Below are 57,671 nucleotides of genomic sequence, written 5' to 3'. Positions count from 1 at the left end.
GACGCGCGTATTCATAATAATTACAGATGCCCGTAAGATAGCTCATTCCGGGTTATTTCAACTGACTGCTGATCACGTTATCGATCATACGGTCACCGAAAATCTTCCTGGCGGCCAATATAGGCCCGGCCATATAACCTCCGTGATAGCGGGTTTTAGGCCTGTCTGCCTGCAATGCTTTTTTTATCAGCTGCGCGATGACCATCGGGTCTGCATTTTTATGCATGGTTTTTTCGAAAGCCTTCGCAAAGCGTTCTACCATGGACTTATAGACGCCATTGCCGGAAACCTTCATCAGACTGCGGGCAGCGATATCTCCCCATTCCGATTTCACGCCGCCGGGCTCTATAACGATAACGGCTATATTAAAAGGCTTCACTTCATTCCGCAGGCTGTCGCTGAGTCCTTCCAGGGCGAATTTGCTGGCATGGTACCAGCCACCGAAAGGCGTTGCGATCTTACCACCAATAGATGATATATTGACGATCCTGCCACCGCCCTGGTTACGCATATATGGCAACGCCAGCTGTACCAGCCGCATAGCCCCGAATACGTTAACATCCAGCTGGTACTTTGCATCGGCCATCGGCACATCTTCTATGGCGCCATAAGAGCCGAATCCCGCATTATTGATGAGGATGTCCAGCCGCCCTTCACGGGTGATGATGGTGTCGATGCCGGCCACCATCTGGGCATCAATGGTTACATCCATGGATAATACCTGTATACCTTCCGGGATCAGGTCCTGCATCAGTGCGGTGCGGCGGGCAGCTGCATAAACGGTATATCCGCTGCGGGCCAGCAGCAAAGCAGTTTCCCGGCCCATGCCGGTAGAAGCGCCCGTAATTAGTACTACCTTTTTCATATGGTACTGTTAAGCATTCTATGCCATAAAACAGCCAATGGTGATGTATTGTTGCGGAATTACCCTCAGTGTATCAATAACTCAGAATGATGCACGATCAGTTCAAGCCCTTCCCTGAAAGACGCCGCCACCGGCGCTTCCGGTTTATCGCGCAAATATATGCCGGCGGCCTGCTTCCGGAAGCCCAGTACTACCGGGTGCTGTATCAGCTCTGCAAAACCGATAAAAGGGCCTGCATGATGTGCATGCTCATAAAGTATCCTGTCTACCGACCACATACTGAATGGCAGCCCTTTTCCAATGGCGGCAAAGCCGTCCATCTGCAGGTATAGTTCCTTGAATTCACCCGGAAAGCGGAAATGTAATATTTCTTCTGCTTCACTGATCATTTCTATCAGCGTTCCTTCGTTCAGCTGTACCTGTTCGGAACGCCAGTAGCGGATAAGATTTTCTGTCCAGCTGTTCATATCTGTTATTGCTTCTCCATCTGTAATATTGTTACAGACAATGGCGGTACGGTTACCTTGATTCCCTGACCGGCGTCTGCGCCGTATGCTTTTATGGTAGTATAGCTGGCGGGGCCGCCGAAGGTTCCGCTGGCAGGGCCTTCCCCATTAATAGATACTGTTCTCGAAAAGGTGGTACTGCCACCATCGAGGGTATACCAGTAGTACCTGCTGCCGGTTTTAAAGTTCTTAAAGGTTAGTGCCACCGATTCCGAAGTGCTACCCTTATTGACTAACACTGCCTGTAGCTGCCCGCCGGTAAAGGTGGAGGCATACGCCAGTATATCAGCACTTCCTTTGGTAACGCTGGCATTGATGACTCTGTCGCCCTGCGTTTTTTGCAGCATATACATATAGTAGAAGGCCGGGCGTGGTGTCCACTTTGTTTCCCCTGATGCGGCTTCACCCTGACTAAACAAACCATGATCATCACCGTTGTTCCAGCCATTGGCGAGGTCCCAGCGGCTGGCCATACCGTAGCCACGTTTCATCAGCTCTTCCAGTACGATAGCGGCATGTACGCCTGCCACCTGCGACACCATCTGTTTGGAGCCGGTAGCGAAAATATTCCACTCTGTCAGGGCAATGGGTTTAGGCGTAGTGCCTGCGGTTTGCCAGCATTGGGCTACATAATCGGCCATACCTTTAGGATTGCTGGTGCCTGTTGCCAGTATTTCCGCAGGGGTAGAATTGGTATTGTAAGGTGTAAAATAACTATGGATGATATAATAATCCGGGCTGTTGGCACTTTGCTGTAACAGGCCGCTATTCCAGTTTTTATCGGTATTGTTGGCCCAGCTGGCGGGAGCTGTTTCCAGCATCTGTGCACCGATATAAATTTGTTTCCCTGTTTCTGCAGCGGCTTTGCGCATGGAGTCTGCAAATACCTTAAAGTGTTTTCCGTAGAGCTCCCCGGTGATAATTTCCGGTTGTCCGTCTTTATTGGCAGCGGGATCTATTCTATAGCCGGCCTGCCAGGTGCCGTTGCTTTCGTTCCCGATCTCCCAGTAGCGGGTACGCCCGTTGTCGAACCGCACCCAGTCGGCCGCCAGATGGGCCGCTGCGGCCACAGGATCAGCACTGGTGCCATACCTTGCATAACCATAGTTGATGGTGATGATACCTTCGTTGCCGGTTTGTTGCAGCATATTGTAATAGTTAGTCAACGATAACGTATAGCCAACATCGTTATTCCCGTACCAATATCCCGGATCGGTGGCATTGCCATTGGCATCCTGGATTTTAGCCGGAGCATCTGCCGGCGGGTTGCCTGGTGCTGCATTCCAGAAGTAAACACTGCTGATGTTACCGCCCGGGAAGCGGATGATGCCCGGGTGCAGGTTGGTAATATGTCCCATCAGCGTAGATTGTGTTACCATCTGCGTCATATATGGATTGGCGTTATTACCGAATAAGGTGGGGGTCAGTTTGGAAACGATGGTGGAAGCATCTACCAACACCTCAGTGGTTGTAGTGGCAGGAACAGTACCGGTTTTATAATCCGGCGCAGTAAAAGTCCTGGGGTGCCAGTTGTTCAGAAAAAAGCCTATGGTGGCAGCGGTTGCCGGATCGGCAGGCGTAGTTATTTTCGTAGTATCGCCACCGTTACCAGGTGTTGTAACCGGAGCTGGTGTGGAAGCCCTGCCACAGGCACTGGCCATGGCCATTACCAGCAGCAGCACTGTATATTTCTTCTTGCTCATGTAAGTAACTTTTATCAGTAAGGTAAAAGGCCGGATGCCCCTTTACATCCGGCACTTCTACGTTTTCTATCACCCACCTATTTGATTTTCACAATCCTGAAATTGTCGTAGGCAGTATTATACACGTCAATTGGATCTGCTTCAGAAATAATGTGATAGGTGAATGTCACAGTTCCTCCCGCATCCAGCACATCCGCTACGGAGGCGGCCGGCATGCCGGTACCTTCTACTCCATTATCTGCTTTCCTGAAAGATGATAACGGCACTGTAACGGTCTGCCATTTGTTTTGCGTATCAAATGTTTTATTGGAAGCATTGGTATATGGAATAAAGCGGTAAGCATAGCTTTCGCCAAACCGGAGTATGTTTACGCCTGCCTTCCATGGTTCTTTGGTATTCACTTCAAACTTCAGCGCGTAATTGGCTGCGGGCTGCGTCTTCGCTGCTGCCGGGATTACGTTTACAGCGTTAAAGATACCGCCACGGTTGGCTGTCCACCAGGCTCCATCATTAGTACTAACACCACCAAACACACTCTGCAGATAATATCCTCTGGTGCCAGGAAAAATAGTAGCATCATTCGTTCTGTTGGCGCCCCACCATGCCCAGTTAAATACCGGCAATTCGCCTGCTTCTCCTTCGTTGGTGAGGTTACTGATCACATCACCACTCTGATGATCGTTTAAAGGCCCGTCTGACGTAGCTGTCCCCAGCTTTCCATATAATACCAGGCGGCCTGTATCATCTGCCAGGTCAGGCATTACAAAACCAACATAGGTACCTGCCGGTGTTGTTACTACATCAGTAACGGTTCTGCCACCCGGCAATCCTATTTTTTCGATCAGGTACAGGCTGGAACCATAGATATAGACAGAGTCGCCCGCCAATGCATTTTCATTGGAAATAGCCGTGATGGAAGGTGGTGGCACGATCAGCTTAAAGGTATAAGTGGTGACACCATGACCGGTCGTAAAAGTAATTGTGTTTGGCACATTCGGGTCAGTAGCCTCTGTGGGCGCATTACCCGGAATGGTGATGATCAGGTGTGTATTGGTATTATACGTGGGATTAAAATAGGCATCCTGACCATTAAATTTAACGGATGTAAGGCCGGCAAGGTTACTACCGGTCACCAACAGCAAGGTTCCGGGCAATGCCGTCACAAATGTGCTGTCGGTTTTGGTAGAATCGAGCAGGGTAATTTTAGTAATCACCGGCGGACCGGCAACGTCATTGTCTTTTTTGCAGGAGCCCAGCAGCAGGAGTGTTGCAAAAAACAATCCTGTCATGACTTTGCTCACTCCTTTATATATTTTCTTAGGATGATAAGACATACGGTTGTGTTTTAGAAAGATTAAAATTTGTAAGGCACCGGCGTTTTACGCAGATTAGGCGCCTGACTCAGTTCCTGTGCAGGCAGTGGCAGACGGAAGTTGCTTTCAGATACCGGGTAAGTCGTAGGCTGATCACTGGTAATCGTCCAGGTGGTAGCATTCGTCAGCGCATTTGGAACGATACGGTAAGTACCCTTGTCCTGCGATGCAATCATGCTCAATGCTTTGGTCGGATTATAGTAATGCAGTCGCACCAGGTCATACCACGCCACTCCTTCCATACCAAATTCCAATCTTCTCTCTTTATAAATATTATCCCAGGTCAGACTTGTAACTTCCTGTAAACCTGCTCTTTTGTGTACCGCGTTGAAATATTTCACAGCCACGGCATCTGAGGTGGAAGCCTGGTTGCCCAATACCGCCTCAGCATAGATCAGGTAAACTTCTGCCAGCCGCATCATATAAGTACAAACCTCTGTACGCATAAACTGTACTTTACCGTCATTATCTTCCGGACGGCCCACCACATATTTCTTCACCCATGCCCTTGCACTGTAGCCTGTCTGGTTTTCAGGCACCTGCAACTCCTGGATAATTTTCTTACCCGGGCTGTTCGGATCATCTACCGCCTGATGGATATAGGAATAGTGATCACCCGGCAGCATAAACGTAGCCTTACGGCGTTTATCATTCAGTGAATACAAATTCAGCTGGTCCAACGAAGCCCCGATATCTCCTCCCCATCCATCACCAAAGCTGGTGATTTCACCGCCATAGGCGAGATAGGCCTGCACACTGTTTTGTGATCCCCAGTCGCCATCATATTTCCATTGCAGCGAGAAAAGGCTTTCGGAGTTGTTGTTATTTTTTGTCATGAAGAGATCTTCATAATTTGCCATCAGCGAAGCACCGCTGTTATTGATAACATCCTGCGCCAGCAATGCTGCACTGTCGAGGTCGGACTGCTTACGTGTACCGGACTGGTTCAAACCGGACCTGATGAGGTAGGTCCTTGCCAGCATCCCCTCTGCAGACCATTTGGTCACACGGCCCTTCTGAGAAACCGTTGACGGCAGGTTAGCCACTGCAAACTGAAGATCGCGGATGATGAATTCCCATACTGATTCTTCCGTATTACGCGTCAGCGTAGTATCGTTGAGGTAATCCAGGTTATTGTTGATCAGCGGCACGGCGCCCCAGTTCATAGTCAGGTAGGAATAGGCAACAGCGCGCATAAAGCGGCCTTCTGCAATGCCCTGATTTTTAATATTGGCAGGTACTGCCGGTCCTGCATATTTAGTGATGTTGTTGATCGTCAGGTTAGACTGCGCCACCACATTAAAGAACGCACTCCAGGCACTGTAAACCTCCGGTGTAACATCGGTGGTCTGCATCCGGATATTATCTACCTCATAGGAGCCCGACATCAGTACACCACCACGTCCGTCGCCGATACCATGGGAGGCCTTATCATTATAGGCAAACCATACCACGTTGTATAAAGGAGCCGTAGCAGCCATTATCTGATCGGAAGTCTGGTAGAAGTTAGCATCAACGATCGCATCTTCCGGCGGACGTACCAGGAAACTTTTAGAACAGCCAGCCATAGCGGCAGCCGCTGCGATGAGTAGAAAGGATATTTTATGATATATAGACTTCATGATTATCTTTTTTAAACGGTATTAAAAATCAACAGCGATGCTGGCAGAATAGGTGCGGGTGATCGGATAACGGCCACCATCAACCCCTATCAGGTTGGAAGACACCTGTGATTCTTTTCCGATATAAGCACCCACTTCCGGATCATAGCCTTTATACTTCGTGAAAGTTGCCAGGTTCTGCACCCCCAGGGATACACGCAATGCCTTTATAACTGATTGCATATGCAACAGTGACGACGGCAGGTTATAACCCAGCTGCACATTTTTAATACGGATATAGGAACCATCTTCTACATACAGTGTAGTAAAACGATTGCTGTTACCATTTACATCCGACCCGGTTATACGTGGCACATTGGTACCGCTGTTGATCAGCGTAGATTTATCACCATCATCTGTAACACGGGCGTAGTTAAAGGTTTCAGCCAGCAGGTTCCGGCCCAGGTTGATGTTTCCAGGATTAGTATTTTCGAAACGCAGGTAGTTATAGATTTTATTACCGCTCACCGCCGTAACCAGTACGTTCAGATCAAATCCTTTGTAGGAGAAACTGTTATTGAAACCAAAAGTAAACTTCGGCCATGGGCTACCGATATACGTCTGATCACGTGAATCGATGATACCATCGCCATTGAGATCTTTATACTTAATATCTCCTACCCATACACCGTTATCCTTGTTGATAGGAAGTTTGGATCCATCGGACTGTGTAGGAATCGGACTGTTTTTAATTTCGTCCACAGATTTGAAGATACCGTCGTATACATAACCGTAAAAGAGCCATGGTGCTTGTCCGACAGCGGTCCTTTCGGTAAAGTTGTTCATGAACCAGGCCGTTCTGGTGAAGAAGCCAAATTGCGTGTTCAGTTTCGTAACGGTAGTATTTACATGAGAGATATTAAAGTTTGTTTTCCATACAAAACCTGATTTGGTTTGCATGTTCACCGTATTCAGGGTAAGCGCATAACCTTTGTTTTCCAGGGAGCCTACGTTGAGCCATGGCGAACCGATAGCACCTTCGGCATTGGTGCCCTGATATGCCGGCATGGTAGCCTGCATCAGGAGATTGTTGGTTTTCCTGATATAGAAATCACCTTCCAGCGACACCCTGTTGTTCAGTATCGCGAGGTTGAAACCAACATTTTTAGTATTGGTCAGCTCCCATTGTAAAGCAGGGTTACCGTATTGTCCGATCCTGTAGCCCGTACCAAACGGAGTGGTAGTTGCTGCGAGGGAGTTATACTGACCACCATTGGTATTGCTGCTACCGGTTTCTCCAACCTCTGCACGGATTTTCAGCTCACTGATCCAGCTCACCGACTTCATGAAAGGTTCCTGTGAAATACGCCATGCCGCAGACGCAGAGGGGAAATAAGCCCAGATGTTGTCCATACCAAAGCTGGAAGAACCGTCCATCCTGCCGGCCAGCTGCGCAATATACCGGTCTTTGTAACTGTAGTTGATACGTCCGAGGTAAGACTCCAGGGCGCCACTACCCTTTCCGGCACCGGAACTTTGTCCGGTAGCATTCCCCAGGTTGATAGAAGGAATGGAATTGCTGGCAAAACCGGTACGGGTAGAATTCAGGCTCTGATAGTTCCAGGCCTGTGCCTCATGGCTTACCATTACCCCCAGGTCATGTTTACCGAATGACTTATTATACTGTAAGAGTTCATTCAGGTTCCAGTAAAAGTTTTTACCTGTAGAAACTGTCATGGTGGCCTGCTCATTCACCTTATAGCCTAGCGTATAGGTAGGTGTGAAGATGGAACCATCCTGGTATTCGAAGTTACCGTTGAAGGTGGTACGGAAAACCAGGCCCGGAATGATAGTTACTTCTGCACCCAGACTACCTAATCCGCCACTTTTTTTCAGGGTATTATTTACCAGGGAAGCGATAGCCACAGGGTTTACCGGTGCATATTGTGCATTGGTACCAAATTCATTGGTAGTAGCGCCACCCCAGGTACCATCCGGATTTTTCACCGGAACATTAGGTGCCAGGTTGATGGCATTATGAATCACATCTTCACTGGTGGTAGATAATTTTTCTTTTGTCTGGTAGAAGTTGAGCGAAGTACTCAGCTTCAGCCATTTCGTCGCCTGGTTGTCCAGGTTGAGGCGGAAGGAATAACGGTTGAAGTTAGAACCAATGGCTACCCCATCCTGCGAAAGATATTCACCGGACATATAGTAGTTGGTATTATTGACACTGTTGCTGACTGTCAGCTGATGCTTTTGCAGCGGTGCCGGTTTAAACAGGGCTTCCTGCCAGTTGGTACCATTTCCCAAAACGCCTGGATTGGCAAATTCCGGCGTAGGCGTACGGTTTAGCAGCGTAGCAATTTCGTTGTTCATGATAGCAAACTGCTGTAAGCTCATCACATCCAGTGTTTTAGGTGTTTGCTGCTGAGAGTACAGGTAATTGTAACCTACTTTCAGTCCGCCTTTGTTACCTCTTTTGGTAGTAATGAGTACCACACCATTTGTAGCGCGGGTACCATAGATAGCGGTAGCTGAGGGGCCTTGCAGGATCTCCATCGATTCAATATCCGAAGGATTGATACCTGCCAGGGCGTTGGTGGAACTTGTTACACCATAAGATACCTGCGCTGGCTGTATCTGTACCCCATCAATTACGTACAGGGGTTCAGTAGTACCGTTGATGGTACTTACCCCGCGGATATTAACGGAGATACCACCGCCAGGCTGACCGCTGTTCTGCGTTACATAAACGCCGGCGGCACGGCCCTGAATGGCCTGGTCCATAGTGGTGTTAATGGTTTTGTTGATGTCGGCAGAAGAAATAGAAACCTGTGCACTGCTTTGGTCTGTTTTCTTCATGGTACCATAACCAATGATCAGCACATCGCCTAGCTGGTTAGGGTTCTCCTGAAGCTGAACATCAACTTTCAGGTGACCGGGAACTTTTACTTCGCGTGTCAGGTAGCCCATGGAACTGATGGTCAGTACCTGACCGGCAGTGGCAGCGATACTGAACTTACCTTCTGCATCAGTGGCTACGGCCAGCTTGGTGCCTTTCACATAAATGGAGGCGCCGGGGATGGGCTGGCCCTGTGTGGTGGAAACAATACCTGTTAATTTGGGTGATGTATTGGCGGGTTGCTGGGCAAATACCGGCGATAGCAACGCACAGCAGCTGACCATTAACCATACCAACAGGAATGATCTTCCAGTAATACTGGCTCTTTTCATACGTGGAGAATTAAAATTTAATAAATGAGCGATCTTTTGATTTTGGCTTTCACTTCATAGTTGGATAACTTTCATAACGATGGGATAAAAGTATACTTTACCTGTATATCACAGGTACCGCCAATGTGTATTCTTTGGGCTGTTCTTGTTGCGCAACAGGGGTATCAGATGTATCCCCGGAGGTATCATTCTGTTGCGTGCTATTTTCTGTTTGCCGCCGCATAGGCCGATGGCAGCATCTTATAGGCTACTTTGAAGTATTTGGTAAAATATTTAGGATTGTTAAAGCCGACTTCATACGCCACTTCCGTGATATTCATATCAGAGCGGGTCAGCAACTGGGCAGCACGCTGCAAACGTACCCCACGGATAAACTCTATCGGTGGCTGCCCGGTAATGCCAAATATCCGGCGGTAAACAGATACCCTGTTCATACACAGCTCCCTGCTCAGCTCTTCTACGGAGAAATTAGGGTTAGACAGGTTCTTTTCTACTATTTCCAGTGTCTTCTGCATGAACTTCTCATCTGCACTGAGGGCACCGGCAGCATCCGGGTGCTGTGATACGATCACCATCGGCTGGGCGGGTTTACTGGCCAGTACCTTCCGTACCCTCGACAGCATAATCTCAAAGTTGAAAGGCTTTACCAGGTAATCTGCCGCTCCATGTGCCAGCCCTTTTAACTGCTGCTCTTCTGCCGCCATAGCGGTAAGCAAAATGACCGGTATCCTACGGGTACGACTATCCCCTTTTATCTTGGCACACAAGGAAATACCATCCATTAACGGCATGTTTATATCACTGACGATCAGGTCGGGATGGGCAGATAATGCCTTTTGCCAGCCAGCCATACCATCTTGAGCCTCAATGACATGGTAATACTCCTTCATATTCTCCTTTAAATAAAACCGGAAGTCATCGTTGTCTTCCACGAGTAAAACGGTGGCCTTACCATCCGGACTTTGATCTGCCACTGCTGGCAATGGTTCAGGCTCAGGAGGGGTATGATCCGTTGCATGAAGGGGGGCAGGTGTTGCAGTAATTTCTACCGGCGTTGTAACTGTTAAGGGTATACGAAGCGTAAAAGCAGCTCCCCTGTTAACCTCACTTTCTACCTCAATAGTGCCGCGGAACAATTTCACAAACTCCCTGGTGATGGCTAAACCTATCCCGCTGCCCTGACTTACAAAACCTCCCGGCACATCACTCTGGAAAAATTGCTCAAATACCTTTTCCTGCCGCTCACCAGGAATACCGATGCCGGTATCTTCCACCTTCAGTTGCAGCATGGCATAATCATCATCCCCCTGCTCTACCACAGCAAAAACATGTACCGATCCGCCTGCAGGGGTAAACTTGAAGGCGTTGGACAACAGGTTGAATAATATGCGCTCTATCTTATCATGGTCAAAGGTCGTGTAAAGGGCTTCGGTATTTGTCTGGAAGCTGAATTCCATCTGTTTCCGTTCTGCGAGGTCTGTAAAGCTGTACACCACCTCCCGGATAAATCCGATTATATCTCCCGGCGTAGGGTCCAGTTTCAGTTCCTGCATCTCCATGCGACGGAAGTCCATCAGCTGATTGACAAGGTTAAGCAGGCGGCGTGCATTTCTTCTGATTAAGTACAGTTTATGCTTAAAGGCATGGTCTTTTTCGTGGCGGATCACCTCATCCAGCGGTGCAAGGATCAGGGATACCGGCGTCCTGAACTCATGACTCAGATTAGTGAACAGTTTGATTTTCAGCATGTCCAGCTCATGTAACTGCTGCGCTTCTTTACGTTCCTGCGCCAGCGCGAACCTTCGATGGGCACGTTGCAATACCCATCTCCGCAGGAAAAATAAAGCAGCACCTAACTGCAATACATACACGATATATGCCCAGGAAGTAGCCCAGAATGGCGGCTGAACAATGATCCGCAACGCGATGCCTTTCCAGTTATCGGAGCCGTCGTCGTTGAGGGCTTTCAGGTGGAGCACGTAATCACCGGGATTGATATTCGTATAGGTAATACGTTTAGATCGCGCATCGGCCGCCTGCCATTCCCGGTTAAAACCTTCCAGTTTATAGACGTAGGTATACTTGTTTTTGTCGGTGTTGATATAATCCAGCGCTGCGAAATCAAGGGAAAAATCATTTTCGTTGTAGCGCAGCACAATCTCTTTGGTTTCAGGGAGTGCTTCGCTCAGGATAACGTGGTTGCGTAATTTTTCGCCGACGCCTATTACCCGGTTAAATAATTGTAGGGACGTAAATACCAGTGGTGGCTCTTCCCTTGTCTGCCGTATCATGGCCGGGTCGAAGAGATTAAAACCATCGGAGCCCCCGAAGATCAGCTCACCAGAACTCAGTTGCAGCGCGGCGTTTACGTTAAAGGCATCTCCCTGTAACCCATCTTTACTATTAAAATTGCGACAACTGATACCGGTCACCCTGTTGCCGGCTTCCATGCGCACAGTGAGCTTACACAGCCCATTGCTGGTGCTTACCCACAGGTGTCCTTCCTTATCTTCCAGTATAGAGATGATATTGTTATCCGGCAAACCGTCTTCCATCCTGAAATTACGAAAGCGTTGTTCTACCGGATCAAACACACTGAGTCCATCCCTGGAACCTGCCCATATGTTGCCGTATTTATCACTGTGTACGGTGCTGACATTATCATTGCTCAGTCCGTGTGTTTCGCGGAGATAATGAATAAAAACCCCTTTTGCCTTGTCCAGCATGTCAATACCATAAGCTGTTCCAATCCACAGATTACCAGCAGGGTCTTCTGTCATTGCTGAAATAAAATTTGAATGCACAGAGTTGGGCATGCTCACATTATTATGATAGAAGGTCCACTTTTCGCGGTCAAAGCGATCGAGACCATTTCCCAGGGTACCGACCCAGAAATTATGCTGACTGTCGCGGTAGATTTTCCATACCGTTTTCCCTGCAAGACTGTTAGGATTTGCGGGGTTAGGGACGGCGTGTATTGCTTTTCCATTCACGAAATGGTCCATGCCGCCGAAGTAATACCCAATCCACAGACTATTATCCTCATCTACATACATCGTCAGAATAACATCGGTACTGATACTGGCAGGATCAGCGGAATGTTTCCACTGCCTGAACTGGCCGGTCTGCCGGTCGAAATAGATCAGTCCGCCGCCATTGGTACCTATCCATACGTTTCCTTTTTTATCTTCAGCAAAGCAGTTTAAGTCGTTGTATTCCAAACTATGAGGGTCATTATACTGACGGGAATACTGGCGGAATTTCCGCATATTTTCTCCATAATAACTGATCCCTTTTTTATAGGTACCACACCAGATAATGCCCAGGTTATCTTTGTATAGTGAGTACACGGCATTCTCGGCAATACTTTTCAGGTCATCTTCCCTGTTTACCAGAAAATGGGAGGTAAAATTTTCCTTATCAAGTATGGTGATACCACCATGGTCGGTTCCTATCCAGATACGTCCTTTTTCATCCTGTACAACACTGTTGACGATATCATTATTTAAGGCGCCATTGCGGGAATTGAAATACCTCGTGGTATTGTTTTTATTGTCCATGTACATCACCCCGAAATCATTGCCGGGCATGTAGATCCAATAATCGTTTTGTGCATCTGCAAAAATGCTGAGGGAGAGCGGACGTTTATCTGCCGGCAGCGGGACAATATTTTTCCGGTAGATGAGGGTGTTATTACTACAGTTTATCTTTTCAATATCTCCGTTATACGAGAGTACCAGCAGATTATTATCGCTGGTGATAGCCAGATCAGCGATGGAGAGATTGGCAGGATGATGTACCTGCAGGGGCAGCAGGTGTTTATTTTCATCCATGCGAACGAGTTGTCCGCTGTCGTACGCAAACCAGTAATTGCCTTTAAGCTCCCTGATGGCAGTAATACCATTGGCTGGCAGGCCATATTGCTGCAGCCAGGTAGCTGCTTTTATGAATTGTTCCTTCCCGGGATTATACACCACATCGCCATTTCTTGTTTTTATATAGAGTTGATTGCCGGGAGCGGGAAAGATTTTGGAGATGTAGTCGTCGCTGATAGAAAGGGAATCTGCCGGGTTATGCCGGAACACGCGGCAGTTGGAGCCATCAAAGCGGTTTAGCCCACTCATGGTACCAAACCACATAAATCCTTTATTGTCTTTATAGATACAGTTGACCTGGTTGTTGGAAAGACCGTTACTCACATTCAGCGACATAAAATCCTGTGCCTGACCAAAAGAGCATATAGCCAATAACAGTGGAATCAGTATAGTTTTCTTAATCATGGAAACAGTCGATAGACTGGTCTAAATATAATAATTAAAAGTAGATTAAAAAGAGCGGTTTTAGCCTAAAGGGCGGCAGGTGCTTTAAACCTTTACATTGCTTCCAAGTCATAATTCCATCTTGCAATCCATATTTTATGCGAAGAATCTTAGTTACATCCTTCATTATAGCATTACTATCATTGGGAATCAATGAAGTAAATGCACAGGTAAGTGTAGGCGTGTCCATTCATGTGGGTCCACCGGCATTACCGATCTATACACAGCCTATGTGTCCGGGCGATGGTTATATGTGGACGCCAGGCTATTGGGCTTATGGGCCTGACGGTTATTACTGGGTACCGGGAGCCTGGGTAATGCCTCCAAGGCCGCGGTTATTATGGACACCTGGTTACTGGGGATTTGTGGGCGGCGTTTATGCCTGGCATGCCGGATACTGGGGACCTCATATTGGCTTCTACGGCGGTATCAACTATGGCTTTGGTTATGGAGGGGTAGGTTTTGAAGGTGGTATGTGGCGTGGCAATGTATATCATTACAATACTGCCTGCGCCAATATAAACACTACTGTCGTTCACAACACTTATGTCAGAAATGTGACGGTGATCAACAACAATACCACCATCAACAATAACCGCACAAGTTATAACGGAGAGGGCGGCGTTACAGCCAGGCCAAACCGCAATGAGGAAATGGCGGCCCGTGAGGAAAGAGTGGCACCTACGCAGGCACAGGTTTCACGCGAAAACACTGCCATGCAGCAACGTGCACAGCCGATGAACAATAACAACAACCGGGTGATGGCAAATAACAATACCCACGATCGGGCAACGAATGTACAAGGTAATCATATGTCGCCAGGTGCAGGCAATAACACGGCAAATAACTTTGCCAGTCACAATGCCGGCAACAACGAGCCACACAATTCATTTAACGGGCAACAGCAGCAGCATGACATGAGGGTGCAGCGCAACAACGAAGGCAGAGCGCCACAGCAGCACCAGCAGCAGGCCATGCGTATGCAGCGCGGCGGTGGCGGCGGACCTCGTGGTGGCGGCGGTGAAGCCAGAGCCCATCACGAACGTATGCACCGAGGCTAGTCTTAAAAATATTACATCCATTATAACCCTGAAACATCATCCATACATCCCCCAAACAACGGCATCCAGCTAACCCCAAATTGTCCATTGACCCCAAGCCTTATTATAACCCCAGGAAAATCCCGTTGGAATAACTTCCGGCGGGATTTTTCGTTCCGGAGATTATTTACGTACGGGTATATACGTTAGCACAACCACCCCATTTGAAAACACTTTGGACGACAGCAACTGCAGGTTGAGCTGTTGGGCCAGCCCCTTAAAGATGCTATGGCCATTGCCCAGCGCCACCGGGTTGATCATCAGCTGAAATTCATCTACCAGATCATGCGCAGCAAAAAGTGTAAGGATGCTTCCGCTGCCGAGCAGACAAAGATTCTTTCCTGGTGTATTTTTCAGTCGTCGTATTTCTTCGGTGATATCACCGCCGACAACACGTGTATTTTGCCAGCTAACATTTTTAAGCGTGTTGGAAAAAACAATTTTCTCTGCATTGTTCATGCCGGCTGCCATTTCCGGATCCTGTTTAATGGCGGCATTCGTCGGCCACCAGGCAATCATATGTTCGTAGGTGATGCGGCCGAATAGCAGTATATTTTCTGCCTCCATATTATTCAGTGCATAGTCCCGTTGTTCCATACTTTGGATTGCCCAGGCCGTACTGGCGGCAGCGTCTTCGAAATAACCGTTGAGGGTAATAAACTGAAAAGAAACCAGCTTTCTCATGACGAGCGTTTTTAGCTCAACAAAAAAGCGGCGCCCCTTGTTGGGAGCACCGCTAATATTGATTGGTATAAAATGTAAGGAGCTATTTGGCATTCTGGCCGCCGTCAATAACGTATTGGGCGCCGGTGATGAACTGGCTGTCGTCGGAACCGAGGAACAGAACCAGCTTTGCAATTTCTACCGGTTCCGCGTAGCGGCCCAGTGGAATTTGTGCAGCGAGTTCTTTCTGTACTTCCGCACCTTTACCAGGTTCGTAGCCTTCTTCGATGCTACGCATCATCCTGTTATTTACCGGCGATGGGTGAATAGTATTTACGCGGATTTTCCTGGCTGCCGCTTCGAGCGCTACAGTGCGCATAATCCCGATAGTAGCGTGTTTTGAGGCCACATAGGCCACGAAATTGGCAGAACCACCGAGTCCGGCTACAGAAGATGTAATGATCATGCTGGCGCCATCGTTCATCTGTGGCAATACATATTTACAGCCCAGGAAAACGCCTTTCACGTTCACCGCCATTACTTTATCCCAGACATCTTCCGGGAATTCCGTTACGGGGGCTACCGCCCCTTCTATGCCGGCGTTGTTAAAGAAGATATCAATCTTCCCGAATTTCTTTACGGCTTCTTTGGCGTATTTCTCCACGTCAGCTGCCACGGTAACATTTGCGGTCACATAGGCGGCATTGGGGCCAAGTGTGTCAGTAGCTTTTTTCAGTGCGGCTTCGTCGAGGTCGACCAGCACCACTTTTGCGCCTTCGTCAATAAATAATTTTGCTGTTGTTTGTCCGATGCTTCCTGCGCCGCCGGTTATAACGGCAACCTTGTTTTCCAGTCTTTTCATATTCAGTATTTTTTAAGTTAATCAATACGAACTGATGGTAATTGGGGGTGCAATGTGTACAGGGAAGTGGGACAATCTTTGCGTTGAAGTAGTGCAAAGGTACGGATTAAATTACGGAGCTGCTGATAGTTAACATTTCTATAAGAAATGATATTTATGCAGATACATCATTACTTGTGATACCGTAAGGCAACAACGCCACTATTAAAGGTATGCGCACCCTTCATTTGCAGGTTCAGTTTTTGCTGATGCTCAAAAACAGGAATACCCGGGCCGATGATTTTCGGGTTAACGAATAACATAAAGCCATCGATCAGGTCATGTTTCAGGAGCGAATGGCCGGCACCCGGACTACCGAATAAAATGATATCAGTATCGGCAGATGCTTTCATTTCCTGGATACCTGGTACAATGTCACCATTGATGATGTGTACATTACCATAATCATCCGGCGCCATGGAATTGGAAAGGACATATTTCTTAGCCTTCATATACCAGGCGGAATGTTCCTTGTCGTGGCGGGAGGCATTAGGCTTGTCGCCGGCTGTTGGCCAGTAGGATTCCATCATTTTGTAGGTATTGCGGCCATAAAGCGCAGTGGTGGTTTGACTCACCCATGAATGCACATAATCAAAGATTTCCTCATCAACATGGATCCAGTCCATTTCACCATTGGGGCCTGCTGCCATCCCGTCGAGGGAGATATGTGCAAATAGCCAGAGATTTTTCATTTGTGGAAGGGTTTTAGCAAAAATAATAAGTCGCGGGCATGTGCGTACGACTGCGGAAATATTTCTTTTTCCGGGTAGATAATGCTGTGGTTGCCATAACCGGATTTACAGCAGCCACTTCGTATGATAAGTGTAAAAACTATCGTTAAAAAAGGTGACAGGCAGCGTATATCCGCTGAAGTGGTTTAATTTTGCAGTATAACTGGCATTATAAACCTACTCCCGGGAATCGCAACCTTCACAACAGGATGTTTGTATAAAGAAGACATGCAGATCATTTAATCATCTACCTGAATTATATTTTATGGAAAGCACCCAGAAACAACAGGTCAGAGCATTACTGAAAGCTATTGAAACCGGCGCTGCCGAACCTGTTCAATGCATCAATCCGCAACATTACAAGCAACATAATCTCAGCGCTGCCGATGGCCTCAGTGGCTTTGGTCAGTATTTACAGCAACTTCCTCCGAAATCTGCAAAGGTAGATACCGTAAGGGTTTTCCAGGATGATGAATATGTATTTGCCCATACCATCTATGATTTTTTCGGGCCAAAAATAGGCTTCGATATCTTCCGGTTTGAAGATGGTTATATCACAGAACATTGGGATAACTTACAAAAAACACCTGCACTTACAAACCCGAGCGGTCATAGCATGACAGATGGCAGTACAGAGCTGAAAGACCTCGACAAAACCGCCACCAATAAAGATCTCGTGCAGCACTTCGTAGAAGAGGTGCTTATCGGCGGCACTATGGACAAGCTCCCCCGCTATTTCAACGGTGATACCTACATACAGCATAACCCCGGTATCCCGGATAATTTATCCGGGTTACAACGCGCATTTACAGACTGGGCGAGTCATGGTGTTACCATGCATTACGACCGTATCCATAAAGTATTGGGTGAAGGCAATTTTGTGCTGGTTGTCAGTGAAGGAGATATGGACCATGCACATAGTGCATTCTTCGATCTCTTCCGGGTGGAGGATGGTAAAATCGCTGAACACTGGGATACTATACAGGATATTCCGCATAAGAATTTCTGGAAAAATGATAACGGGAAATTCTGATTTCCGTCTTTTCACACTATCAATATAATCAATAAAAATACTGATATAGCCGGAGGAAACCCACCGGTTAAATACGCTTATTTTGCCATGTATGAGCCCGTCAAAACACAATACCATTCGGCGATCCAGCAGATTAACAATTGATTAACAAATATTGGAAATACCTAATCCGCAATTTCTCGTTTATTGATAGATATGTGTAGATTCTTTATTATAGCGATCTGAAACTTCGTGATGAATTTTGTAGAGCAAACATAACTATCATCGAAGAAATGTGAACCCTCAACCAGATTCCATGCTTGTTACACGAAAACCTGAAAGCGGAAATGCGCTTACAGCAGCCATGGCTGCTAACAACAGCGATAGTATCAGTGTTATCAACACACTCAGTATTTTGTCCGGATTTTTTATGTTCGTCAATTGTGCACTGCTGTACACATTCACGCATGATTTATCTGTAATGGTGGCAGGAAGTTTAGCCAGTATTGCCTTTATGTGCCTGCCGGTGTTAAACTTAATCAGGTGTACCACCCTGGCCAATATCCTTTTCCTGGCCCTGCACAACGGCATGGCCCTGTACCTGCAGATAGGAAAAGGTATGGTAGTAGGCGAATCCATGCTGGTAGTATTCCTGATCATCGTATCATTGCTGGTGTTCACGCAAACACCTTCCCTGGTTGCCAGCATCAGCTGCTGCTTTGCAACGCTGGTACTCATCAGGATCAGCAAACACACGGATATTTTCGGCAATAATATCGTACAGCAGGACATCAACCTGCTCAAAGACTACTGCACCTTTAAATTACTGGCACTCACCATTTGTGCGGTCGCCTTTTTCAAGAACTATTCCATCCGCCTTATCAAGGCACTGCGCAACAGTAATGAAGCGCTGGAAAAAGCACTGCAGGAGAAGACCTTTCTCAGCAAGGCCCTGAGCCATGAAATCAGGAACCCGCTCCATTCCCTGACCGGCATTACAGAAGTACTCACCAGGGAAGTAGAAAAGAAAAATGAATACAATGCACTGGTGGAATATATCCGCGACCTGAATGCCAGCAGCGGTTATGCAATGTCTGTGGTCAACAATGTACTGGAGCTGGACAATGAGTCTAAACAGTGCACGCCGCCAGAATCTTTTGCAGTAGTGGCATGGCTCCGGGAAATAGTAAAATCCTTCCAGTACCAGGCTAACAGCAAACACGTCAAACTTATCTGCGAAGCAGAAGAAGATATACCCGTATTTATTCTTTCCCAGAAAAACAGGCTGAATAAGATCGTCATCAACCTGTTACTGAATGCGATCAAATTTACCCGTGATAATACCGTCGTTACCGTTACCCTCTCTCACGAACAGGGTCGCCTGCTGTTAAGCATTAAAGACCGTGGACAGGGTATGAGCCAGGAAAAGATGAAGAAGGTTTTCGACCTCTATGAAACGGAGCAGAACAACTACCTCCCCGGAACGGGCATAGGCCTCTATGTGGCCAGCAGCCTGGCCAAAAGTATAGATGGTACGCTCACCCTGGAAAGTGAAGTTGGCAAAGGCAGTACCTTTACCCTCTCCTGGCCGATGGTCCGGAGTAATGCGCCGGCAAATATTCCGGCCAGCTCCCTGCAACTGTTTGCAGGCATGAAAGTGCTCGCCATTGATGATGATACCTTCAGCCAGAAATACCTGCAACGCTTTTTTGACGATACCCCGGTACAGGTAAGACAAGCCATGAACGGCCAGGAAGGCCTTTCCGTTTTCCGCGAATGGAGACCGGATGTAGTATTGCTGGATGTATTTCTGGGAGATATGAGTGGTCATGAAATCCTCCGGGAAATCAACAATATGTCTTTTAAAACACATGTGATCATCGTAAGCGGCAACAATTGTGACATGGACAAACAGCGGTTTCTGAATGCAGGCGCGGAAAATTATCTTGTAAAACCGCTGCCACGAAAATCACTGTTTGCGGCAATCGAAAAGGTGATGACTGCTCCGCGAACCGCAACACTGGCGGTTTAACAGGCTACCTACATGTTCCCCAACCCGCCCTGTCGGGATTTACCCTGAAATTGTCGCTAAAACACAGCGTATACTGATTTAACTCCAAGTATGTTTGTACCAGCATCAAAAAGCTGATTATGACGACTCCACAGATATACGTGAACTTACCGGTGAAAGACTTACAGCAGTCTATCGCATTTTTCACCAAGCTGGGTTATACCTTCAATCCCCAGTTTACCGACCATAAAGCTACCTGTATGGTGATCTCTGACAGCATATATTTTATGCTGATCGTGGAAGAATTCTTCCAGACCTTCACCAACAAACCCATTGCCGATGCAAAACAAGTTACAGAAGCCATACTTTGTCTTTCAGCGGAGAGCAGAGAAGCCGTAGATGAGATCACCAGCAGAGCGGTGGCCGCCGGCGGCACCATCCCACGTAAGGCGCAGGACTATGGATGGATGTATACCAAAGGCTTCCAGGACCTGGATGGTCATCTCTGGGAATACATCTTCATGGATCAAAATGCGATCCCTGAAAATTGAAAAAACCGGCCCTTTTGCTATGAAACAAAAGGGCATTCTAATATATTTGTGGCCAACGACTTATAAGAATTCCGCTATATGCCACGTCCACAAAAACTGATTTGCACCGCGATACTCCTTTTCTCCGCTGCCGCCTCCTATGCGCAACAGTACTACCTGTTTGCCGGCACTTACAATAAAGCCAAAGGCCAGGAGGGCATCTACATTTATCAATTTAACCCGGAAAACGGGACATTGAAAAAAAGCAGCAGCGTCACCGATGTGGTGAACCCTTCCTATCTCAATACTTCCACTGACGGCCGTTTCGTATATGCAGCCACGGAGTCGAGGATACCCGACGGCGGCACGGTAAGTGCCTACCGCTTCGACAGCATCCATGGCAGCCTGGCTTTCATTAACAGCCAGTCCAGCTTTGGTGAGAATCCCGTTTATGTGATGGCTGATAGAGCTAATAAATGGCTCCTGAACGCCAATTATACTGGTGGCAGTTTATGTATACACCCACTATTGCCGGATGGCAGTATCGGCGAAACTGCCCAGCCCATAAAAATCAACTATACCGGCACACTGGTACGCCAGGAGGTATCGCATGTTCATTCCGTCGGCTTCTCCCCTGACCAGCAATATGTATATGCGCCTGATTTGGGCGCCAACCGCATCTGGTGGTATAAACTGGGTAGTGGCAGCACGCCACTGACAGCCAGCACCCCCGCATTCACGCCTGCGGCCACCCATGCAGGCCCGCGTCATTTTGAGTTTCACCCAAATGGAAAGTTTGGTTATTGTGTAGAAGAGATCAGCGGGAATGTAGTGGCGTATAAATATACCAATGGCAGATTAGATAGTATCCAGACAATTGCTGCACATAACATACCTGGTTTGGGAGATTATGGCGGGTCGGATATTCATTGCTCCCCCGATGGTAAGTTCCTGTACGTTAGCACCAGGGGAGATGAAAATATTATAGTGATATATAAGGCAGATGCCCGTAGCGGCCAACTCACGCGCATTTCCAGCATTTCTTCCGGCGGTAATCATCCCAGGAATTTCGTGATAGACCCAACCGGGAATTACCTGCTGGTAGCGCATCAGCTGAGCGATGATATTATCATTTTCAGGAGAGATAAGGCCACCGGTCTTTTAACCCAGACAGGCAAGGTGACCGGCATTACCGCTCCCAGTTGTCTGAAGATCCGCGCCTATAAAGTAAAATCTTAATTACATCAGCAGGATATCGATACGATGGGCCTGCACCATTTGTACGGTCGGCGACCAGGAGAAGATGGTAAAATATCCATCCTGGGAGGCTACCAGTGCCAGGCAATTACGTTGGTCGTGTACAAACTGTGCTGCTGAAAGGTGGCGGGTACCGCCGATGGCGGAGGAATGCAGTACCTGTGGTTTTCCGCCCTGTATTGGCTCCAGCATAATCACCTGCTCTACAACAGTTGAATTATAGGAACGGGTGATTTTAGCGCCAAAGGCCAGCAATTCCTGGCGGTCGTTGATGATGGTAGCGCCATCTACGGCAGTAAGTCCGGATATATTTTCCACTTCCCTTCTCACTGCATTTTTCCAGAAGATTTCGCTGGCATTACCGGGATCCTGTTTTATCAGGTCTGCCAGGCCACCAAACGCCGGGGAAATGGGGTATTGCAGGGGCTGAATGATGGAGTCCTTCCAGCCGTTGTTACAGGCCGGCGTTACCAGCAAAATCCCTCCTTTACCGTGGCTGCGCATAGATACCGCTATCTGGATCAAAACATTGGTCGTATTATTCCAGATAGGAGATGTTTTGTGACCTAGCAGGGAGCTAAGGATTTCCGGCACATCTTTTTTCATGCTGCAACCTTCATCTACAATTTTCACCTGATCACCTTTCAGCATGGCGATGTTGGTGAACTTACCCAATCCCAGCAGACGTCTTTGTTTTACAACGAGCAGGCCAGGTTCGGCTACATCCAGTACAAAGCAGCCGCTAGGCAATTTATTGGTAGTTCCCCAGATGTAAAGCTCAGCCCCTTCATACCAGATGCCGATATGTACACCAGGTTTTTCTACGCCTGGCGCCAGTTTGGTAAGTATGGTGGGGGTCAGTGGCAGTCTGTGTGCAAAGCGCAGCGGTTTGCCGGAGTGTTCCGGTTGCAGGAAAGCCAGTGAAATCCGGGTTGCATTACCTTCTTCGCGGCGCAGGCTGGCCCAGAAGGCGATGTCTATAATGCGTTCAATAATTTTAGGAGTGGGAACAGCGGCGAGTTTTTCTTCGCCGTTTTCCAATGCTGTAGCCATATGCTGCTGAAAATGGGTAGCCACGGGGCCGGCCACTTTCACTGCTGCCTGGTAGGTTGAATCAAAGTTCAGGTCCATAGTAAAAAAAGGTTAGTCTGCTGTTACTCATCCATGCCACCGGCATCATTGCCGCCACCCTGTGTTTTGGAGCTGGTGGCCACCATGGTGTTGATGGTATTGATTTCATCTTTGGTAAAATAGCGCCATTTACCCGGGGGAAGGTCTTTGAGTGCGATATTCATGATACGGATACGTTTCAGGGCCGTTACGTTATAGCCCAGGACCTCACACATGCGCCTGATCTGGCGGTTGAGTCCCTGTGTAAGGATGATTCTGAAACGGTTGGTGCCCTCCTGCTTTACAAATGCCGGTAAGGTGGTGGTACCGAGGATGCGGACACCACTTCTCATGGCTTTGACAAATTCCAGGTTAATGGGTTTATCGACTGTTACAATATATTCTTTTTCGTGCTGATTACCTGCGCGGAGGATTTTATTGACGATATCGCCGTCGTTGGTAAGGAAAATCAATCCTTCGGAGAGCTTATCCAGGCGGCCTATCGGGAAGATACGGGAGGAATAGTTGACGAAATCAACGATATTGGTTTTATCCTTTGTATCGGTGGTGCAGGTAATACCTTTGGGTTTATTCAGGGCGATGTAGACGGTGGTTTTCTTTTTTTTAAGTGGCTCACCGTCTACCTCTACCACATCGCCAGGTTGAACGCGGTCTCCCTTGGAGGCGATATTATCATTGATGGTGACACGTGCCTGTTCTATAAATTTGTCGGCCTCTCTCCGGCTGCAAAAGCCCGTGTCACTGATATACTTGTTGATACTGATGTTCATGTTGGAATTAAAGTCAGACAGCAAAAGTACTTAAATAACTGCTGACAGCCATCATGCGCTGTTATTGTTGTTTGGCAGCTTCTTTAGCGGCTTTCTTAGCAGCCTTTGCTTCCCTTTTAGCCTGTTTGCGGAAATAACCACGGAGCAGGAAATTATGTTGCAGCGCGGTCATGTTGGTATCCAGTTTGGCAGTGGAAGTACTGAGGTTCTGGATGGTCGCTTTCAGGTTATCGGCAGTTTGTTTATCATTGAGCAGTACGCCCGCAGGAGTATTGCTGTTTGTCAGGTTGTTGTTGAGACTGGCAGAAGTAGCTTTGAGGCTTTCCACCATGGAATTGGCATTGTTGGCAACAGCGTTGAGCTGTGTGATGGTGCTACGCAGATGGGCGAATACAACGGTATCTGTCACGAGGTCATTGGACAGGGAGCCTTTTGTTTGCAGTTTACCTGCATAGGCAGCCAGGCCTTCGGTGAGGCGTTGGGTATTGGCGGCAGATTTCTGCAGCGACGCCATGGTCGTGTTTAACTCATTATACAGGGTTTCGTCGTTCAGCAGTTTGCCGATGCTACCTTGTCCGTCAGCAATTTTTTTGGTGATCACTTTCAGGTTGCCGGTGATTTCAACAAGACTTTTATTGTTGATCTGGAGGGTATTCATGATATCATCGGTGCTAACGGTGGCGGCAACGTTGAGCTGGTCGCCGTCTTCAATGGCAGGCATTTTATCAGTACCGCCGGAGAGGGCTACGATTTTGTTTCCTACAAAACCATCGGAGCTAACTTTCACCTCTACATCCTTGTGGATATATTTGGCAGCGCTTTTTTCCACGTTCATCACTACGAGGATTTCGTCATGTTTAACGAAGTTGATTCTTTTCACTGTTCCTACTTTCACACCGGAGTACCAAACGTTGTTACCTTCGGAGAGGCCGTTCACATCTTTAAATACTGCCTTTACCTGTACAGCAGAAACAAAAGTTTTCTTTTGTCCGCCAAGGGTAATGATGGCAGCAATAAAAATGAGGACACCAACAAGGATAAATATCCCTACAATGACAGCCCTTCTGTTGCTTGTATCTTTCATAAATTACTGAATAAAATTATAGTCATAAAACTCCCTGATCAGCTCATCATCTGATTTGAACACTTCATCGAAAGGTCCGCGTTTGATGAATTTGCCTTCTTTCATTACAACGATGGTATCTCCTACGGATTTGGCGCAGGTGAGATCATGGGTAATGATGATGGAGGTGGTATTGAAACGTTGTTGTACTTCGTTTATCAGGTTATTGATTTCTGTACAGGTGATGGGGTCTAACCCGGCTGTAGGTTCATCATAGAGCATGATATCCGGGCGGAGTATCAGCGTACGGGCGATACCGATACGTTTGCGCTGACCGCCGGATAATTCTGATGGCATCTGGTTCAGCGTTTGTGACAAGCCGACAGCATCCAGTACAGATTCTATCCTTTCTTTAACGACGCTTCTGCTGATGCCCGGGTTATTGCGTTTGAGCGGAAATGCGAGGTTCTCTCCTACCGTCATACTATCGTAGAGGGCACCATTCTGGAAGCAGAAACCAACTTTGAGGCGCAGCTCGCGTAATTCGCGGATGCCCAGCGTCGGCACTTCCTGTCCCAGTACATTTACCTGGCCGGCATCGGGATACAGCAATGCCACCATTATTTTGATGAGTACTGATTTACCGGTACCTGACCGGCCGAGTACCACTACGTTTTCCCCTTTATATACCTGGAGGTCGATGCCACGCAATACATGGTTGCTGCCAAAAGATTTGTAAAGATCCTTGACCTCGATCATTTTTTCCTTCCAGTCGATATTGGGCGTGAAGTTCTTCATACTATCTAAATGCGTTTGCCACCTGAACAATAACCACTTCTTCCAGGAAGATGAGGAACATAGACACTACTACGGAAACGTTAGCAGCCTTACCTACGCCCTGCGTACCCTGGGAAGCCCTGTAACCCTGGAAACAGCCAACAATACCAATGGTAAAGCCGTACATAACGCCTTTAACCGTGGTGGTGGCAAAATCCATAAAGGTGATGTTCTTGAATGCATCCTGGAAAAAAGTAATGAAACTGGTATGTTCATTCAGATGTACGTCCAGGTATGATCCCAGCATTGCTACCAGACCGGTATAACAAACAAGAACGGGTATACATACAGTGGTAGCCAGCACCCTGGTTACCACCAGAAATTTAAAGGGATTGATCGCTGAAACTTCCATGGCGTCGATTTGCTCCGTCACTTTCATGGATGCCAGCTCGGCACCGATGGAAGATCCGACTTTACCGGCACAGATCAGGGAAGTCACCAACGGCGCCAGGGCCCTTACCACTGCAATCGCTATCAGCGAAGGAAGCCAGGAAGTGGCACCAAATTCAGAAAGAGATGGACGGGACTGTTTGGTAAATACCAGACCGGTGATGAAGCCTGTCATGGTAATCAGTGCCAGAGAACGATATCCTACCTGGTAACACTGACGGATGAACTCCTTTACTTCCAGCGGAGGACGCAACGCTTCCTTAAAGAACCGCGTTATAAACTGGAATATACTGTATATGTCGAAGAAGAAATTATCAAGTCCTTTGGACACGACTGGTTTCTCCGGTTGTCCGTTGCTGGAATCCATTTTGCCGTTTTTAAATTATATCAATTATGCCTATACGCAGGTAGCAGCAAGACACAACCATCCCGCTAAATTACAATTTTGGTTCTCAGAATGTTACAGTCGGGGCAGAAAAATGGAAACTTTCCTGTATTTCTCCCTTGAAAATCATTGTATAACGGGGAATATATTTCCCTCATACACAATGCTGTAGCAAGATTTGAACGTATCTGTTCAATTTTTCCTATCCTGAGCGTTTCTTTTCCCTTCCGGGAAATTAACCCAAAAATAACGCCTGATCCATATTGGATTGGGGCCGCAAATTTAGGTCAATCTGCCCGAATATTTATCTATACTCAAATAAAAAATCAAAAGGCCATCCCTACAACGTAGAGACAGCCCTTTGATCCGTTTACCCTTAATTATAAATATTCAGGCAGATGATCCACATCTACCCCACTACAAAATTTATTTTTTCTTCAGTGCATAGGAGTAGTTACCCGGAATGCTCAGGTTGAGTGTTACCTCGTAAGTACCGGCCTCCGTAACGTTGATATTGGCGCCATCCCTGTTCAGGAAAGGATCTGAAGGTTTGTTATCACCATAGTTAATATCATATGCATGGTTAGCCCTGAATTTGAAGGCACCGGCGGTCAGGTCGGCGGTGGCGGTCCATACTTTTTTGGTAGCATCGTAGGTCAGCTCCAGGTCGTTACCCCATCCACCAGCGGCATCACCGGTCATAGACCAGGTTGTTTTGGTGGCAGACCATGCGTTGGTACCCAGGTCCAGCTGGATGAAGTAATATCCTGCACCGGTTATGCTGAGGTTGTCGCCGGTGGCAGACAATACACCAGCATTATTTACACTGGTACCGCCATAGTTGGTACCATTCCAGGAGGCTTCGGAAGTAAATTTGAAGCTGGCAGTGGCATTTGGAAGATTACCATAACCTTCGTAGGCCTTATCCGACTTCAATGACGCCAGCTTTATAGCAGAGGCAGGGTCCCAGCCCTGGTAATCGCCAGGCGCGTACATAGACGGATAATCGATCAGGTCCAGGTAGGAAGACACCACCAGCACTTTGGTATTGGAGTAGGCAGGTGCAAAATTGGCACTGATATATGCTTTTACGCGTACATCCATACCCGTTAGTACACCATTATCTATTTCCAGTGCGTTGGCAATGGTATTCAGATCCCCTACGGTAAAGGTTTTCGCCAGTGTATCGATTGCAACCTCCTTCACATTGGCGAAGCTGGTACCTGTTTTGGCAAATTGCAGGCTGTATTTCACGACACCACTGAAGCCGAAGTCGGAACGATCCCACTTAAAGGCAACAGCTGCATCTGTGACATGGTCCTTCTGCAATATGGCTGTATCAGCAGAAGCTGTCAGCGCAGGCGCGGTGCCGGGCTGGGCAACAGTTTTGATCTCATCTTTTTTACAGGACCACAGGGCCGCAGCAAAAAGACCAGCGATAATATATTTAGAAAATGATGTTTTCATGTTAACGTGTTGATTTTACTACGATTAATAACCGGTGTTCTGATGGAGAGATGGATTGGCTGTCAGGTCAGTTGCCGGCAGCGGATACAGTGTACGGAAAGACTCTGCTCCTTTACCTTCTTTCACACCACCCTTCCATGGCCATACATAGCTGGAAGAAGTGAATTTATCGAAACGGATCAGGTCTGTACGACGGAAACCTTCCCAGTACAGCTCTCTTCCTCTCTCAGACAGAACATCATCCAGTGTATAGCTGGTGATGTCGCCGGACTTATTTCCGTAGGCGCGTTCACGTAAGGTATTGAGGTAAGTGGTAGCGGTAGCCGCATCTCCACCGGTACCACCTCTTTTTACCGCCTCTGCATAGATCAGGTATTGTTCTGCCAGACGGAACAGCGGGAAATCTACGGAGCAGTAAGCACCACCCGGCGCAGAAGGAGTAGTACCTGTTGAGGTTACGTTCCTGAATTTGGTTACACGTAAACCTTCTGCAAACTGGGACACGTCGTCGATATCCAGTTTGGTACCGTAGAACATGGCTCTTTTGTCGGTAGCACCGCTGTAATCGCCAAACATTAATGGTAAGGAAGAAGTACTTCTGTTACCACCCCATCCACCGCCAGGGATACCGAAGGAGGCAGGGTTCATGTCGCCATTGACAGCAGCGTTGATGATAAACGTAGTACCACCGTTGTTCTGTGTTTTAACACCATCGTATGCAATTGGCAGAATGATCTCTGAATTGTTGACATCATTATCTGCCAGGAAAAGCTCGTTATAATTCTTTTTCAGGCTGTATCCTGCGGTGATTACCTTGGAGGAGTAAGTAATTGCCTCAGTGTATTTGGTGTTGCCTTTACCGAGGTATACTTCTGCATTGAGGTACAGACGTGCGAGCAGTGCCCATACAGCACCCTGGTCGACACGTGCATACTCGTTGGTTCTTGCTTTCATCACCAGTGGCTCTACGGCCAGCAGCTCAGACTCCACATACTTAAACAGTTCGGTACGGGTGGTCTGTGGCGGGATATATTTACCGATAGGATCTTTTTCTGTCACGAACGGCGGATTACCGAAGAGGTCCATCAGCACCCAGTATTCGAAGGCGCGCAGGTAGCGGGCTTCTGCACGGTAGGTACGGATTTCGTCGGCATCTTTACCGGTAAAACCACGGGAAGCGATTTTATCATCGGTAGATTCACGCAGGAATTCGTTGGCGATGGTGATATGGAAAAGACTGCGGTTGTAGAGTGCAGCCAGCAGCACGTTGTTGCTGGTCCAGTTCATGTAATGGAAGTCTGGAATTCCCGGATCATTCCATACGCACATGGCTTCTTCCGTAGGTAATTCCTGTGCATTCCAGTACAGACGGAGGAAGTCGGCCTGTCCCGGATCGATACCTGCAAGATCAGAAGAGCTGGTACCGGTATTACCGGTAAGGGCAAAGCTGCCATATACTTTGGCGAGTACCTGTTTGTAGCCATCCATGGTGGAATAGGCTACTTCAGATGTAGTGGCATTGGTAGGCGTTCTGTCCAGGTCCTTGGTACAGGAGCTCAAACCAACAACTGCCATGAAGATGCATATTTTGAGAAAGTTCTTTTTCATCTTGCTAAATTTTTTAATTAAAACTCAAGATTAGCTCCCAGTGTAAATACTCTGGACCTTGGATATAAGTTATAGTCAATACCACCATTCACCTCAGGATCAAGTCCTTTATACTTCGTAATCGTAAACACATTCTGAACAGTAGCATTCAGGCGCAGATGAGCAGTATTTCTGAACAGCGCGCCGAAGTTATAACCCAGGCTCAGGTTATCCATGCGGAGGAAAGAAGCATTCTGAATATAGTAGTCAGACTGGTATTGGTTATTATAGAAATTAGTATTGTAGATATCGGTAGTACTGTTGTTCAGCAGTCCCAGCGGATTCAGGATATTTCTTCTTACACCGAAGTTGGATGCTACGTTGTTGTAAACATAGTTACCAAGGCTGGCGCGGAGCGATGTACTGAGTGTCCAGCGGTCGTAAGCCACAGAAGTACTGAAGCCTAAGAATACTTTCGCCGCAGGAGATTTGTAACGGTACATATCTTTTTCGTTGATCACACCATCGTGGTTCAGGTCTTCATACACACCTTCGATTGGTTTGCCGTTTGCATCGTATACCTGTTTGTAAACATAGTATGCAAAGGTATTGTAGCCAACAGAGTGAATCTGAATGGTTTGACCGGTACCACCGGTGATCCCGCCGGTGAGGTTTCCAACAAAGCTGGAATCATTAACAGCAGTCAGGTTAGTGATCTTGTTGTTGTTATAGGTCAGGTTGAAGTTCACATCCCAGGTCAGTTTACCTTTCTGGATCGGTGTAGCACCGATGTTCAGTTCAACACCTTTATTTTCGATGTTACCTACGTTGGTCAGGATCTGGTTAGAGAAGTTAGAACCGATTGGAATAGGAACTGTATTCAGCAGATTTTTTGTTTTCTTGTAATACACGTCCACTGAACCTCTCAGGCGGTCGTTGAGGAAGCCATAGTCGAGTCCACCGTTCCAGGTAGCAGTTTGTTCCCACTTGATATTCTTATCATATGCAGCAGGCGCCATCATGTTATACCAGTTGTTGCCAAACTGGTACTGGCTGGCGTTGGTACTGGTAGAATAGATCGCCATGTAGGAGTAGTTGGCGATACCATCCTGGTTACCGGTGATACCGTAGCTCAGACGGAGTTTCAGGTCAGAGAAGGTTTTGCTGTCTGCCAGGAATTTCTCTCTGTTGATTCTCCATGTTAAGGCAGCAGCAGGGAAAACGCCCCAGCGGTTTTCTTTCGCAAAACGGGAAGAACCATCAGTACGTAAAGATCCTGTGATGATATACTTGTCATCGAAAGTATAGATCAGACGACCATAGTAAGAGATGAGTGTATTACGTGGTATATCGAAAGGGAATTTCGGTGTGCTACCTTCGATTGTATCACCTTTTGCGTTAAAGCTGGCGTAGTTGTAGTTGGTAGTGGCGTTATCATAGTAGCCATAACCTGCCAGCACATTGATATTACTTTTGATAGAAGGAAGTGTTTTCACATAGTTCAGATAGAACTCTCCTACCTTGTTATTGATCTTCTGGAGGAAGTAGTTGTTTTGTCCGCCGGTAGTATAATTCTGTGCTGCGTTTGCAGGAACAAAAGTAGTACCGCTGCCTCTGGAAACATCGTAGCCCAGGTTTAAGTTAGCACGTAATTCAGGCAGGAAGTGGAATTTATAATCCAGTTCCAGGTTACCGTAGCTGCGTTTCACCTCACTGTTGTTATCCTGCATACGGATCAGTGATACCGGGTTTCTTGGTGCATTCGGGTTGAGTGTAACATTACCGTTTGCATCTTTGGAGTACCATTCCCAGTAGCCGCCGAAAGGACTTGTAGAGTCGTATACCGGCTGGGTAGGATCAAATTGTACTGCGTTGATGATGGCACCCTGGTTAGCGTAATGTGCATTGCTGATAACACCTTTGGCACTGATGTTCACTTTCAGGTGATGGTCAAAGAACTGAGGGTTCAGGTTCACGCTGAGGAAGGAACGTTTCAGGTTATCGGTGATCAGTGTACCGGTCTGGTTGCTGAAGTCGGCAGAAACGCGGTAAGGCATATTTTTGATAGCACCTGCGATGCTGAGGTTATTATCATTGGAGATAGAAGTGCGATAGATTTCTTTCTGCCAGTTGGTGCTGGCATTACCCATCATCGCTTTCTGTGCCGGTGTTCCCAGTGAATCAACATACTGGCGGAACTGGTCGGCGCTGAGGGCGTCGATCATTTTATTGATCTTACCTACAGCGATATTGGTATTGAAAGTAATCTTAGGTGAACCGGAAGCGCCTTTTTTGGTGGTGATCATGATCACACCGTTGGAAGCTCTGGAGCCATAGATCGCAGTAGCAGCAGCATCTTTGAGGATGGTAAGACTTTCGATATCGTTAGGATTGATCAGTGACAATGGATTTGGTGCACCGTTGATGCCACCGCCGCTTAAAGGCACGCCATCTATTACATAGAGCGGGTCGTTGCTGGCATTGAGGGAAGAACCGCCACGGATGCGGATGGTGCTACCTACGCCAGGCTGGCCACTGTTGGAGGTTACGGCCACACCAGCTACCTTACCAACGATCAGCTGATCGGGCGACTGAATATTACCTTTCTGAAAGTCTTTGGAAGAAATGGTGGTGATACTTCCGGAGACATCTTTTTTCTTTGCAGTACCATAACCGATTACCACCGCTTCCTGGAGCTGACGTTTATCATCGCCCAGTTGAACATTGATGGTTTGCTGGTTTGTTACAGTTATTTCCTGCGGTATTTTTCCGAGGAAAGAGAATACAAGCACAGTGTTTGGACTACCAGGTATGGAATAATGTCCCTGAGCGTCCGTTTGGGTACCGCGTGAAGTACCTTTGATCTGGATACTCACTCCAGGCAGGGATTCGCCGGTAGTGGCATCGGTTACCTTTCCGGTGATCTGCGCCTGTGCCTGGGCGGAGAATATGCCGCATAGTAACAGTAACGCACATACGAAAAGCCGATTGTAAAACTTTTTCATAACGTAAGTAGAATTTGGGTGAGATTTATTATCAGTAATACAAAAAAGTGGCATCAGTAATTATTTTATTTGCTCAATTCAAGTACCCATTCCTGCATGGCAGGGATTTCTAAACTATTATCCAGTTTATATGCTTTATCAGTAATGACATCTCTGGCAGATGAAAATCCGCCTGTTCGTTCATTATAATAATTAACATCAATCTTTCTTGCTTCCTTAGCAGTGTTCATCACGCACATGATGGTCTGGTGGTCATCATAGCGGAAATAGATGTACAGGCCATTTTCAGGCGCGTACTGCATTAATTTGCCGTGAGTAAGGGCAGAAGAAGTTTTGCGGAATGTACCCAGTTTTTTCACCAGGTTTTGTACTGCCAGTTCATCTTCATTCATACCTTTTCCGGTAAACGCGTTGCGTTGGTCGTTTGCCCATCCTCCGGGGAAGTCGAGGCGAACGAGCCCATCCGGTTTTTTCTCTCCTTTCATCAGCACTTCTGAACCGTAGTACAGTTGCGGGATACCTCTGCCGGTGAGCAGCCAGGTATATGCGATTTTCTGTTTTGCTACGTCGCCGTTGATACGGCTGGCGAATCTGTCAAGATCGTGATTATCGAGCAAAAGTACGTTATGTGTGGGATCTTTGTATAAATAATCGTAGCTCAGTACATTATACAGCTGTGCAACACCGGCATTCCAGTCTGGTTCCTGTGTCAGTGCGGGTGCGATGCCGTTGAAGAGGCACTGGAAATCGACAACTCCTTCCAGGTTGCTTTTGAAAGGTGTATTGATATTATTCTGTACGAAATATACCTGGTTAGGAACGTTCTGCACGAGTATTTCACCGAATATGCTGATGGCGGGATATTCTTCCATCAGTGCCTGGTTGCAGTTATTGCTGAACTGGGCATCATTGTAGGTATAGGTATCTACGCGAATGGCATCTACCCCGAATTCTTCTACATACCAGATGGCATTCTCTATAATAAAATTCGCTACATATGGGTTCTTTTGATTCCAGTCCGGCATCTCTTTTACAAACCAGCCATCGGTCATGCGACGGCGGTCTATAGCGGAGGCATAGGGATCAAAGAGTGTTTGTTCGCGGGCATTGGTGGCGGTAAAAACAGGCCATTGGTTGAGCCAGTCTTTCGCCGGGAGGTCCTGTACCAGCATATGATAAGTACCGGTGTGGTTGTAAACCGCGTCCTGTACGAGTTTCATACCTGATTGATGGAGGGTATCGCTCAGTTTTTTATACATGGCATTACCACCATATCTCGGATCTATTTTATAATGGTTGGTGATGGCATAACCGTGTTCAGTGCGGTCAGGCATATCATTCTCCATTACGGGTGTCATCCAGATGGAAGTAATTCCTAATTGTTTGAAGTAGTCGAGGTGGTTGATAACTCCCTGGAAATCACCTCCATGACGTGCATAGTAATCGGCACGGTTGAGCGATTGATCTTTCAGTCCGGGTACTTTATCATTGGAAGGATCTCCGTTGCTGAAGCGGTCGGGCATGAGCAGGTAGATCATATCGGCCTGGGAGATACCTTGCGCGAAGTCTTTTCCTGGCGTGCCTTTGCGGGCTTTTAACGGCCAGCTGATTTGCGTGGTTTTTGCATTTTTCAGGCAGATAAAATCCACATTCCCTGGCATGGCGGCATCACTGATCGTGATATCAATGGCCAGGTATTTCCCATTTTCGAAAGTATGGGTATCTGTAATGGTAACTCCGGGATAATTAACAGATATTTTCGATTTGTTAAATTCGGAATCCTCACTTTTTAAAAGTAACTGTATTTTATTATGTTTCATCCCTGTCCACCAGTTGGTCGGGTAGACATCAGGTTGCCTGGCATAGGCGTAAGCAGTGGAACACAACATCATCAGTCCGGCGATCAGCATTTTCCTCATAGTGGAATATCGTATAGTGGAACTTTTAAATTCAGTGTGGCAAATTATGTAAAGGCGCATCAATAAAGAAGTCGCTTATACTTACAGCACTATTACTATGACATAAAACATCAGCCGGAAAAAGCTGCATTTAGTATAAGATTTGACGTCGTTCGTATAAAAAAATGGTCGTTTGGCGATTATTCTTTAGCTTAAATGGTATTTTTGCAGGCAATTATGATTGATATCCCACGTTCCCGGCTGGGGAAGAAGAGTGTATATGCCATCTACTGGGTGCTTTACCTGATAATTTTCGGATGTATACAGGCTGGTCCCGACCATGATTTCCGGAATGCTTTTGCATCCGAGATCATCAGTTTGCCTATGCGTGTACTTTTCGTCACCGTTGTACTGGAAGTGTTGGTAGAACGCTTCTTATTCCGCAAGCGTGTATGGTTGTTTATATTGATCTATATCCCGCTGATCCTCTTCTTTGCTGTAATACAACGTTACCTGGATAATACCTTTATACTTGAGTATTTCCTGACAGACTGGAAGAAAGAGCCGCTGTTAAGTGCTGCACCTTTTATCTACAGCGTATTCAAGCTGCAGTTTGTGGTGACGATTCCATTCTCTGTAAAATTATTTTACAACTGGATGCGGGAACAACACCGGTCTATGCGTATGGCCGAAGAGAAATCACAGGCGGAGCTGATCGTATTACGTAATCAGTTCCATCCGCATTTTATCTTTAATGTGTTGAATACTTTATATGCAAAAACTTTGGTAACCTCTCCGGAATCAGCAGAGATCGTGAGCCGGATGTCGTCGTTGCTGCGGTTTTCCATCTATGAGATCAACACCCGCAGTGTACCGCTCGACAAGGAGATTCAGTACCTGGAAGATTATATCAGCCTACAGCGCGTACGTTTCAATCAGTACCAGCAGATTAGTTTTCATGTAGAAGGCGCCCGGGAAAATAAATATATGGAGCCGTTTATCCTGATGACATTTGTGGAAAACTGCTTTAAGCATTGCATGCCCAATGAGCATGGCGACAGCTGGATCACCATCAGTATTTCCATCCGCGAAGAATGGCTGACAGCGCGGATTGAGAATAGCGCAGTGTTAGGACATTCCGGACATCAGCTACATAATGGCGGCGGTGTCGGGCTGGAAAATGTAAAACGCAGACTGAACCTGATATATGGAGAAAATCATATCTTAAAAATCTCCCAGGACGAGGATAGTTATTTTGTGTATTTGAAATTGAAATTAGAAACGCATGAGCAATAGTATTAACTGTATTATCATCGAAGATGAGCAGCCGGCTGCCGACCTGCTTCAGCTTTACATAAGCCGGGTAGAAATGTTGCACCTGGCGGGCACTTTCACCAGTGGCACACAGGCCATGCGCTGTTTAAATACCAATAAAATAGACCTGATTTTTACAGATATCAACCTACCCGGTATTTCCGGTGTAGATTTCATCCGTTCGCTGACACCTGCACCCAATGTGATTTTCACCACTGCCCATGCAGAATATGCCGTAGATGGTTTTGACCTGGATGCAGTAGATTTCCTGCTGAAGCCTATTCCGTTTGAAAGATTTCTGAAAGCCATCAACCGCTTCATCAAACTGGACAAGCAGATAGCAGAACCCACTCCTGCGCCAAAGCAGGAAGCAACAGAGAAAGAATCTCCCTTTATCTTTATCAAATGTGATAAGAAGATGGTGAAGATTTATTTAGATGATATCCTGTATTTTGAATCTCAGAAAAATTACCTGCTGATCAATACCAGCAAGGAAGTCTTCAAGACCTACCACTCTATTTCAGAAATGGAAGAAAAGCTGCCGGAGGCAACGTTTGTGCGGATACACCGGTCGTTTATTGTGTCCATTCCGAAGATAGAAAAGTATAATAGCAATGAGATAGAGATCAATAAAATATCTATTCCTATCGGAAGGCATTATGGCTCTACGACGACGCATGCGTTGAGGAATTATCAGCTGATGTATCCGACGTTTCAGTTGTAGTTCGATATTTTATGCTTTTGAAGTTTTTTACTCCAATGCCTTCGGCATTGGAGTAAAAAAGAAGGGGGCCCCACCGCCGGTAGGGCCCCCTTCTTTTAGTATCAGAGATAGCGGCTCCCCTCTACTAAGTAGAGCGAGTACGGGACTAAATAACCTCTATGGCAACTTCTTCGTTGGAGAAGAGAGAAGCCTGTTCTTCGAACAATGCTTCGATCATGCCAATTTCCTTGCTGTACATGGTTTTCTTACGTCGCCCGAAGTATAGGGTATTCTCCATCACTTTATCTCCTTCCCAGGCAAGTTTCAGTTTGCCGGAGTGGAGCTCCTGGCGACAAAGGAAATCCGGAATAATCGCAAAACCTTTGTTATCATTCATACATCTTACTATACTGCATTTATTGGGCACAATATAATTAGGCCGAAAATCCGGGTGGCGATTGAAATTGAAGTGCCAGAACTTGCGCATATTTTCCATATCCGCTGCGGTGGTATACCAGATTTTATCTTTCAGCCATTGTTCTGCTTCATTGATTTTTTTAGCATAGATGAGCTGTGTAAATTCCGTGATATCCTGATCACCTCCTGCCACCAACACGATCTTCTCTTTTGAAAAAGCCTTGTATTCCAGGTTGGCCTGGTTGCCTTTCTGGGGCGTAATGATCAGGTCCAGCAGGCCATGGTCGAGGTCTTGCTGCATATCCGGGTATTCACCGAATTTGATATTGATATTAAAAGGCAGGGAGGAAATGTATTGTTCCAGCGTAAACTGGAATGTTTCCAGGCACATTCCTACGCTGATGGTGGACTGGCCGGAGGCGGCACTTTTGTGGAAATGCTCTTCTGCCTGTTCCAGTTTATTTACGGCTTCAAGAATGTAGTTATAAAGGACTTTAGCGCGCTCTGTGGGCACCATTTTGCGGGCGGTGCGGTCGAACAGCTTATGGCCGACGTAGGCTTCCAGTGAGTTGAGGTGCAGGCTTACTCCTGGCTGCGATATATACAGGGTTTGGGCTGTTGCCGTCAGTGAACCCGTCTCATATATGGTTTTGAAAGTACGAAACCATTCAAAATTCAACAACATAAACTATTATTTTTCTGATGCAAATATACTATTTATCTAATTATGATAATAATACTCACTATTCTAATTTTGTTCCGGCAAAACAATAAAAGCGAAAATAATGGAACAGACAATTCATATAGCAGGCCCGGCCAGCAGCAATAGCACCACTAACAGCAAGCGTCTTCCGGCTGCGTTGTGGGCATTAACGATCAGTGCATTTGCCATAGGCACCACAGAATTTGTGGCGGTGGGCATATTACCAACCATAGCAGCAAGTCTGAAAGTTAGCGTAGCCACCTCTGGCTTACTGGTGAGTATTTATGCATTGGGCGTTGCCATCGGCGGGCCGATCCTTACCGTTTTAACGGGAAATATGCCCAGGAAACCGCTATTGGTATCCTTGATGGGACTTTTCATCCTCGGCCATATAGCGTCCGCTATTGCGCCTGGTTTTGGACTATTACTGGCAGCAAGGTTTATTTCCGGATTTGCCCATGCCGTATTCTTTGGGGTTGGTGCCACCATTGCCGCTACGCTCGTAGCGCCAGACAAGAAAGCAACAGCCATCGCCATTATGTTTGCGGGGCTTACCATCGCCATCATAGTAGGGGTACCGCTGGGCACTTTCATCGGCCAGCACTTCGGATGGAGAGCTACCTTCGTGGGCGTTGCCATACTGGGCGTGGTTGGCTTTGCGGCAACAGCACTCCTGTTGCCCAACAACCTGAAAAATGACCAGCCTTTACAGCTGAAAGACCAGCTAAAGGTATTGAAGAACGGACATATACTGCTGGTACTCGCCATCACTGCACTGGGATACGGCGGCACCTTTGTGGTATTCACCTTCCTGGCAACATTACTGGAAAAAACCACCGGATTTAGTCCGGCCGCGGTAAGTTTATTACTGCTCATCTACGGTGTCGCGATTGCCATTGGTAATATCGCCGGCGGTAAACTGAGTAATACCAACCCTGCCAGAGTATTGATACGCATGTTCATTTTGCAGGCACTTGTTCTGGCATTGTTCAGCATCACCGCACATAACCCGGTCAGCGCCGTCATCACTTTGTTTTTCATGGGCGGCTTATCTTTTGCCACTGTACCCGGACTGCAGTTATATATCGTACAATTGGCAGGCAGATACCTTCCTGGCACGGAAGGCATTGCCTCTTCGCTGAACATATCCGCCTTTAACCTGGGCATCGCCATCGGCGCCTATGTTGGCGGACAGGTAACAGATATACCGGCACTTGGACTGAATGCCACTCCATGGGTAGGTGCCCTGATCGTGCTGGCAGGAGGACTGCTGACCGTCATCAGCTATAAAAACAACAAACCATTATTAGCGTAGGCCCGTCTACGTTAGTATATAAAAATAACCCGCCCGTATTACGGCGCGGGTTATTTATTGTTAGAGATAATTACTTACTTCTACCAGGTTATTATCAGGATCTCTGAAATATACACTGACAATAGGCCCCAGCGCACCGGTGCGGGGAACTTTTTCTTCCAGGATTGTAATATGCTTTTCTTTCAGCAGCGCTACCACTTCATCAATGGGAGTATCAGCAATGAAGCATAGATCCGCCGATCCGGGTGTAGGAAAAGCAGCTTTAGGATCTATTTCTTTGCCACGCTGGTGCAGGTTTATTTTCTGGTTACCGAATTTAAGTGCGGTACGGCCTGCGCCAAAGGTTTCGGGCTCCATACCTAATACCTCCTGATAAAACTTAACGGTGGTGGCTATATCCGCTACCGTTAGTACCAGGTGGTCCAGCCGGTTAATTTTCATAAGCCATGGTTTTATTTACTATAGTAAGTTAGTACTTAATCAGAAATTCTGTTATCTTTCCTGTTATCCCAAATAATTTCCACTCATGAAAAGAAGCATACTATTTCTCTTCCTATGCCTGTCTGTAGTCATTAGCAAGGCCCAGTACCGTCAGTTCGGGGATGTCAGCTGGACATTCAGCATTCCCGGTCAGTTCTTCACCACACCTGCCGTTTTTAAAAACAGCGTGATCATCGGCGGCATGGACGGCAAACTATATTCACTGGATAAAAATAACGGCAAAAAGCAATGGCAGTTCCAGGCAGGGGCCGGCATCGGCACACACCTGCTGGCAGATGATAAACAGGTATATTTTGGCAGCTACGACGGGCATTATTATGCGGTAGATGCCGGCACCGGCAAACAGCGCTGGTCTTTTGCTACCAAAGGCGAAAAACATATAGGCGGTAAAGGCTACTGGACCATGCAGCCGCTATCACAGGAAATGGAAGACCAGTACGACCTATACCTCTCCTCTCCTGCCACTGATGGCAAACTGGTATTTTTCGGCAGCAGCGACAGCAGTATCTATGCGGTAGACAAAACCAATGGTAAACTGGTATGGCAGCACAAAACAGCAGGCCCGGTACATGCAGGCCTGACCTATTATAACGGCCAGGTGTTCGCAGGCAGCTGGGACAGGAATATTTACGCGCTTAACAGTCAGACAGGGAAAGTAAACTGGTCTTTCGCCAGCAAAGTTGACACCATTTACCATGGCGTATTACAAGGTATTCAGGCCACCCCACTGGTATACAACAATACCCTTTACATAGGCACCCGTGATGCAAATCTATACGCACTCGATGTATCCGATGGTAAGCTGAAATGGTCGTACAGGGAAAGCGATGCCTGGATTGTAGGCCCTGCTGTTCAGGCGAATAACCGCATCTATGTAGGAACTTCCGACAGCTACCAGATGCTCTGCATCAACGCAGCTGATGGCAAGGAAATATTTAAGCATAAAAGTGGCGGCTATGTATTCGGCGCGCCCGCGCTCAGCAAGGATATCCTTTGCTATGGCGATTTCACCGGCAGGTTATTTCTGCTAAACAATATAACCGGCAAAGTACTCGACCAGTTTGACACCAAAGGCCGTAAAGCTAATGCCGCCAGCGTATTAGACAGCAGCGGCAATATCAGCTTTATGCATATTGCCAATGGACAGGACCCTTCGTTTTATAGTACCGCCAAATACGTGATGAAGGAGTTATATAAACTGGAAAGTTTTACTGCTGCACCTGTAGTAGCAGACGACAAGGTGTTTGTGGCCGGCGGCGGGAGTTTATATGCGATCGGACTCAAAAAATAGATCTGATTAAAATTAAAAAAGCGCTTCGATCGAAGCGCTTTTTTATTAAATTCATTTTACCTTATCAATCATAGGGCGTACTCAAGCCGATAAAACAGGAAGCAATAGCGAACAGGCCGAATATAATCCAGCCCCCATCCACACAAAAAGTAGGAAAGGTTTGTTCTGTTTTAAACAATATTCTTTTGCTACCGGGCAAATATTTCATTTCCACTAAATCTCCTACCGTACTCTGTTTACAAAAAATTGCGGTAACCGTTTTCTTAAAAACTTCATTATTGTAGGAAAATTTCACCTGCCTATGTCCCTTATTTGTACCGCAATCAGCAGGCTTATCTGCAAGCTGCATCTTCACTACCGTTCCATCCCGCAGTACCAGATAATCTCTATAGGTATCAAAGCCACTAAACAGGCCCAGCAGCACAAATGCAACTCCTGCAAATAAATATGCGATTTTGCGTTCTCCTTTTCTCAACCATCTCATAGGTACTATTTTTTCTAACCTTTATTTCGAAAATGCCGTTTTAGGAAATAACTTCTTAAATCCATTGTACACGCCCTGATGAATCGCTGTGGAGTGCAGCTCTTCCGGCATATAGTCAAAAATGATACTGATATTTTTTTGTTTAGCGGCTATTTCATGTAAAGAAACTGCTACGTTATACATGCGGAGGTCTTCATCTTTGTTAGGAACACCTAAGTATACACGTACCGGTTTTTTCAGATTTTTCTGCATCAGATTTGCTGCATCTGCCAGTAATTTTCTTTCTCCCCACCACAGACTCGGACTTATAATGATGTAGTCATTAAACAGGTAAGGACGTTTCAGCAGAATTTCTGTAGACAGCAGCCCCGCCAGCGATTCGCCGATAACCGTATTATACGCACGTGCATGAAAATTTTGCTTCACAAAAGGTTGCAATTCCTTTTCCAGGAAATCCATATAGGCGGCGGACTTACCATATTGTGGGAAGCTGCTTTTCTGAAAACCTTCCTTCTCAAGAAAATCCAGGTTTGGAACCTCGAAGGTAAAGTCACGCCTTCTGTTTACGTTCTCTATACCAACAACGATAGATTTAGGAAAACGTGCTACCCATGGCTGGGTATTAAATCTAACAATACCGGCTATATGAAAAAAATCTTCTTCCATACCTCCATCCAGGATATAGATAACAGGATAGGTGGTGGTATCTGCGGCATTGTAACCTTCCGGTAAGTAGATATTAATATTCCTGTTTTCATTCAGGATTTTTGAGAATAAAACTGTTGATTGTCCGATGGTCAAAGGTTTGGTGTCCGTTTGGGCATTGGCATGGATGGCAGTGGCCAGTAAAAGACATGCTACGAAAATTCTGATGTACTTCATCATATTGGGTTGTCTGAAATAATGATAGATATTGGGTTCCGGTGTTTATTTAATTAAGAAACCAAACAAATATAAGTTTAACAAATGGATGCCGGAAAAATGGTTATAACTTTCCTTGTTTAAATAATTACCCATCCTTGTTTGAAGAACGTAAGGGAGGCCCCTTTTATGAAATCTTTCCAGTTTCCAGTTTTATCAGCCGACTCAGATTCCAGTTCAAAAAGAAATACAAGGGGATTTGCCAACCCACCCTTCCACTGTACCCAACAAGTAAAGCGTTTCATTTTGGGGGATTCTTCTAAAAACTTTAACTCTTCAAAATTTCCAACATAAAATGTATCCGCACGAAAAGTATCATTGAGCGAATGTTCTTTATTTGGCGATGACGCAATGTGGTCTGACGGCGAGGCAATCAATGAAGGATAGATGAAACCAAGTGAAAATAACTGCTTTATAGCCTCTGTACCACTGACATTAATAACCTGGGAACCATATTTATAAGTAGTAGCATTTACCTTTTTCACAACCCCGTTATACTTTTCATACTTCATCTTTTCCCCGGCTTGAAATGTCTTTTTAGCCCAATAATCCTCCTGTTCTCCCGAGGTTTCAAATTTTGGAATTGAATCTTTCTGGCAATAGCCATTAAAACTGCAGCACAGGATTCCAATTAAAATAACAATCTTCATATCCTAAGAATTATATAAACGTACTTTACTACCTGGTTAACCAGTACATTGCTATCCCTGATACTTCAGGAAATCTACATCAATTTTGTTGGCAATGAAATATGAATTTCCAACTAACAAAGCGGAGGGATACTGGCGTTTGGCCGTCAGTCTTGTACCATCACACAGGCTGGGTTCCCGTTCACTGATAAGAGAGAATTTCAATACGTTATCTGCCAGGACTTTAGCCATCTCCTGCAACAACTTTTTGGGACCATTTGCAAATAAACCTCTACCTGCTTTCATCAATTTTACAACTTCCAATTCACTATTTAAATAGCGATCAATATATTGATAGTGGCCATATAACCGTTTTTCAATTTGTTTGACCTCCCAAAATAATTTATACACATCGGCTGAGACGCCGGTAAAATATAAACTTGCCTGCAAATCATTGTAATCCCAAAGTAACGGATGGTCATCCGAATAAAATATGTCATTTGCAGGAATTAAAGAGATACAGGCAGCATGCAATTGATCAAACTGTATTCTCAAATCCCCTGTCTTTTCTTCCTCAACAGTTGATATCTTAATTACTAAATCGACAAAAGGTGTTGTTGTACTGGTATCAAAATTTAAAATTCTGATATCAATTTCCTCCGGATCATAAATACTAAGTTCGGTAACTAAATTGCAGATCAATGATTTTTCCATTTCTGATTAAATTGTATCCTGGCATCTATTATTATCAGGATACGCATTTTCACAGTCAAATCCCGGATAACGCTTAAATTTACCTATTACCAATCAATAATTCTGTCGCAGGATGATTTAATTCCCTGGAAATGCCGCCTGATTTGGGGAAAAAGGGCTGCGGCCATCTGGTAGTAGCGGATATTTGTTTATCTAGATTATTATCAAAACGAATCATTTGTTTTACTTCTACCTCTCTTATACCATTTCACGCCTTCATACCACACGGCACAGATCATTCCAACTACCAGGCAAACCAGGAGCTGATCGGCGCTTAGGGCGGTAATACTGAAAAGGTTGGCTACAGCTGGCACATATAGCATGATGGCAGTTAAGAGAACGGTAGCGGTGATGACGCCCAACATCAGCATATTTCTATTTTTCATGCTGGTAATAAAGGAGTAGTAGGTAGACCTGTTGACCATTGTCAGGAAGATGTTGGCGATGATCAGCGTCGTGAAAACCATACTCCTGGTGCGGATTTCGTCAAATCCGTGATGAACAGCCCATTGGTAAACACCCAGTACGCCGGCGGTAATCACGAGGCCCTGGAGAATACACCTGCCCATTTCCTCCCAGCTGAGAAACGTTTCATTGATGGGGCGCGGTGGCTGCAACATTGTATTTTTCTCCAGCGGTTCATTTTCGTATACGATGGAACAGGTAGGCCCCATCACTATTTCGAGGAAAATGACATGCATAGGCGTGAATATATTCGGGTATAACCATCCCAGGAATAGTGGCAGGGACACAGTGAGGATAATCGGTATATGAATAGCTACAATATACAATACTGCCCTTCGGATATTATTGTAGATACGGCGGCCCATGGCAACGGCATCTACCATGCCGGAAAGGTCATCATTGCTGAGTATCAGCGCTGCCGCCTGTTTGGCGATTTCGGTACCTTTCTGCCCCATGGCGATACCAATATGGGCGGCTTTCAACGCCGGGCCATCGTTGACACCGTCGCCGGTCATGGCTACGATCTCTCCTTCTGCTTTCAGGGCATTAATGGCTGCCAGCTTTGCCTCGGGGAACATGCGTGTGAAGATATTGGCCGACTCCATCTTCTGGCGGCGCTGGTCTTCTTCCAGCTGCATCAATACATCGCCATCTATTGTTTCGTCCGCATTGCGGAGTCCGGCCTGCTTTGCAATGGCCCTGGTGGTGGCACTGTTATCGCCGGTGATGATCTTCACCACGATACCAGCGGCATAGAATTTATCAAATACTGCTTTGATATTGGCTTTCGGAGGATCGTAAAAAGTAATCAGTCCCAGGAAGGTAAATGGTAAACTCTGCTGAAACTCCGGATAGTCGTTGCCGTTAAAACCGGAACGCGCTACGCCCAGCACCCTGTAACCCTGACTGGTGAGGGCATTCAACTGGTCAACTACCTTCTTCCTGTCTTCTCCCTGTAACTCACATACGGTAATAATGGCTTCAGGAGCGCCCTTGGCAGCAATAAACCGATTGCCTGAACTGTCTGCGAAGACGTGCGTCATCATGGGCGGCGTGCCCCCTAACGGGTACTCATGTACGATATTGAATTTAGGACGGAGGTCGGAGGTGGTTACTTTTCCATAAACACTGTGCAGCGTTTTCTCCATCGGGTCAAACGGGACGGGCTCACTGGCCCACATCGAATAAGTAATCACTTCCGTTGCTGCAGGGTCTTTCCAGTCATCTTTTTCGTATAGTTTACCCGTGGATGTGGCATACACATCATGCAGCTGCATACTGTTTTCTGTGATGGTGCCTGTTTTATCGGTACATATAACCGTAGCACTGCCCAGCGCCTCTACAGTGCGTACTTTCTTTACGATGATCCCCAGCTGCATCAGCCGCCGGGAACCCAATGCCATGAAGGTGGTGAAGGCAACAGGGATTTCTTCCGGGAGTATAGACATGGCGAGGGTGAGGCCTTTCAGCAAACTATCTATCAGGCTTCCACTGATATAGAAATTATATCCCCATACCGCCAGAAATACCGCCAGCCCGATGATCGCCATTACTTTTACAAAGTGCGTAATTTGTTTTTGCAATAAGGTAGGCTCATCTTTTATCGTTAATATGGAGGTACCCAACTCCCCTATTTTTGTTTGAGCGCCCACCTTTTCTACTTTCGCGAAGGCGAGGCCGGAGGCCACCAGTGTGCCGCTATAGAGGTCCTTATCCCCTTCCGGCGTTTTAGATACGGTGAATGCTTCTCCTGTTAGTGCCGATTCATTGACAGAAAAATCATTGGCATGTAACACATATCCATCGGCATTAACGGTATTGCCTTCTTCCACTACCATCACATCTCCCACTACAATATCTGCGGTGGGGATACTGATAATTTTCCCTTTGCGGACAACCTGGCTCAGTGGCTGATTGATTTTCTTCAGCGCCTCCAAAGCCTTATTGCTACGGCCTTCCTGATAGATGGAAATACCGGAAACCACCAGGATTGCTGCCAGCATGAAATAGGCTTCGCTGGTTTCTCCCAGGATAAAATATATAATGGTAACAGCTATCAGCAACAACAGCATGGGCTCGGAAAGTAATTCCGACAACAATGCCAGCAGCCTGTTTTTCTCTTTTGTGGCATATTCATTCGTTCCGTTCTCTCTACGGGAAGCCAGTACAGCGGCATCATCCAGTCCTTTGATATGCGCCGGGATATTCTTACGTTCAGCCATAAGCAATAGCGAATTAGCGGAGATATGAAAATAAGCTATTTCAGGAAGTCCCCCGTGATGCTATTTTATAACCGCCGGCCACACCATGTGGCGACAGTACCACCTGCCATAGCTGGCTATACCGTGCCCTGAAAGAGCCGGCACACGACATCAGGTAGTAATCCCACATTCTTTTAAAAACAGGATCATAAGCTCCGGAGAGGTGGTCCCAGTTATTATTGAAATTCTGGTGCCAGGCCATCAGCGTTCTGTCGTAGTCGGTGCTGAAGTTCTGCCAGTGTTCTACTACAAAAAAGTCTTCTGCCGACTTCCCTATCTGTGCAATAGACGGGATATTGGCGTTGGGGAAGATATATTTATCCAGCCAGGGATCTGCCATGGTATGTGAGCGGTTGCCACCGATGGTATGGAGGAGGAAAAGGCCGTCATCTTTGAGGCAATGCCTGGCCATTTTCATATAGGCGGGATAGTTACGGTAGCCTACATGTTCGAACATGCCCAGTGAGGCGATGGCATCGAATTTTTCCTGCATGCTGCGGTAGTCCATGACTTTGATATCTACCGACAGCCCTTTGCAACGTTCTGCTGCCAGCTGGGCCTGTTCTTCTGAAATGGTAATACCTGTAACGTGTACCCCATAGCGTTCGGCAGCGAATTTGGCGAAGCTGCCCCAGCCACAGCCGATGTCGAGCACGCGCATACCGGGTTGCAGGTGAAGCTTTCTGCAGGTGAGGTCCAGTTTGTTTTCCTGAGCGGTGGCCAGGTTCTCTGCCTGGTCCCAGAAGGCGCAGGTGTAGGTCATGCGGGGGTCCAGCATGTGGGAGAAAAGGTCGTTGCCCAGGTCGTAATGTTTACGGCCGTTTTTGAAGGACTGCTCCGGGTGCTGGAAATTAAAGATCCGGGAGATAAGGATATCCCTTTTGAGCTGCCAGCTGGCACGGATTTTATCTTCCAGCCGCGATTTCAGGATGCGCGTAATGAACTGATCAGGATGGGGGCTATCCCACCAGCCAGCCATATACGATTCTCCCAGGGCCATGGAGCCATGTTTCAATACACTGGGATAAAAATGATCATTATTGACGGTGATATCCCAGGGATCATTACCGTTAATAGCTATACCTGCGGAGGCCAGCAGGCGGGTAATCATATTTTTACTGTTTTCCATTGCAACAGAATTCACGTACAATAGCCCTAAACAAATGCCGTTTCCAAAAGTTTATGAAAGCTGCAAATGAGCCGGATTGAATATAAAAAATTAGGTGAACTGGCTGCAATAGCCATACAGTAAATGTAACTACAGACTTACAAGCGGTAATAAAACTGGAGGACGTTTAGCCGAAGCCGTTAATTGAGGGGCCGGTATAAGAATAAGTCCGGCCCGTATCCTCATAAGCAAAATAATATATCTAAAGACGATACCCATCCGTATCGCCCTCTATTTACATAGATTTTTTTGAAGGGTGAAAAATAGTAAAAAAAATCATACCAATGATTAAATAGCGTTTATAATTGCAAAAAATATTTTATAAGCGTATTTTATACACTGTTAAATTTCATCATCTTCGAATTCATCGGCACTGCGGGCAATGGGTAAACTAATCGTAAAACTGGTGCCTTTACCGGGCAGACTTTCCACCCCTATGCTACCTGCGTTCTGCTGGGCAAACTCCTTACACAGCACCAATCCCAGCCCTGTACCACGTTCACCGTTGGTGCCATATTCGGGGTGCTGGCGGTAGGAAAACAGGTCGGTAATCTGTTTTGGTGTCATGCCGGTACCCTGGTCGCGGAAGCTGATAGCCACCTGTTCGTGGTTGGGGTTAGCGCCGATAGTGACGGTACCGCCCTGGAAACTGAATTTAAGTGCATTACTCAGCAGGTTGCGGAGAATAACAGAAACCTGGTCTCTGTCGGCATATACTTTCAGCTCGTCCGGTATTTGCAGCTCCACGGTAATCTTCTTCTGCAGCACGGGCAGGCGGAAGAAATACAGGACTTCTACCACCAGTGGCTCCAGCGGAAAATTGGCCGGGAAAGCCTGAATACCCTTCATGCTGCGGCTACTCCAGCGCAGGACATTGTCGAGCGAGCCGCCCAGCTGTGCTACCTTTTCGTGGAGCACTTCAATGGCTTCCCGCATATCTTTTTCGGGGTACTCTCCTTTCAGGAACATGTCCAGCAGGACTTCCAGCGTGGCAAGCGGGCTACGTACATCGTGGGCAACGATAGAAAAGAGCTTTTCCTTGTCTTTATTCATATTGGCCAGCGACTGGCGCTGTGCTTCCATTTCTTTCTGGTAATCGGACTGGATACGTTTGAAGAAGGTGAGCCCTACGATAGGGAATGCCAGCGACACCACCACATTCAGCCATACACGTTGTCTCGGGACCGGATCAGCCCAGCTAAGGTGTTGCGGGAAATAAACGATCCCTACAAATACGAGTATGATCAGTATGCTGACGATTACAATATACCAGGTATTGTCATTTACCAGGATGGTAACGATGAGGATATTCAGGAGAAAGTATTCGGCGCCGTTATGGTAAACAAATCCTGTAAAGGCGTAGATGACGGCGCATGCCATAATTACCCAGGTGCGTGCCCAGAGGTATTTACGGAACTTGTGCATGAGCAGCAACATGCCGGCACTGGCGGAGGTAGTAAGATTAAAGGCAGATAAGGTAATACGTCCCTGGCAAAAGTTGAGTATGCAGAAGTAGAGCATGAAGGGAATACAGGGAATTGCCAGGAGGTTGAGCAATTTTGTTCTTCTTACTTCAATAAACGGCATGCCAGGATAAATCCCAACGTTTACTATGGCATTCCAGCAATAGTGAATATAATCAGACGAAATCTGCCGTAAATCCTTCAGCATAGGAGCACAAATATACCCTGAAATTCAAATGCGCGCATAGTGGGTAACAAGAAATTAATGAAAAGGAGTGCTAACATAAAAAAGCGGCATCAGCCTTTAATGATGCTGATGCCGCTGCTATAACACTATTTTACGATATATGGTTTTACCGCTGCATTCCAGATAGCATAGCCTTTATCGTTCATGTGGAGCAGGTCGCCGATGAAGAGTTCAGGCCTGGTATTGCCTTTGGCATCCAGCATGGCAGGGAAAATATCCACGTAGGTGCAATGCGGCTGCTTTTCAATCCAGTTGCGGATCAGCGCATTGGCAGCCTTTGTTTTTTCAATCCACTTCACACGGGATGGGCTCGGTTTCATGGAAATATACACCAGCGGAACCGTTGGCAATTTTTCCCTGATCGCATTTACCAGCACTTTTGTACGGTTAAAGATAGTATCTGCCGTATTGGCTGCATCCGGAACATCATTTTCCCCCACATACAACACAATTTCTTTAGGGTGATATGGAAATACGATATCATTCAGATAAAAGGTAATATCATTGACGATCGCTCCGCCAATACCTCTGTTCATGGCGGTTTGCGGTGCAAAGATCTGCTGTACATTTCCCCATTTACGAATAGAGGAACTACCTATGAAAAGAATGGGATCTGCCGGTGGTGCATAAATTTTGTCATAGGCTTTGATCGTTTGTACATCGTCCCAGAATCGTGGTTTGGCTTCCTGGGCAGTGGTTACTTTCGATAATCCCGCTACTGCCAGGAACACTAATAATAGTTTCTTCATAACTGATACTCAAATTGAATCTGGTGGACAAAATATAAAAATCTCCGGGGATATTATGACCACTTATCAAAAGAATTTAAAAAGTCTTTTATTATTTAAAAATGGAGGCCCGTCACTGGGCCTCCATTGTAGATTATCGCGAATTTTTAAACCAATAGCTTCGCTATTGGTTTGTGGGTTCCGTGCTACGCACGTTGGGCTATCGCCCTATTACTGCTTATTTTATGTTGACATACACCTTGTCGACATTTTGTCCAAAAACCTCCACCACAGCATCTTTGGCAGCCTTTACGCGGTCGCCGCTGATGGTAATGGTTTTTGATTCTCCCGGTAAAACAGATATATAATTATCTGAATAAAATACAGGGAGAATACGTTTTTTATCTGCCTTATTTACCAATGACACCCTGTTAAAAAATGCTACCGGGCCATTGGCCGCGTTGGTCAGCGTAACAACGACTTCATCATTTTTACGTACTGCCGTAATGGTGGGCGATACGCGCTGTAATTCCTGCAGGCCGGAATAATTGCCGCTGGCATCAGGCAGCCAGTAGAAGTTATCATCGATGACTTCTTTTTCCAGGTTGAGGAGTCGCAGCGACAGGAACATCCCTTTGCTGTTACCGTTTTTCTCTACCATGGCTTTGATATCAAGGTGGCGCTGCACAGAAGATGGCGTTGCCTCCAGGAACTGCATGCCCAGGTCGTGGGGTTTGCCGTCCATATCGTAGGCTACCCATTCCAGCATGAGGTCGCGGTGGAATTCGAAGGTATTATTGACCACCATGATCTGCTTATCTACCGGATTGTACATGGCATGTAAAGGCTTACTGCCGCTGTGCAAGCCGTACAGACAAGCATTCGGATCAAGGTAGTAATCGTACATCTGTCCGCGTAAGGCTGTCCATGGATTTTGTGTTTTCCAGATGATCACACCGGTGTACCAGTCCCACATATGAGCGCTGAAACCTTCCATGAGTGCGCGGTACTGGTCATAATTTACCAGCTGCGCTTTATTGGCCCAGTCTTCCAGGTTCCTGGCAGCACCATAAGGTGCAATGCTCTTACCATAGCCGATATATTTATGGTATTCCCAAACGCTGTCTACCTGTTTATCACCTTCCGTAGGCGCTACCCTGTTGGCTTCCGGCAGGAACCTTTCCAGGGAGGCATAATCGCCGACGCCTACCGATCCTACTTCAGAGTTGAAGGGGAAGGTGCGGTCTGCCCAGAAATGCGCCACGGTCTGAATACCGTAGGGGCCATCACCATTGCCACCGATGAAGTTGTACGACATACTATCGGTGTTGGAGTAATCGAAGAAATAGCGGGTGCCATCCAGGGCAGGCAGGATACTGTCTTTCATAGCAGCGAGGATATCCTGTGGCGGGGTGATTTCATTACCACCACACCAGAATGCCAGCGATGGATAGTTGCGGAGCATTTTCACCTGATCGGCGACGCTGGCGATAAACAGCTGGTGGTCGTCAGGGTATTGGCGGCGTACCCACTGGTCTTCCTTTTTCTGAGGGTCGAGCCAGCGGCCATTGCAATCTCCCGACATCCAGAAGTCCTGGAATACGAGGAGGCCGTATTTATCACAGGCTTCAAAGAATTCAGGTCTTTCCGTAAGACTACCGCCCCAGATGCGAATGAGGTTGAGGTTCATATCGCGGTGGAAGCGTATTTCCGCATCATATCTTTCTTTGCTGAAGCGGAACATGGCATCGGAGGTGATCCAGTTACCACCTTTTATGAAGATACGCTGGCCGTTTACCTTTACCTCACGGCTACGGGTATACGTATTCCAGGAAGTCTGTATTTCGCGGACGCCGAATTCTACCGATAGTTTATCGGAGGTTTTGCCGTTGGCGACAAACTCCAGTGGCAGCTGGTAGAGGTTTTGCGGGCCATAGCCTGCCGGCCACCAGAGGGAAGGATTTTCTAACTGGAAGTCTGGCAGCTGTATCGTGGTAACCGCTTGCGGGGCAAGGGTTACAGTTTGCTGAATCGATTTACCATTCAATACATATTTAAGCTGGCCGGTAACGTTGGTAGCAGCGGCATTTTCCAGAGTAGCCGCCACTTTGATGGTAGCAGGCTGCTGAATGCCCTGCGGCATACGGGTACCAGGCACTATCGTCACCACATGCGGATCTTTGATACGCACTGCGCCGGTTTTTTCAATGGTTACCTTATCCCAGATACCAGTATTACGGTCTCTCATAGGCTGGATCCAGTCCCACCCTGCGGTATACTGCGGGCCTACATTGCGGGCGATGGTACCATCGCCGCCCTGGCCGCCGTTAGGATTGCCGGGGTTCAGACCCGGAAACACGATCACCGCCAGCCTGTTTTTGCCATCTTTATTGAGCAACCTGGTAATATTATATGTCTGGCGCAGGTAAGCACCACGATGCGTGGCAGCATTTACTTTTTGTCCGTTCAGGTAGATATCGCAGCCATCGTTGACACCGCGGAAGTTGAGCCATACCTGGCCATCAGCATCAGGGCGGGCTTCGTTAAAGTCTTTTACAAACCACCAGGTATAGTAATCGGCTCCGGTATGGTAGATATCGGGGATATTTTTGTTATTCATCCCGTAGAAGGGATCAGCCACCTTTTTATTTTCTACCAGCGTAGCAAGCACCGTACCCGGAACAGTAGCGGGTTCCCAGCTGCCTACAGCATATCCCGGCGTAGAGAGGGTGGCACCGTTTACCTTAACATCCTTTGCCGGATGCGATTTCCAGCCGCTGTTCAGCTCATACTTCTCCTGTGCCATCAGGCCGGAGGCAGCACATAGCAGCAAGCCGGTAAGCTTAATTCTTCGATTCATAAAACTGATTTACCAACAAAAATTACATCATCCTAAGTCTCAAATATAGCATATACGAAAAAAACGTCCGCTATAACCATGCCTTCAAAATAATACGATATTTTCGATTTATTAAATCTGGTTTCTCCCTAAATCATTACCCCGTGAAAAGATTTTTCTTACTTCCGCTTTTGCTGCTGTGTTTTTATGCCGGCTTTGCGCAGGACTTCACACCGCTGGACAATTGGCTGGCGCAGGCAGCGCCGCTCATGGGAGGGCGCGCATTATTAGTACTTTATAAAGATGGGAAAGTAGTGTACAGCCATTCTGCCGGCAGACTGAATGCTACCCAGCAGGCCATGGGCCGGATGATTGCCAGGCGTCAGGGGATGGAACCGAACCTTGGTGAATTGACAATGAATACACAGATGGCGATTGCCAGCTGCAGCAAGTGGCTCAGTGCCGCGCTGGTCATGACCTTTGTGGACGAAGGCCGCCTGAAGCTGACAGATACTATCGGGAAATATCTGCCTGTACTATCTCCCGCAGGGAAAGGAAATATTACGATCAGTGATTGCCTGTCGCACCTGACCGGCATAAAAGCTCCTCCCCTGCGCCAGGAGCAGCAAACAATGGGGAAAGCCACTACCATGGAAGAATCTGTGCAGATCATCAGTGAGTTGCCCATGGAAGGCCAGCCAGGAAAAGTATTTCACTACAGCAGCATCGGATTGCAGCTGGCAGCGGCGGTGCTGGAGAAAATCAGTGGTAAAGACTTCCGTACCCTCTTCCGGGAACGCATCGCCAATCCGTTACATATGAACAGTACCAATTTTGGCGACCAGCCGGTGCCGCAGCCCGCAGGCAGTGCACGGAGTACGCCGGCAGACTATATCCAGTTTCTGTCGATGATACTGAACAAGGGTCAGTTTGAAGGGAAGCAAATCCTGAGTAAGGAAGCCCTGGCAGCCATGCAGGCGAACCGAATCAGCCAGGAGGTGACGATTGCCTATAGTCCGGCAGAAGCCGGCCAGTTTGGCTACGGCTATGGCGAATGGGTGATGAAAGACCATACGGTAACCAGTCCGGGTTTATTCGGCAGCTTTCCCTGGGTCAATAATGATGCGCAGTACGCCGGTTTCCTGATGACCTTCTATCTCGACAGCGACGGCAGGCATGCAAGGATGGTAGAGCTGAAACATTTATGTGATCAGGTATTTCAGGGGCAGAGCGCGTTAACAAAGTAAACTATAGTACGGCCGCTGCTGTTAAAGTTAGAAACATGGACCTGCAAACGTGGGTACATGGTGTTCCTAACTGATAACATCTTAACATGCGCATTCATTTTCTGATGTGGATTTTCTGCTGTTGCTGGCTGGTTTCGGCCAATGCGCAGGAAATCAACTGGCCAAAAGAGATTCCCCTGGACAACGGCGGCAAAGTAACAATTTATCAGCCCCAGCCCGAAAACCTGCAGGGTAATATGTTGTCCTTCCGTGCGGCAGTGTCGGTAAGAGAAACGGCTAAATCAGAGCCTATCTTTGGTGTGGTATGGGCTACCGCCATGCTGAACACCGATAAAAATTCCCGCACCGCTGTGTTACAGACCCTGAACGTATCCAGGATCAAAATTCCGGACATCACAGACAATAATAAACTGTTGCAGATATCGAGCTTGCTGGAGTCTGAAGTACCCAAATGGGACCTGACCATGTCGCTCGATGAACTGATGACCTCCATCCGTTCCGAGCAGCAGATACGGGATGTCAATCTGAATAATGACCCTCCGGAGATCATCTACCAGACAAAACCATCCATGCTGGTAATCATGGATGGAGAGCCCAGACTACAGGCCGACAAGGACCTCAACATGCAAAGAGTTGTTAACACTCCTAACCTTATCGTCCTGAACCCGACTGATAAAAAATATTATCTCTATGGTGGAAATTTCTGGTATTCTTCTACCAATGTAAAAAACGGCTATGTGGTAGACAGGAACCTGCCCTCCACCATCCGGGCCATAGATGCGGAATTAAAGGCCAAAGAGAAAAACGATTCCATTCCTAAATATACCAACCCTACCCCGCAGCAGATCATCGTCAGGACAACACCGGCAGAGCTGATACAGACCGATGGCCCTGCCACCTTTAAGAATTTGCAGGGTACGAGTTTATTATATGCAGATAATTCACTCGAAGATATCTTCAAGAATATTAATGATAACCAGACATATGTGCTATTGTCGGGCAGATGGTATAAAGCCGCTACCCTGCAGGGCCCGTGGAAGTATGTACCCAGCGATGAGCTGCCGGCAGATTTCGCAAAAATACCGGATGGCTCCGAAAAGGATGGTGTACTGGCCAGCGTAGCGGGCACCAAGGCCGCAGAAGAAGCCGTTATTGACGCCGAAATTCCACAGACTGCCCGCGTAGACAGGTCTACCGCCGGCACCAGCGTCACCTACGACGGTACGCCGCAATTCCAGCAGATAGAAGGTACCAGCTTACAGCTGGCAGTAAACAGCAACATCACCGTGCTGCGTGCAGGCGCCAGGTATTATGCCGTAGACAATGGCGTATGGTTTACCAGCACTTCACCGGACGGGCCATGGGTAATCAGTACCGACCGGCCTGCGGATGTAGATAAAATACCGGCATCCAGTGAGGCCTACAACACCAAATACGTTTACATCTATGAGGTAACACCAGATTATATCTATACCGGCTATACGCCTGGTTATCTCAATACCTATATTTACGGCCCTACGGTAGTATGGGGTACCGGCTGGCGGTACCGTCCATGGTGGGGCTCCATGTATTTCCCGAGGCCGCTCACCTGGGGTTTTGGCGTGAGCTATAATCCCTGGACAGGCTGGAATATAGGCTTTGGCTGGACTTTCAACTTCGGCTGGATGAACTTCCGTTACTGGACAGGCGGTTATTACGGCGGGTGGTTTGGTCCTCCCCTGTTCAGGCCACCGTTCAGACCATGGGGTTATAACGGTGGTTACTATGGCCGTCCGCATTGGCAGATCAACCGGCCTAACATCAACTACAACAGGCCACTCAATGTAAACCGGCCGGTACGTCCAGGTAATCTTGGCCCTGGCCGCCCCGGCGTCAGCAACAACCTGTACCGCGACCGGGTGAACATCACCACTTCTGACAGGCCTTCCCGCCTGCCAGGACAAGGCAACAATATGCCGGGTGGCAATAACAGGCTCCCAGGCAATAATACCGGTGTTCCTAACCGTGGCGACAACAACCGCCTGCCCGGAGGCAACGTTAATCCGGCGAACCCGGGCGGCAGCAACAGGTTGCCTGGCAATAACACAGGTAATCCGCGGCCAGACAGGAACGACAACAATCGTTTGCCGGGCAACCCTGCCAATCCTGGTGGTAACAACCGGTTACCAGGCAATAACCAGCCTGCCAATCCCGGTGGTAACAACCGACTACCAGGCAATAACCAGCCTGCCAATCCCGGTGGCAACAACCGGTTACCAGGCAATACGCCGGCCAGACCGGAAGCGCGTCCATCGCGGGGACAGAGCAACAATATCATGTCAGACAATGACGGTAACATCTACCGCAGGCAGAATAACAACTGGCAGCAGCGTGAAAATAACCGTTGGCAGAATGCCCAGCCACAGCAGCAACAGAATATGAACAGGATACAGATGCAGCGTGATCGTGGTGGTATGCGTCAGCAGAATTTCAGTACGCCGCCGAGAGCGCAGCCTTCGAGGCCGTCGGCACCTGCTGGTGGTGGTGGTGGTAGAATCCGGAGGAATTAGTTTCTATTTTATTTTGTTTTATAGCGGGATGCCTTCGGCATCCCGCTATAAAACAAAGATGGCTCCAGCCTGCGGCTGGAGCCATCTTTGTTTTATTTATTTAGGGAATGTCAGCGCATCCATAAAGTGTTTCGTATAGGCTTCACCGATAGGAATGTTATGGGTTCCTATGAAAATGCGTTGTCGTTCTATGCTGTCGATTTTATCGAGTGCTACGATGTAGGATTTATGTACCCTGACGAAACGGTTGCCCAGCAACTCTTCGAAGCTACGCAGGTTTTGCAGGGTCATGATCTTCTGTTTAGGCGTTTGTATGGCTACATAATTACGCAGTGCCTCTACGAAGAGGATTTCGCTCACATCGAGGCGAACGATGCGTTTGTCGGTACGGATGAAAATGTATTTATCCTGTGGCGGCAAAGGCGCTGCAGGTCTTGCTTTACGGGATTGGGCGCGTTGTACTGCTTTCAGGAAACGTTCAAAGCTGACAGGTTTCAGGAGATAGTCGATGGCATCCTGCTCGAAACCTTCGATGGCATAATCATCGTACGCACTTACGATAATGACCTCCGCATTTTTCTGGAGTATCTGCATAAACTCGATGCCACTGAGTTCCGGCATTTGTATGTCGAGGAATACCAGGTCTACCTCCGCTGTTTTCATGAAGGCCAGGGCATCCATGGGGTTATTGAAGCTGTGAAGCAGTTCCAGCTCAGGGAGCTTTTTGATAAAAGATACCAGTACCTGCACTGCTAATGGCTCATCATCTACCACTATACACTTTAAAGCCATATGCTTACCATTGAATGTTTAAAGAAATCTGATAGGAATTCGTTTGCTCGATGATATCCAGCTGATGCTGCCCCGGATAGATGAGCTCCAGTCTTCTGCGAACATTTTCCAGTCCTATACCGCCGGTTTTATCTTTGTTATATCTTGATTTGATATTAAACACCGTAAAATTCATTTGCTGATTATCTCCGGAAATACTGATAGTTACAGGATTTGCGGCCTGATTGGTGATGCCGTGTTTGAATGCATTTTCCACGAAGGGCACCAGCAGCATCGGCGCGATGTGTTTATCTGGCATCTGGCGATCGAAGTGGACCTGTATTCCTTCCGGCATACCGGTACGGAGGCGCTGTAGTTTTATGAAGTCGCAGAGGTAATCCATTTCTTCATAGATGCTGCAACGATAATCGATGCCGTTGGGCTGTTCTACCATATAGCCCAGGAGATGTGTGAGCGTTTTATTGGCTGTGACTACTTCAGGGCTCCCTGCCAGTGCAAGGGAATAGATGCTGTTGAGGCTATTGATGAGGAAATGAGAA

General features: G+C 47.1%; 44 protein-coding genes (2 of these 44 cut by a window edge). 11 read left to right on the top strand and 33 right to left on the bottom strand.

What is annotated here, in order from left to right; genetic code table 11:
- From F3J22_RS19000 to F3J22_RS18965, 8 genes are all read right to left on the bottom strand, one after another.
- Positions 1-15: the 5' portion of a Crp/Fnr family transcriptional regulator gene (locus tag F3J22_RS19000; RefSeq protein WP_167019521.1), read on the bottom strand. 552 nt of this gene lie to the left of the window's left edge; the window shows 15 of its 567 coding nt (coding positions 1-15); its start codon is at positions 13-15; the stop codon falls past the left edge of the window.
- A gap of 37 nt (positions 16-52) precedes the next feature.
- Positions 53-865, bottom strand: a complete 813-nt coding sequence (locus F3J22_RS18995; RefSeq protein ID WP_167019520.1) for an oxidoreductase — start codon at positions 863-865, stop codon at positions 53-55.
- Positions 866-930: 65 nt separating this feature from the next.
- A complete protein-coding gene (locus tag F3J22_RS18990; RefSeq protein ID WP_167019519.1) occupies positions 931-1,332 on the bottom strand; it encodes an SMI1/KNR4 family protein in 402 nt (133 codons plus the stop codon).
- 5 nt (positions 1,333-1,337) lie between these two features.
- Positions 1,338-3,074 (bottom strand): alpha-L-arabinofuranosidase, encoded by a 1,737-nt coding sequence (locus tag F3J22_RS18985; protein ID WP_167019518.1) that lies wholly within the window; start codon positions 3,072-3,074, stop codon positions 1,338-1,340.
- Positions 3,075-3,151: 77 nt separating this feature from the next.
- Complete coding sequence (locus F3J22_RS18980; protein WP_167019517.1) at positions 3,152-4,408, bottom strand: glycan-binding surface protein; 1,257 nt, start codon at positions 4,406-4,408, stop codon at positions 3,152-3,154.
- A 20-nt stretch (positions 4,409-4,428) separates the two neighbouring features.
- Entirely contained in the window at positions 4,429-6,069 is a 1,641-nt protein-coding gene (locus F3J22_RS18975; RefSeq protein WP_167019516.1) for a RagB/SusD family nutrient uptake outer membrane protein, read from the bottom strand.
- 21 nt (positions 6,070-6,090) lie between these two features.
- Positions 6,091-9,285, bottom strand: coding sequence for a TonB-dependent receptor (locus tag F3J22_RS18970; protein WP_167019515.1), 3,195 nt, complete (start codon positions 9,283-9,285; stop codon positions 6,091-6,093).
- A 200-nt stretch (positions 9,286-9,485) separates the two neighbouring features.
- Positions 9,486-13,565 carry a hybrid sensor histidine kinase/response regulator transcription factor gene (locus tag F3J22_RS18965; RefSeq protein ID WP_167019514.1) on the bottom strand — a complete coding sequence of 1,360 codons (4,080 nt, stop codon included), beginning with the start codon at positions 13,563-13,565 and terminating at the stop codon, positions 9,486-9,488.
- Between the two features lie 137 nt (positions 13,566-13,702).
- Here F3J22_RS18965 and F3J22_RS18960 point away from each other — a divergent pair, with 137 nt between their 5' ends.
- The gene (locus tag F3J22_RS18960) at positions 13,703-14,665 is read left to right on the top strand and encodes a YXWGXW repeat-containing protein (protein ID WP_167019513.1); all 963 of its coding nucleotides are present in this window, start codon (positions 13,703-13,705) and stop codon (positions 14,663-14,665) included.
- 162 nt (positions 14,666-14,827) lie between these two features.
- Here F3J22_RS18960 and F3J22_RS18955 read toward each other — a convergent pair whose 3' ends face one another.
- The 3 genes from F3J22_RS18955 to F3J22_RS18945 all read right to left on the bottom strand — a co-directional run bounded on the left by F3J22_RS18955 (position 14,828) and on the right by F3J22_RS18945 (position 16,960).
- Complete coding sequence (locus F3J22_RS18955) at positions 14,828-15,388, bottom strand: dihydrofolate reductase family protein (protein WP_167019512.1); 561 nt, start codon at positions 15,386-15,388, stop codon at positions 14,828-14,830.
- Between the two features lie 82 nt (positions 15,389-15,470).
- A complete protein-coding gene (locus F3J22_RS18950) occupies positions 15,471-16,229 on the bottom strand; it encodes an SDR family NAD(P)-dependent oxidoreductase (RefSeq protein WP_167019511.1) in 759 nt (252 codons plus the stop codon).
- A gap of 170 nt (positions 16,230-16,399) precedes the next feature.
- On the bottom strand, positions 16,400-16,960 hold the full coding sequence (locus F3J22_RS18945) for a dihydrofolate reductase family protein (RefSeq protein ID WP_167019510.1): 561 nt from the start codon (positions 16,958-16,960) through the stop codon (positions 16,400-16,402).
- Between the two features lie 304 nt (positions 16,961-17,264).
- Between F3J22_RS18945 and F3J22_RS18940 the strand changes: the two genes are divergently transcribed.
- The 4 genes from F3J22_RS18940 (at position 17,265) to F3J22_RS18925 (ending at position 21,791) form a co-directional block, all read left to right on the top strand.
- A complete protein-coding gene (locus tag F3J22_RS18940) occupies positions 17,265-18,032 on the top strand; it encodes a nuclear transport factor 2 family protein (RefSeq protein ID WP_167019509.1) in 768 nt (255 codons plus the stop codon).
- A 295-nt stretch (positions 18,033-18,327) separates the two neighbouring features.
- Entirely contained in the window at positions 18,328-20,043 is a 1,716-nt protein-coding gene (locus tag F3J22_RS18935) for a response regulator (protein WP_167019508.1), read from the top strand.
- 119 nt (positions 20,044-20,162) lie between these two features.
- Entirely contained in the window at positions 20,163-20,573 is a 411-nt protein-coding gene (locus F3J22_RS18930) for a VOC family protein (RefSeq protein ID WP_167019507.1), read from the top strand.
- A gap of 78 nt (positions 20,574-20,651) precedes the next feature.
- On the top strand, positions 20,652-21,791 hold the full coding sequence (locus F3J22_RS18925; RefSeq protein WP_167019506.1) for a lactonase family protein: 1,140 nt from the start codon (positions 20,652-20,654) through the stop codon (positions 21,789-21,791).
- On the opposite strand, the gene F3J22_RS18920 is transcribed toward F3J22_RS18925, so the two are convergent.
- The 9 genes from F3J22_RS18920 to F3J22_RS18880 all read right to left on the bottom strand — a co-directional run bounded on the left by F3J22_RS18920 (position 21,792) and on the right by F3J22_RS18880 (position 34,363).
- Positions 21,792-22,940 (bottom strand): putative sensor domain DACNV-containing protein, encoded by a 1,149-nt coding sequence (locus F3J22_RS18920; protein ID WP_205195413.1) that lies wholly within the window; start codon positions 22,938-22,940, stop codon positions 21,792-21,794. It lies immediately after the preceding gene.
- Between the two features lie 23 nt (positions 22,941-22,963).
- Positions 22,964-23,710, bottom strand: coding sequence for a 23S rRNA pseudouridine(2604) synthase RluF (gene rluF, locus F3J22_RS18915; RefSeq protein ID WP_167019505.1), 747 nt, complete (start codon positions 23,708-23,710; stop codon positions 22,964-22,966).
- A gap of 61 nt (positions 23,711-23,771) precedes the next feature.
- Positions 23,772-24,794 carry an MlaD family protein gene (locus tag F3J22_RS18910; protein ID WP_167019504.1) on the bottom strand — a complete coding sequence of 341 codons (1,023 nt, stop codon included), beginning with the start codon at positions 24,792-24,794 and terminating at the stop codon, positions 23,772-23,774.
- A 3-nt stretch (positions 24,795-24,797) separates the two neighbouring features.
- A complete protein-coding gene (locus tag F3J22_RS18905; RefSeq protein WP_167019503.1) occupies positions 24,798-25,571 on the bottom strand; it encodes an ABC transporter ATP-binding protein in 774 nt (257 codons plus the stop codon).
- A gap of 1 nt (position 25,572) precedes the next feature.
- Positions 25,573-26,367, bottom strand: coding sequence for an ABC transporter permease (locus F3J22_RS18900; protein WP_167019502.1), 795 nt, complete (start codon positions 26,365-26,367; stop codon positions 25,573-25,575).
- 444 nt (positions 26,368-26,811) lie between these two features.
- On the bottom strand, positions 26,812-27,852 hold the full coding sequence (locus F3J22_RS18895) for a SusE domain-containing protein (protein WP_167019501.1): 1,041 nt from the start codon (positions 27,850-27,852) through the stop codon (positions 26,812-26,814).
- A gap of 24 nt (positions 27,853-27,876) precedes the next feature.
- Positions 27,877-29,460 carry a RagB/SusD family nutrient uptake outer membrane protein gene (locus F3J22_RS18890; RefSeq protein WP_167019500.1) on the bottom strand — a complete coding sequence of 528 codons (1,584 nt, stop codon included), beginning with the start codon at positions 29,458-29,460 and terminating at the stop codon, positions 27,877-27,879.
- Positions 29,461-29,477: 17 nt separating this feature from the next.
- Positions 29,478-32,444, bottom strand: coding sequence for a TonB-dependent receptor (locus tag F3J22_RS18885; RefSeq protein ID WP_167019499.1), 2,967 nt, complete (start codon positions 32,442-32,444; stop codon positions 29,478-29,480).
- A 65-nt stretch (positions 32,445-32,509) separates the two neighbouring features.
- A complete protein-coding gene (locus tag F3J22_RS18880; RefSeq protein ID WP_167019498.1) occupies positions 32,510-34,363 on the bottom strand; it encodes an alpha-amylase family glycosyl hydrolase in 1,854 nt (617 codons plus the stop codon).
- Between the two features lie 216 nt (positions 34,364-34,579).
- On the opposite strand from F3J22_RS18880, the gene F3J22_RS18875 reads away from it, so the two are divergent.
- Together F3J22_RS18875 and F3J22_RS18870 are read left to right on the top strand one after the other, a co-directional pair.
- Complete coding sequence (locus F3J22_RS18875; protein WP_167019497.1) at positions 34,580-35,638, top strand: sensor histidine kinase; 1,059 nt, start codon at positions 34,580-34,582, stop codon at positions 35,636-35,638.
- A complete protein-coding gene (locus tag F3J22_RS18870; RefSeq protein WP_167019496.1) occupies positions 35,628-36,380 on the top strand; it encodes a LytTR family DNA-binding domain-containing protein in 753 nt (250 codons plus the stop codon). Before F3J22_RS18875 ends, F3J22_RS18870 begins: the two co-directional genes overlap by 11 nt.
- Positions 36,381-36,525: 145 nt before the next feature.
- Here the strand turns inward: F3J22_RS18870 and F3J22_RS18865 are convergent, their stop codons facing one another.
- The gene (locus tag F3J22_RS18865; protein ID WP_167019495.1) at positions 36,526-37,461 is read right to left on the bottom strand and encodes a LysR family transcriptional regulator; all 936 of its coding nucleotides are present in this window, start codon (positions 37,459-37,461) and stop codon (positions 36,526-36,528) included.
- A gap of 100 nt (positions 37,462-37,561) precedes the next feature.
- Here F3J22_RS18865 and F3J22_RS18860 point away from each other — a divergent pair, with 100 nt between their 5' ends.
- Positions 37,562-38,794 carry an MFS transporter gene (locus F3J22_RS18860; RefSeq protein ID WP_167019494.1) on the top strand — a complete coding sequence of 411 codons (1,233 nt, stop codon included), beginning with the start codon at positions 37,562-37,564 and terminating at the stop codon, positions 38,792-38,794.
- A 60-nt stretch (positions 38,795-38,854) separates the two neighbouring features.
- Here the strand turns inward: F3J22_RS18860 and F3J22_RS18855 are convergent, their stop codons facing one another.
- Positions 38,855-39,235: a VOC family protein gene (locus F3J22_RS18855; RefSeq protein ID WP_167019493.1), complete on the bottom strand. Its 381-nt coding sequence runs from the start codon at positions 39,233-39,235 to the stop codon at positions 38,855-38,857.
- 85 nt (positions 39,236-39,320) lie between these two features.
- Between F3J22_RS18855 and F3J22_RS18850 the strand changes: the two genes are divergently transcribed.
- The gene (locus tag F3J22_RS18850; protein ID WP_167019492.1) at positions 39,321-40,586 is read left to right on the top strand and encodes a PQQ-binding-like beta-propeller repeat protein; all 1,266 of its coding nucleotides are present in this window, start codon (positions 39,321-39,323) and stop codon (positions 40,584-40,586) included.
- Between the two features lie 64 nt (positions 40,587-40,650).
- Here the strand turns inward: F3J22_RS18850 and F3J22_RS18845 are convergent, their stop codons facing one another.
- The 9 genes from F3J22_RS18845 to F3J22_RS18805 form a co-directional block, all read right to left on the bottom strand.
- Complete coding sequence (locus F3J22_RS18845; protein ID WP_167019491.1) at positions 40,651-41,070, bottom strand: hypothetical protein; 420 nt, start codon at positions 41,068-41,070, stop codon at positions 40,651-40,653.
- Positions 41,071-41,091: 21 nt separating this feature from the next.
- Positions 41,092-41,955, bottom strand: a complete 864-nt coding sequence (locus F3J22_RS18840) for an alpha/beta hydrolase (RefSeq protein WP_167019490.1) — start codon at positions 41,953-41,955, stop codon at positions 41,092-41,094.
- Positions 41,956-42,071: 116 nt separating this feature from the next.
- The gene (locus tag F3J22_RS18835) at positions 42,072-42,641 is read right to left on the bottom strand and encodes a hypothetical protein (RefSeq protein ID WP_167019489.1); all 570 of its coding nucleotides are present in this window, start codon (positions 42,639-42,641) and stop codon (positions 42,072-42,074) included.
- A 51-nt stretch (positions 42,642-42,692) separates the two neighbouring features.
- Positions 42,693-43,334, bottom strand: coding sequence for a hypothetical protein (locus F3J22_RS18830; RefSeq protein WP_167019488.1), 642 nt, complete (start codon positions 43,332-43,334; stop codon positions 42,693-42,695).
- Between the two features lie 203 nt (positions 43,335-43,537).
- The gene (locus tag F3J22_RS18825; protein ID WP_167019487.1) at positions 43,538-46,060 is read right to left on the bottom strand and encodes a cation-translocating P-type ATPase; all 2,523 of its coding nucleotides are present in this window, start codon (positions 46,058-46,060) and stop codon (positions 43,538-43,540) included.
- A gap of 40 nt (positions 46,061-46,100) precedes the next feature.
- Entirely contained in the window at positions 46,101-47,228 is a 1,128-nt protein-coding gene (cfa, locus tag F3J22_RS18820; RefSeq protein ID WP_167019486.1) for a cyclopropane fatty acyl phospholipid synthase, read from the bottom strand.
- A 381-nt stretch (positions 47,229-47,609) separates the two neighbouring features.
- On the bottom strand, positions 47,610-48,938 hold the full coding sequence (locus F3J22_RS18815; protein WP_167019485.1) for a sensor histidine kinase KdpD: 1,329 nt from the start codon (positions 48,936-48,938) through the stop codon (positions 47,610-47,612).
- A 125-nt stretch (positions 48,939-49,063) separates the two neighbouring features.
- Entirely contained in the window at positions 49,064-49,726 is a 663-nt protein-coding gene (locus F3J22_RS18810) for a GDSL-type esterase/lipase family protein (RefSeq protein ID WP_167019484.1), read from the bottom strand.
- 217 nt (positions 49,727-49,943) lie between these two features.
- Complete coding sequence (locus F3J22_RS18805; protein WP_167019483.1) at positions 49,944-52,565, bottom strand: glycoside hydrolase family 2 TIM barrel-domain containing protein; 2,622 nt, start codon at positions 52,563-52,565, stop codon at positions 49,944-49,946.
- 143 nt (positions 52,566-52,708) lie between these two features.
- Between F3J22_RS18805 and F3J22_RS18800 the strand changes: the two genes are divergently transcribed.
- Complete coding sequence (locus tag F3J22_RS18800) at positions 52,709-53,791, top strand: serine hydrolase domain-containing protein (RefSeq protein WP_167019482.1); 1,083 nt, start codon at positions 52,709-52,711, stop codon at positions 53,789-53,791.
- An 86-nt stretch (positions 53,792-53,877) separates the two neighbouring features.
- Positions 53,878-56,340, top strand: a complete 2,463-nt coding sequence (locus F3J22_RS18795) for a hypothetical protein (protein ID WP_167019481.1) — start codon at positions 53,878-53,880, stop codon at positions 56,338-56,340.
- 96 nt (positions 56,341-56,436) lie between these two features.
- On the opposite strand, the gene F3J22_RS18790 is transcribed toward F3J22_RS18795, so the two are convergent.
- The gene (locus F3J22_RS18790) at positions 56,437-57,132 is read right to left on the bottom strand and encodes a LytTR family DNA-binding domain-containing protein (protein WP_167019480.1); all 696 of its coding nucleotides are present in this window, start codon (positions 57,130-57,132) and stop codon (positions 56,437-56,439) included.
- Positions 57,133-57,136: 4 nt separating this feature from the next.
- On the bottom strand, positions 57,137-57,671 hold the 3' portion of the coding sequence (locus F3J22_RS18785) for a sensor histidine kinase (RefSeq protein ID WP_167019479.1). 527 nt of this gene lie beyond the right edge of the window; 535 of the gene's 1,062 nt are visible here — the last part of the coding sequence; its start codon lies beyond the right edge, outside the window; its stop codon occupies positions 57,137-57,139.

The organism is Chitinophaga sp. Cy-1792 (assembly GCF_011752935.1).
Taxonomy (GTDB): Bacteria; Bacteroidota; Bacteroidia; order Chitinophagales; family Chitinophagaceae; genus Chitinophaga.
Note: the sequence above shows the minus strand (reverse complement) of the source record. Positions and strands in the feature narration are given on the sequence as shown.

Coding starts and splice junctions, on each gene's coding strand:
- F3J22_RS18940 (WP_167019509.1), top strand. CDS start 17,265: ATGGAAAGCACCCAGAAACAACAGGTCAGAGCATTACTGAAAGCTATT.
- F3J22_RS18860 (WP_167019494.1), top strand. CDS start 37,562: ATGGAACAGACAATTCATATAGCAGGCCCGGCCAGCAGCAATAGCACC.
- F3J22_RS18840 (WP_167019490.1), bottom strand. CDS start 41,955: ATGATGAAGTACATCAGAATTTTCGTAGCATGTCTTTTACTGGCCACT.
- F3J22_RS18965 (WP_167019514.1), bottom strand. CDS start 13,565: ATGATTAAGAAAACTATACTGATTCCACTGTTATTGGCTATATGCTCT.
- F3J22_RS18875 (WP_167019497.1), top strand. CDS start 34,580: ATGATTGATATCCCACGTTCCCGGCTGGGGAAGAAGAGTGTATATGCC.
- F3J22_RS18910 (WP_167019504.1), bottom strand. CDS start 24,794: ATGAAAGATACAAGCAACAGAAGGGCTGTCATTGTAGGGATATTTATC.
- F3J22_RS18885 (WP_167019499.1), bottom strand. CDS start 32,444: ATGAAAAAGTTTTACAATCGGCTTTTCGTATGTGCGTTACTGTTACTA.
- F3J22_RS18920 (WP_205195413.1), bottom strand. CDS start 22,940: ATGGACCTGAACTTTGATTCAACCTACCAGGCAGCAGTGAAAGTGGCC.
- F3J22_RS18905 (WP_167019503.1), bottom strand. CDS start 25,571: ATGAAGAACTTCACGCCCAATATCGACTGGAAGGAAAAAATGATCGAG.
- F3J22_RS18850 (WP_167019492.1), top strand. CDS start 39,321: ATGAAAAGAAGCATACTATTTCTCTTCCTATGCCTGTCTGTAGTCATT.
- F3J22_RS18880 (WP_167019498.1), bottom strand. CDS start 34,363: ATGAGGAAAATGCTGATCGCCGGACTGATGATGTTGTGTTCCACTGCT.
- F3J22_RS18980 (WP_167019517.1), bottom strand. CDS start 4,408: ATGTCTTATCATCCTAAGAAAATATATAAAGGAGTGAGCAAAGTCATG.
- F3J22_RS18845 (WP_167019491.1), bottom strand. CDS start 41,070: ATGAGATGGTTGAGAAAAGGAGAACGCAAAATCGCATATTTATTTGCA.
- F3J22_RS18990 (WP_167019519.1), bottom strand. CDS start 1,332: ATGAACAGCTGGACAGAAAATCTTATCCGCTACTGGCGTTCCGAACAG.
- F3J22_RS18975 (WP_167019516.1), bottom strand. CDS start 6,069: ATGAAGTCTATATATCATAAAATATCCTTTCTACTCATCGCAGCGGCT.
- F3J22_RS18985 (WP_167019518.1), bottom strand. CDS start 3,074: ATGAGCAAGAAGAAATATACAGTGCTGCTGCTGGTAATGGCCATGGCC.
- F3J22_RS18835 (WP_167019489.1), bottom strand. CDS start 42,641: ATGAAGATTGTTATTTTAATTGGAATCCTGTGCTGCAGTTTTAATGGC.
- F3J22_RS18890 (WP_167019500.1), bottom strand. CDS start 29,460: ATGAAAAAGAACTTTCTCAAAATATGCATCTTCATGGCAGTTGTTGGT.
- F3J22_RS18825 (WP_167019487.1), bottom strand. CDS start 46,060: ATGGCTGAACGTAAGAATATCCCGGCGCATATCAAAGGACTGGATGAT.
- F3J22_RS18870 (WP_167019496.1), top strand. CDS start 35,628: ATGAGCAATAGTATTAACTGTATTATCATCGAAGATGAGCAGCCGGCT.
- F3J22_RS18805 (WP_167019483.1), bottom strand. CDS start 52,565: ATGAATCGAAGAATTAAGCTTACCGGCTTGCTGCTATGTGCTGCCTCC.
- F3J22_RS18795 (WP_167019481.1), top strand. CDS start 53,878: ATGCGCATTCATTTTCTGATGTGGATTTTCTGCTGTTGCTGGCTGGTT.
- F3J22_RS18900 (WP_167019502.1), bottom strand. CDS start 26,367: ATGGATTCCAGCAACGGACAACCGGAGAAACCAGTCGTGTCCAAAGGA.
- F3J22_RS18960 (WP_167019513.1), top strand. CDS start 13,703: ATGCGAAGAATCTTAGTTACATCCTTCATTATAGCATTACTATCATTG.
- F3J22_RS18790 (WP_167019480.1), bottom strand. CDS start 57,132: ATGGCTTTAAAGTGTATAGTGGTAGATGATGAGCCATTAGCAGTGCAG.
- F3J22_RS18865 (WP_167019495.1), bottom strand. CDS start 37,461: ATGTTGTTGAATTTTGAATGGTTTCGTACTTTCAAAACCATATATGAG.
- F3J22_RS18970 (WP_167019515.1), bottom strand. CDS start 9,285: ATGAAAAGAGCCAGTATTACTGGAAGATCATTCCTGTTGGTATGGTTA.
- F3J22_RS18930 (WP_167019507.1), top strand. CDS start 20,163: ATGACGACTCCACAGATATACGTGAACTTACCGGTGAAAGACTTACAG.
- cfa (WP_167019486.1), bottom strand. CDS start 47,228: ATGGAAAACAGTAAAAATATGATTACCCGCCTGCTGGCCTCCGCAGGT.
- F3J22_RS18810 (WP_167019484.1), bottom strand. CDS start 49,726: ATGAAGAAACTATTATTAGTGTTCCTGGCAGTAGCGGGATTATCGAAA.
- F3J22_RS18955 (WP_167019512.1), bottom strand. CDS start 15,388: ATGAGAAAGCTGGTTTCTTTTCAGTTTATTACCCTCAACGGTTATTTC.
- F3J22_RS18950 (WP_167019511.1), bottom strand. CDS start 16,229: ATGAAAAGACTGGAAAACAAGGTTGCCGTTATAACCGGCGGCGCAGGA.
- F3J22_RS18830 (WP_167019488.1), bottom strand. CDS start 43,334: ATGGAAAAATCATTGATCTGCAATTTAGTTACCGAACTTAGTATTTAT.
- F3J22_RS18925 (WP_167019506.1), top strand. CDS start 20,652: ATGCCACGTCCACAAAAACTGATTTGCACCGCGATACTCCTTTTCTCC.
- F3J22_RS18815 (WP_167019485.1), bottom strand. CDS start 48,938: ATGCTGAAGGATTTACGGCAGATTTCGTCTGATTATATTCACTATTGC.
- F3J22_RS18945 (WP_167019510.1), bottom strand. CDS start 16,960: ATGAAAAATCTCTGGCTATTTGCACATATCTCCCTCGACGGGATGGCA.
- F3J22_RS18855 (WP_167019493.1), bottom strand. CDS start 39,235: ATGAAAATTAACCGGCTGGACCACCTGGTACTAACGGTAGCGGATATA.
- rluF (WP_167019505.1), bottom strand. CDS start 23,710: ATGAACATCAGTATCAACAAGTATATCAGTGACACGGGCTTTTGCAGC.
- F3J22_RS18895 (WP_167019501.1), bottom strand. CDS start 27,852: ATGAAAACATCATTTTCTAAATATATTATCGCTGGTCTTTTTGCTGCG.
- F3J22_RS18995 (WP_167019520.1), bottom strand. CDS start 865: ATGAAAAAGGTAGTACTAATTACGGGCGCTTCTACCGGCATGGGCCGG.
- F3J22_RS18935 (WP_167019508.1), top strand. CDS start 18,328: ATGCTTGTTACACGAAAACCTGAAAGCGGAAATGCGCTTACAGCAGCC.